This is a genomic window from Ensifer canadensis (genome assembly GCF_017488845.2).
In the GTDB taxonomy this organism is placed as follows: domain Bacteria; phylum Pseudomonadota; class Alphaproteobacteria; order Rhizobiales; family Rhizobiaceae; genus Ensifer; species Ensifer canadensis.
In genome coordinates this window covers 1,657,787-1,714,775 of sequence record NZ_CP083371.1, presented here as the reverse complement: position 1 = coordinate 1,714,775, position 56,989 = coordinate 1,657,787, and the positions used below count along the sequence as shown (strand labels likewise).

The following is a 56,989-nucleotide window of genomic DNA, read 5'->3' as shown; positions in this document are numbered from 1 at the left end:
CCGTATCGATGGCGTCCTGCAGCGGCTAAGCCCGCGCGTTTGACGTTGTCCGGGTCAAGAAAGGGCGCTCCCCGTCAAGGGTCGAGCGCCTTTTCTATTTCGGGGCTCTCCCGCATCGGGCGGCGGCGGGCCTGCCGTCCGTCAGCTTGCAGGTGCTGTGGTCACGAGACGTCTGCCGCCCTTCGCGTTTTCCGGGCGGTGAACCGTGTTGTGATGGAACAAACGCGTTTCCGGTGTATTGTTGTTACGGGAGGCCCCAAGATGTCAGTCCGTCACCCGAAAGGCAGACGCACGTCCGCAATGCTGCTGCCGTCAGCGCAATGGCCACGTCACGCGGCGACGGCTCAGGCGCGCCGTGCCTGGCTTCACGCGCTGTTGGGACGACCGGAGCCGGAGGATCGCGTGTTGCGTGAGAGCCAGGTGGCAGATGCCGGCGACGGCGGGATTGTCAGCGCCGGGGTTTATTTTGACGAATCCACAACGGTGAACCGGCAGCCGCGTCCTCACGATTACAGTTCGGCAGTGTCAGCGCAACAAGCGCCGGCGTCTGCGGCAACCACCGACGTCGATGCTTCCGGCGGAGCCTTGTGGAACGCGCTTTTGGGCGACGACACATCCCACGGCATGCAGCGCTTCGCCAGGCTGATCGCCCTTTTCATCCTTCTTTCCGGGCTGGTGTTCTGGTTGCTTGCGCCCTGAAGGGCTTGCAGAAGGTCGGAACCATTTCATTCGCAGCCGGTTCTACCCCTGGGTTCACAAACCGGGAAGGACTTCGCCATGCCATCGATCGACACAGCCAAAATTCTGATCCTCGCTACCGACGGCTACGAGCGCTCGGAACTGCACGTCCCGCGCGACGAACTGTCAAAGCGCGGCGCCAAAGTGACCATCGCATCGCTGGAAAAACGGGCCATCAAGAGTTGGGACAAGGGCGACTGGGGCGACACCGTTGACGTCGACCTGACGGCAAAGGACGTGTTCGTGCGAGACTTTGATGCGCTTGTGCTGCCAGGCGGGCAGATCAACCCGGACCTGCTAAGGAAGAACCCCGACGCGATGCGCGTCGTCACCGATTTCGTGCAGTCGGGCAAGGTGGTGGCAGCCATCTGTCATGCGCCGTGGCTGCTTGTCGAAGCCGACGCCTTGAAGGGGCGCAAGGCAACGTCCTATGCCTCCATCCGCAAGGATGTGGAGAATGCCGGCGCGCAATGGGTCGATCTGAAGGTCGTCAGCGACCACGGTATCGTCACCTCCCGCTCGCCAGACGATCTCGACGCCTTTGTTGCCAAGATCGTTGAGGAGATCGAAGAGGGTCGCCACGATCGGCGTGCCGCTTAAACTCGACAGAAACGAGGGCGACCGCCATCAGGTATCGCCGCATCTCGAGACACCATGGCCGGCCGGCGTTTGCTTCCGGTCGGGCCATTGACGCTCGTTACTGCAGCGCCTTGGCAAGGAAGGGCAGGCTGACATCCATGCGGTAATCGACCGAATTGTGGTTGTCCTCGAACTCCTCATAGGTGTGTTCGATGCCGAGTTGCTTCAGCGTCCGATGGATGCGGCGATTGCCGTAGAGCAGATTGTACTGATCCACAGTGCCGCAATCCATGTAGAAGGCCTTGAGCTTGCCGATGTTGTGCCCATGGGTCTTGGCGAGCTCAACGGGACGCACGCCATCCAATTCTGCCAGCGGTCGTCGATGAGCTCGCAGGTCTCCAGATCGACCGGGAGCCGCAGGCCTTTGAAGGCCTCGAGGTTGGGATCGGGGTCGTAGCTTGCCGCCTGGGCCAAAACGAGGAGGACGGGGATGTCCTCATCGGCATGTTTCTCCCGGGCCTCATAGGCTCGAAACCAGCTTTCAATCGAGAGATCATGCCGCGCAAGCGCGCGCAGCACCATGGGAAAGTCAGCCGCCATCAGGTCGAAGCCGGCGTCTCCGGAATGGCTCGCTGCCGCAGCCCAGACATCCGGCCGCCGGAAGGCGTGGGAGAACGCGCCGTAGCCACCCGAGCTTTTTCCAAAAACGCCGCGCCGTCCGGTGCCGCCGCAGCCGAAGCGGGTTTCGACTGCCGGAAGCATCTCGTCGATGAGGAAATCCTCCCAACGGCCGACGACCTCGCTGTTGACATATTGGTTGCCGCCAAGAGAAGTGAAGCAATCGGGAAAGGCGACGACCACCGGCGGCATCTGCCCGGTCGCAATCAGCCGGTCCAGGCGCTCCGGGACGTTCTCGAAGAAGGCTTTCCAGGCGGTGTGCAGAGGGCCGCCGGCCGTAAAGCCGACGAGATCGACGAGCAACGGCAGGCCGGCGCCATCATGGTTTGCCGGGATATAGACATCGACGTCGCGGCGGCTCGGATCCCCGAGCCTGTTGCTTTTAAGCACGTCGCTGTCGACGCTGAGACGGGACACCGTGCCCTTGGGATAATCTGACTTCCGCATTCTTTCCTCCTGATCGCTCCCCGGTTGTATCGCCCGCAATCGACACGAGCCACCATTATCGTCGGTTTGAAGACGTCCCTTCGAAAGGACGGCTCTCGGGATCGCGTAGGGCGCTAGCGCAAGATGCTCGTCAAGAACGTCATCACGGCGCCATTGAAAACATCGGGACCCTGCAATGGGGCAAAATGGCTGAGACCGGGAAGGACGTGAAGCGTCGCGTCAGGTAGCGTTTTGGCGAGATAGGTCATGTGCTCCTGCTCGATGAATTCGTCAAATTCGCCAAGGACCGCGGCCACGGGCACGGAGATACCGGCAAGTGCTGCCGCCGACAGGTTGGGCTGTGTCCGCTGCATCGTTTCGACGGCTGCCGAGAGCGCGTCGAAATCACCTGGCGTCGCCGAGAATGCGGCGTAGTCCTTCTGATGTTGCTGCCAGATGCGGCCGATAACAGGCGTGAACACGAACGGTTTGGTGCCTGTATCGTCGACGTTGCAGGCGAAGAAGAAAATGCCGGCAACGCGCTCGGGCGTTTCTTGGGCGAGGATCAGGGCGGTATCGGCGCCATCGCTCCAGCCGACGATCGCGGCCTTCTCGATCCCTAGCCGATCCATGACGGCGCGGGTATCGGCGGCCATCAGCTGGTAGCTGTATTCACGTGCGTCGCGTGTGCTGCGGCCGTGGCCGCGGCTGTCGATGATGACAGCGCGATAGCCGGCTTCGACGATTGCCGGGACCTGATAGCCCCAGTTTCCGCTGTTTCCCATGCCACCATGCAGCAGGATGACTGCGGGGCCGGAACCATGGCTCGCATACCAGATGCGTGCGCCTTCGTTTTCGACGAAGCCATGTTCGTGCGGCTCCGGAAGCGATGGGATCCCGTGGCTTTCAACATAAGTCAGATCAAGGTCGCGAAAGGTCATTGGATATCCCATTCTGTTCCTGCGTGAACGCCGTGAGATAGAGACCGCCGCGATTGCTGCAAGGGTGGCGGGTCGGCGGTTCCGATGTCGGGGAGGTGATCTTGCTTAGGCAGATTAACGCTTTCACCTGAAGTTGGTCCGAAAACAATCACGCCGGCCACCGGCAGGTGGCGTGGGCGGTTGGAATAACATAGTCCTTTTCCAGTCGGGCTCGTCACTCTGCAGATTGGCAAGCAGCGAGGGGCGCGCGGCGATCTGCGGTTGAGGATTTAGGCATCTTTACTTAAAGACCGTTAGAATGCACTCAAAGGCGATGCGCCTTGCACGGAACCCTCTCCCCGCGAACCGAGATGGAACAGTAATGACAGGTTCTTCCGACACCAATATTTTTGATCTGGCGCCGATCGCGATGTGGATCGAGGATTTCAGCGGGGTCACAACGCAGTTCGATCGTTGGCGGGCCGAGGGCGTGGTCGATATCCGCGCCTATCTCAGAGAAGACTTGACGCGTGTCGCCGCCTGCTCCAGCCGAATTCGTGTCCTGCAGGTCAATCGCCGGACACTGGACCTGTTTGAAGCCAGGGATCTCGATCACCTCTCCGCGAACCTGTCGAAGGTCTTTCGCGATGAAATGCTCGACAGCCATGTCAATGAGCTTGCCGAATTGTGGGAGGGCAAGACCGAGTTCAGCAGCAGCGCGGTCAACTACACGCTGTCTGGCCGCAGGCTCGACATTCAGCTGCGCGGCTCGGTGCTACCAGGATACGAGAACACGCTCGGCCGGTTGCTGCTGACGACGGAAGATGTCACGGCGCGTGAGGAGGCGCGCCGCAACGAACTGGCCAACCGCCGTTACGCCGAAGGTATCTTCGAGCATTCGCCGGTGTCGTTGTGGGTCGAGGACTTCAGTCGCATCAAGTTGCTGCTCGAGGATGTCCGTCATCGAGGGATCGTCGATTTTCGCGTGTTCACGGACGTCCATCCGGAGTTCGTGCGCCAGTGCATGAGCGAGATCAGGGTCATCGACATCAACCAGGCGACGCTCGACCTGTTCTGCGCGCCGGATCGGAACACGTTGCTGCAGCGTCTCGGCGACATTTTCCGCAACGAGATGGAGAAGCACTTCAAGGAGCAGTTGATCGAGCTGTGGAACGGCAATCTTCTGCACCACCGCGAGGTGGTCAATTATGCGCTCGACGGTTCCGAGCGCCACGTCCTGCTGCAATTCTCCGTGCTTCCGGGCCATGAAGGCGACTGGTCGCTGGTCCAGGTGGCGTTGACCGATATCACCGCACGCAAGAAGGCCGAGGCCTATCTCGAATATCTCGGCAAGCATGACGTGCTGACCAAGCTGCACAACCGCGCCTTCTACATGGACGAGCTGAACAGGCTGGAGCGCAAGTCGCTTCGCCCGGTCTCGGCCATCGTCATCGATCTTGATGGCCTGAAAGCGGCCAACGACCAGCTTGGCCACGACGCCGGTGATGCCCTCCTGCGCCGGCTCGGCGAAGTGTTGAACGGTGCGGTGTCGCAGCCCAACCATGCCGCCCGCATCGGCGGCGACGAGTTCGCCATCCTGATGCCGGGTGCCGACCGGCTGGCAGCGGCCACCATGGTCGAGACGATCAACGAACTGTTGAAGATCAACAACCAGTTCTATTCCAACGCTCCCCTCAGCATATCGCTCGGCGTTTCGACCAGCGATACCGGCGAATCGATGGAGGCGCTGGTCAAGCGAGCGGACCTCAGCATGTACGAGCAGAAGCGGGCGCGATACGCCACAAAGGAGAGCCGTGACGCCCAATATGCCAAGGCGGCCAGCGAGCGTGGCGGCGCAGCCTCGGCGGCCTAGCACCGTTTCTGCAGGACGGTCGTGCAGGCAAGGCGCCCCACAGCGCCGCGCGTCTTATTAGACGCGCAAATGTCGCTGTAGCACTTTGGATTGCTGCATGTTTTTATCCTCAAGTCGAATAGGATTTAAGGAAACATGCAGTAGGAAGAGAGTGGCACCTACCATCTGGCGCCGTCGATGAGCCGGTGGGGTATGTCTTCCCAGACGGATCGATCGAACAGGCGCATGTTGACACCCATGCGCGTCGCGTCAGTGCCGATCGGCGACCAATGGGTGGTGCAACCGCAGGTGCCGCAATGGTGCATCGTCAACGTGGCATCGCCTTGGACGTAGCCGACGAGCTTGCCCTGCGGGTCGCTGATCGAAACCTCTTCTGCGTTGTAATAGCCCCAAAGCGTGCCTAGTCTTGAACACAGCGAACAGTTGCAGCTGCCAAGTGTGTCAGGGCGGACACGGACGGAAAGGCGAACCGACTTGCAATGGCAATGGCCTTCGATCATGCGACCTTCTTCCCGTTTAGTGTCCTCGTGCAGAAATCCGGATGCGGATGATACCAGATCCCTGGAGCGAACTGTCACAGCCACGGTTCTTCATGGCAATGGCAAAAATTTGGTGGTCGCTAGGATGCGGTCATCGGCTGCACTCCGGCTTGTCGCGACCCGGTACTCACTGGGGTAGCGTCGCTGCAATGACAGAGCAATGGTAAGCCGATCGTCTTCGCATTCGAATTGTTCGCCGATCATGATCGTCAGGCGGCGATTGCCCGTGCCGTCCGCACATGTCTATACTCCGGCCAAGGCTTCAATTTCTGAACAAGCCTCAGCCCGCCCGATGGCCGGACTGTTGTCCGCCGCCTGATGCGTGGTGCCTTTGCGAACTTCGATGCCGCCGCCCTTAATCGAGGGCGTCAATTGCCAGCAAAACCTGTTGTCGCGGGAGAAAAGCATGCGCAGTTCCTGCCTGAATGTTCTTTCCTTCACCCTTATCGCCGCACTCGGCTCGGTTTCGCCATCGGCCGTCAGGGCCGCCTCGCCGGAGCCGGTCAAAGCCGAGCACGGCATGGTCGTCACCGCCCAGCATCTGGCGTCGGACATCGGCGTCGAGGTCCTGAAAAAGGGCGGCAACGCCGTCGATGCTGCCGTTGCCGTCGGCTATGCGCTTGCAGTGCTCTATCCGACCGCCGGCAATATCGGCGGCGGCGGCTTTATGACGATCCGTTTCAAGGACGGCAAGACCACCTTCCTCGATTTTCGCGAGCGGGCGCCCGCTGCTGCGACCAAGACCATGTATCTCGATGACAAGAAGCAATTGGTCGATGGCCTGAGCACCGAAGGATATCTGGCCGTCGGCGTTCCTGGGCCGGTGATGGGCTTCGAAGTCGCGCGAAGCCGCTATGGTACGCGTCCGCTGAAAGAGCTGATCGCGCCTGCCATCGTCCTTGCCAAGGACGGCTTTCGGCTGGAGCAGGGCGATGTCGATTCCTTTGACGGCGAAACCGAAAGGCTTGCCAAGGACCCGGCAGCGGCAGCAATCTTTCTGAAGCCCGACGGAAAACCCTTTGCCGTCGGCGAGACACTGGTCCAGGCGGATCTCGCCGCCTCGCTTACAAGCATCTCCGAAAAGGGAACCGACGCCTTCTACAAGGGGGCGATCGCCGACGCCATCGTCAAGGCAAGTGCTGACAAGGGCGGCATCCTCGCCAAGAAGGATTTCGAGCAATACGCCGTGCGCGTGCTTGAGCCGGTCAAATGCAACTATCGTGGTTATGACATCGTCTCTTCGCCGCCGCCGTCTTCCGGAGGCGTCATCATCTGCGAGATCCTCAACATTCTCGAGGGCTATCCGCTCTCCTATCTCGGCTACGGCTCGGCCGAGACCGTACATGCGATGATCGAGGCCATGCGCCATGCCTATGTCGATCGCAACACGACACTTGGGGACCCGGACTTCGTCGAAAACCCGGTCGCCAAACTGCTCGACAAGGCTTATGCGGCCGAGATCCGCGGCAAGATCGATCCGTTCAAGGCTGGCGTCTCGCAGGCGCTGATGCCGAAGGGGTTCGCAGAGAGCAAGGAGACGACCCACTATTCGATCATCGACGACGAGGGCAACGCGGTCGCCGTCACCTATACGCTGAACGGATCTTTTGGCGCCGGCGTGGTAGCGCCCGGAACCGGCATTCTGCTCAACAATGAGATGGACGATTTCACAGCGAAGCCGGGTGCTCCCAATCTTTACGGGCTCGTTCAGGGCGAGGCGAACGCGATCGCGCCGGGCAAAACACCGCTTTCATCGATGAGCCCGACCATCGTCTCCAAGGACGGCAAGCCGTTCATGGTGATCGGCAGCCCCGGCGGAGCGCGGATCATTACCATCACGCTCGAGGCGATCCTCAACGTGGTCGATCACGGCATGAACATCCAGGAGGCCGTCGACGCGCCGCGCATCCACCATCAGTGGCTGCCGGACAAGGTGTTCATGGAGCCCTACGCCCTTTCGCCCGATACGCGTAAGCTTCTCTCGGAGATGGGCCATGATGTGCAGATCGACAAGAGCTGGAGCATCTGGGGTCAGGCGACCGGCATCCTCGTTGGCGGTGAAAGCGTTGCCGAAATTGCAGCCGGCGGCGGCGCCCGCTACAACGGTGCGGTCGACAGTCGCATCGGCGCGGGGGCGGCCAGAGGGTACTGATCGACCGCCACGGGTCGCCTCGACGGTCAGTCCGGCTTGAAATTGCCGAGATGCTCGACGAGGTCGCGGGCGAGCGGCGAGAGGTCTTCATTCGGCCTGAGGCAGATCGACAGGCGACGTGTCGCCCATTTGTCGGTCAGGCGGAGGGCGGAAATCGCCGTCGTGCGACGGCATCGGCGCGCAGCTGTCTGCGGGACGATGCCGACACCGACATCCTGTGCGGCCAGACGGCAGACATCCTCGAAGCTGCGCACGCGCAGGCGGTAGCTGATCCGGCGGCCGATGCGGGCCGCCTGGCCCTCGATATGGTCCTGCAGGGCACTGCCTTCCGCGAGGCCGGTGAACGCGTGGTCGAGCAGATCCGTGAAGCCGATCTGCCTTGCTTCCGCCAGGGGATGGTTCTTGGCGACCACGGCAACCAGCCGGTCTATCGCGAAGGGGATGAGCCGCAGGCCGGTCGCGTCGACGGCATCCGAGATGATGCCGATCTCAGCCAGGCCGCCTGAGACGGCCTTGACGATGTCCGAGCTCTGGCGCTCCTTCAGGTCGATATCGGTTTGCGGATGGACCTCGAGCCAGCGCCCAAGACGGTCAGGCAGGAACTCCGTGATCGCGGCGGTATTGGCAAGAAGGCGAATGCTCGCCCGCAATCCCCTCGCGTATTCGCCGAGCTCTCCATGCAAATGCTCCATCTGGCGCAGCACGAGCCGGGCATGATGGGCGAGCGCTTCGCCAGCTGCCGTGGTCGTTACACCCCTGCGCCCGCGCGCCAGAAGCTGCACGCCGCCCTTGTCCTCCATGCCGCGCAGCCGCTCGCTGGCGGCGGCCAGGGAGAGGTTCGCGACCCCGGCGCCGTGTGTGATGCTGCCTGCCTCGACGACGGCAAGAAACAGGCGAAGGTCGATCAGGTCGAAGCGCATGCCGCCACGATAGCGGCAAATGTGCCTTCGGCACAACCGAAGTCTGCCTGCGGATCATCCGCATTGCGCCACGTCATCGCTTCATGACTTTAGAGCCATGATCGAACTCTCCACATGGCTCACCGGCGCAATCGCGACCGCCTTTTTCCTCGCTGGCGTGGTCAAGGGCGTGACGGGCATGGGGCTCCCCACCGTCGCCATGGGCGCGCTCGGCGCGCTGTTGTCGCCGATTACGGCCGCCAACCTGCTGATCCTGCCGTCCCTCGTGACCAATGTCTGGCAGCTGCTGGCAGGTCCCGCCTTCCGCCCGCTCATGCTGCGGCTCTGGCCGATGATGCTGGCGATCGGCATCGGCACCGTCCTTGGCACCGCTCTTCTCGCGGGCGGCGATATGGCCCTGTCGACAGCCATGCTCGGGGCGGCGCTTGTGGTCTATGCCGGATATACGCTCATGGCGCGGCCGTTTTCTGTATCCGCAAGAGCCGAGGCCTGGCTGTCGCCGCCTATCGGCATGATTACGGGCGTGGTCACCGGCTGCACCGGCGTCTTCGTCATGCCAGCGGTGCCCTATCTGCACGCTCTTGGCCTGGGGAAGGAGGACCTGATCCAGGCGCTCGGCGTCTCCTTCACCGTATCGACGATGACGCTTGCGGCAGGTCTGTTGTGGCATGGGGCGTTGCAGGCCGACAACCTGCTCCTGTCGGCGATTGCCATCATGCCGGCACTGGCCGGCATGTGGGCGGGGCAGGCGATCCGCCGTCTGGTCAGCCCGACCACGTTTCGCCGGTGGTTCCTGATCGGCCTGCTGCTTCTTGGCGCGGAGCTGGCCCTGCGACCCTTCTTCTAGCCCTAGAGCGTTTCCGATTTAAACGGAGTCACGGAAACGCTCTACCTCTTTGTTTCCAAGCACTTTCCTGGAAATGCTCTCCGATCACGCCACATAGATCGGATTGCTGATGGCGCGGCGCACGGTCTGTTGTTGCAGTTCCACTTCGGTCAGTTGCCAGGGCAACCCGCCGCCAAGGGCCGCGGTGAAATCGCTGATTATCTGCGGCCGGCTCTTCTCTGCTGCGATTTCGGCACGCAGGAACAGGTTCGGTCGCCCGGAGAATTGTCCGACCCAGTGGTTGTCTTCGATGAGTTGATCGGCAATCTGCCCTGTCGCGTCGAACCAGAGCAGCCGATCGCCTTTCGCTCCGCGAACTTCGGCTTTCGCGTCGACCGGCCCCCGGACTGTCGAGCCCATCGGCTGGCCATCGACCGAAAGTGCCAAATGCGGTCCATCAGGGCTCTCGGTGATATAACCAAGCCCGGCCTTCATGGCAGCGAGGATCGCGTTCTCAGAAAGTTCTCCCAGCCAGAGCACGGTTGTCGGTCGCGCAAGCACGAGCGGCCCTTCGGGCATCAGCCGCGCCGGCTGGTGGAAGTCGCTGCCGCCGATTGCCGAGATTTTCTTGCCCGAAGCCAGCCGGTGCTGATACCGGCCGAGCGATACCCAGTTCCACGCCATCCAGTGCGATTGCCAGACTTCCATGCAGTCGATCTCCGGCACGTCGTAATCCCAGGGGATCGTCGGCTTGTCGTGGTTGATCGACAGCAGGCCGCCGCGCTCATGCACCATTTCGGCGAGCGTGTGCCCATGCTCGGGCCGGGTCATGCGGAAATCGATCCAGTCGTCGACGCCAAAGACGTTGGCATGGCCGATGGCGGTCGTCACTTCCATCGCACGCACGAAGACGAGGTCGGCGGACGAGTTGGGATGGAAATAGCGGCGCTGGCTGATGGTGTTGTGGTCGGCAACGGCGAGAAAGTCGAGCCCGGCCTGCTTGGCGGCTGCGTGCAGCAATTCGGGCGAGCCTGCCGCATCGGAGTGGAAGGTGTGACAGTGCAGATCGCCGCGATACCAGCCGGCCGCCTTCCTGACGGGGAAGGTGCGCGCGGGCTGCGGTTCGAGCGCGAGAGGCGCATTGTCATGGCTGAACGTCAGCGTGACATCGGCACCTTCTGGCGGAAGCTTGTAAAGGCCGAGCATGACCTGCCAGCGACCGGCAGGCATCTCCCCGTGGATGTAGCCGGGCGTGGCGTCGTCCGTTGCGACGAAAAAGCGGTCGCGGGCGCCGCCGCTCCAGCCGCGAAAGCCGGCGCGGGTCGGATAATCGGTCGCGCGCGGATCAAGCATGCCGAGATCGATGATGCAATCTTCCGCTTTTGCATGGGCCATGGTGACATCGATGCGCGTCGTGCCCTCGGGCACGTCGAAGGGCACGTAAAAGTACGGGTTGGCGGCCTGGTCGGCGCGTGTCACGTGAACGGTGGTCGTCATCATTTGCAGCAGTCCGGACTATTCGCCAAGGACGGGAATGCGGGCGCCGGTGCTGTCGAACAGCGTGACGTGTTCGGCGTCGAAGGAAAGTCGCACCGTCTTGTCTACCCTGATCTCGTCGTCGGTAAAAATGCGGGCCGTGACGCGGCCGGCATCTTTCCGCTCGATCGTCACCAGGCTTTCCGGCCCCATGTTCTCGTTGGCGAAAAGCTCGCCGGTGATGATGTTGCCGTCGTCGGGACGGGCAATGCGCAGATGCTCCGGGCGAACGCCGAGGGTTATCGTTTTGGCGCCGACCGCCTTTGCGATGGCGTCGGAAACCGGCAGTGCCGCGACCGACAGCCCCTCGGCGCGAAGCTGCAGCTTTCCGTCGATGATTGCAGCCTGCGCCGGCACGAGGTTCATCGGCGGGTTGCCGACGAAATTGGCAACGAAGGTGGTGGCCGGGCGCCGATAGATCTCGATCGGCGGCGCGAACTGGACGATCCGGCCCTTGTCCATGACCGCGATGCGGGTGGCGAGCGCCATCGCTTCCGCCTGGTCGTGGGTGACGTAGACGGCGGTCATGCCCATGTCGCGCTGCAGGTGGTTGAGAAACCCGCGTGCTTCCAGGCGCAGCTTGGCGTCGAGGTTGGAGAGCGGCTCGTCGAAGAGATAGACCTGGCTCGGATAGACGAGCGCGCGCGCCAGCGACGTGCGCTGCTGCTGGCCGCCGGAGATCTGGCTCGGCAGGCGCTTCATCAGATCGCCGATCTTCAAGACGTCGGCGACCTCCCTGGCGCGGGCATGACGCTTGTCCTCCGCCTCGCCGCGCACCTTCAGCGGATAGGCGATGTTGTCGGCAAGATTCATGTGCGGATAGAGTGCATAGTCCTGAAAGACCATGGAGATCTGCCGATCCTTCGGGTGCAGGTAGGTCACGTCCTTGCCGCCGATCAGCACCTTGCCGGAGGACGGCGTTTCGAGCCCGGCGATCATGCGCAGGCTCGTCGTCTTGCCGCAGCCGGATGGTCCGAGCAGGCAGACGAACTCGCCGTCAGCAATCGAGAAGCTGATATCGGGCAGGGCGTTGAATGCGCCGAAGCTCTTGGAAACGTTCTGGAATTCGACAGAGGCCATGAGACTGGTTTTCCGATTACGACTTGATGCCACCGAAGAACCGGAAACCGAATTTCCAGTTCACGAAGAGGTAGAGCGCGATGACGGGGAGCGAATAGATGAGTGAGTAGGCGGCAAGCAGTGTGACGATCGGCGTGCCGGCCTCGGAATAGAAGGAATAGATGGCGACGGAGGCGGGCATCAGGCTGTCGCTGCGCAAGAGGATGAAGGGGATCAGGAAGCTTCCCCAGATGTTGACGAAGGCCCAGACGACGACCACGACGATACCCGGCCGGATCACCGGCAGGGCGACGTCGAAGAACGCCTGCAGTGGAGAGGCGCCTGCAACCATCGCGCTTTCTTCATAGGAGCGCGGGATGGCGTCGATGAAGTCGCGCAGGATGAACATGGCTGTCGGCAGTAGCCCACCGGCAAAGACGAGAATGACGGCGAGATGCGTGTCGATCAGTCCGGCCGCAGAAACGATCAGGAAGATCGGCACCATCGCGGCCGAGCCGGAGACCACTGACGAGAACAGCAAGAGCACATAGGTGACTGCGCCTTTTCCGGGGATTGGCGAGCGGGAAAGCGCATAAGCCGCAAGCGTTGCTGCCGCGCCGACGAGGACGACGCCGCCGAAGGCCTGCACCAGGCTGTTGAACAGCGCCTGCATGGCGAAGGTGTTCTGAAACACCGTAGCAAAATTGGCGAACGTGAAGGGTTCCGGGATGGCAAGGCCGAGTTCGGCGCGGGCGTTGAACGGCGCGAAGAGGAACCAGACGAGCGGTAGCGCGAAGATGGTGCCGAGCAGGGCGGCGACCACCGAAAAGCCCATGCGGCGGAAGTAGATACGGGAAGAGAACGGCATCATTCGGCCTCCGCCGGCTTCTTGTGGGCAAGCCTCAGATAGACGAGTGCGAAAGCCAGATTGATGAGCATGATGACCACGCCGACGGCCGCGCCCTTGCCGAACTCGAAATCCTTGAAGGCGATGCGGTAGGTGTAGATCGACAACAGTTCGGTCCGATAGGACGGCCCGCCATTGGTCAAGAGGAACGGCGTGAAGACATTGAAGGTCCACATGGTGATGAGGATCAGATCGGTGACCACATGGCCGCGGATCAGCGGCAGGGCGATATCGCGCAGCTTCTGCCAGGAGGTTGCGCCGGCGACATCCGCCGCCTGGAAATAGCTCGGCGGGATCGACTGGAATGCCGAGTTGAACAGCATCATCGAGAAGGCAGCCCCCCGCCAGGTGTTGAAGAACACGATGACCCAGAAGGGCTGCTGCAGCAGCCAGTCTCCCGGCGGCAGGCCGAGACCGCGCATGATCATGTTCAGCGTTCCGCTGTCATAGTCGAGGAATGCGAACCAGGCGAAGCCGATGACCACTTCCGGCAGGATCCAGGCGGCAATGACGGTCGTCTGCAGAAAGGACTTCATACCGGGCGACACGGACTGGCTGAGCCAGGCGAGGATCAGCCCGAGCAGCGCCTGGCCGATGAGCGCGGAGAGCAGCACGAACTGGATCGTCAGGATCAGCGAAAAGCCAAACTGGCCGCGGGTGAAAAAGGTGGCAGGATTGAAGAGGGCGAAATAGTTCTGGAGACCCACGAAATCCGGGTCGAGCGCGGTCCGTCCAAGCAATGTCCTGTTGGTGAAGGAAACGAAGATCACCCAGAAGAAGGGGATGATGACGAAAACACCGACCAATGCCGTTGCGGGAGCCAGGAAAAGGGCGCCCGCCCGCGTGGACAGCAGCGAGAATTTCTTCATGCGTTGAGTTTCCCATTGCAGGGCGAAGCGGTTCGGCAAGATCACCGGTCGGCCGATCGGCCGACCGGTGATATCAGGCCCGATCAGAGACGGCTGACCGTGTTCTCTTCACCGACGATGGCGATCACGGCGGCCTTGTACTGGGCCATCGCGTCTTCCGGCGACAGTTCGCCCGAGACGACGCTTTCGGTCATGCGCTGGATCTCGGTCGAGACCTTGTTGTAGTTGGCGTCATTGGGACGTGCCGTGGTGATGGGCAGCAGGACCTCGGCGGTCTCGGTCAGGAACGGCGAGTTGGGGATGGTGACGTCGTTTCGAATGCGGATCGCCGGCTGGATCTCCTGGAAGGCGGTGAGTTGCTCCTGGCTGTTCATGAAAGACAAGAGCTCCCAGGATTCCTTCGGTGCGTCGGTATGCGGGTTGATGACGAAGCCGGTGCCGCCGGACATGGTGACGAAGTCCTGGCCGCGCAGGCCCTTGCCTGGTTGCGCCGCCGGCATCTTCTTCCAGGTCATGACATTGTCACGGTCGGCGACCGCGAACTCGGCGTCCGGTGCGGTGACGGAACGATAGAACCAGTCGCCCTCCACCAGCATGGCGGTCTTGCCGTCGCGGAAGTTGGCGAAGGTGCGATTGCGCCCGTCGGCCAAGAGCTGGGCGCGCTGGTCGCCGAGCTTGTCGTCGACATAGATGGTCTTGTAGAGCTTCAGTGTATCGAGGATGCCCTGGCTGGAGACGATGTATTTGCCGGCATCGTCTGTGACCTGCTCGCCGGTGCCGAGCAGCGCCATCCAGTAGCCCTGCATAGTGGTGGCCTCGCCCATGGAGACGCCGGCATTCAGCTGCAGCGGGAAGGAATCCGGCGCCGCCGCCTTGATCTTGCGCGCGGCGTCGAGCAGTTCGTCCCAGGATTTCGGCTGCCACGTCGCCGCGTCGAGGCCCGCCTTCTGGAACAGGTCCTTGCGCACGAAGATCATGCGCGCGTCGGTGCCGAGCGCGATGCCGTAAGGCTTGCCCTGATAGCTCATCAACGCCTTGGTGCCGTCGGAAATGTGGCTCCAGCCTTCCCAGGCATTGACGTCGGCGCCGGCCACTTCTTCAAGCGATTTCAACAGCCCGCCCTGGACGAAGCTCGGGATCAGGAAGCCATCGAAGCCGGAGACATCCGGGCCAGCACCGGTGGAGAAGTCAAGCGCCAGCTGCTGTGTCAGCTGCTCGTCCTCGCCGCCGAACTGATTAAGCTTGACGGTGACGTCCTTGCCTTCGGCCTTCATCTTGGCGGTAAAGGCCGGAATGACCTTGTTTTCGATCCACTCGGCCATGCCGCTGTTGACCCCGCCGACAACGCATCGGCAGGTGATGTTGAGCTCGGTTGCCATCGCCGGCCCGGACAGGGCCATGATGGCCGCCGCGCTCAGCAAATATGACTGAATCCTTCTGCGCATTGAAACTCCTCCCACGGTGGTCCGGTTCTCCGGACCGTTTCGGCTGCGGTGCATCCGGGCTGGAATCGGCCTCCTCCAGTCAATCCCATCCCGTCTGGACTTAAGAATGAACACGCTTTCATTTTTGTCAACACGCCATGAAGTGGATTCTGGTGATGAGGCTTATACGTGTTCAAGCTCTCCGGGTTTTGCCGTCTATGAGGTGATTTCTACTGACATCTTGACGGAAGCGCGATCATTGGTGCAGGTTGAATTGAACACGTTTTCATTTTTGCGCAGAGCACTACCATGAGCGAGAAAACCGACAGGAAAGCAGGACGCGCCACGGCCGATCTGGTGGCACGAGAGGCCAATGTCTCGCGCGTCGCTGTCTCGCGCGCCTTCAATCCGAATGCGTCCCTGAAGCCGGAGAAGCGAGATCGCATCCTGAAGGTGGCACGTGAGTTGAACTATACGCCTGACATGGCCGCGCGTTCGCTGGTAACCAGGCGCTCGCATCTCGTCGGCATGATCGTTCCCGATGTCTGCAGCCCCTGGGAAAGCCAGGAGATCGACGCCTTGACGACCGCGCTGCAGGCAGAGGGCTTCGCGACACTTCTGTTCAAGGCGAAAGCCGATTTCAGCATGGACCCGATGCTGCTGACCTATATGCGCGGCTTCAATCCCGACTCGGTCATCGCCTTTACCGAGAATATCGAGCCTGATGTTCTGAGCGGCTTTCTCGATCGTGCCGTTCCGATCTACGTGATCTATGACGACGCGGATGCGTTTGCCGGCAGGGCGTCCGAAACACTCTATGACCGTCTTCTCGTGCGGCAGAAGGACGGCATCGAACAGGCGGTCGCCTTGCTGCAAGGCTATGGTGCCCGTCGCATCGCCTATCTCGGCGGCAAGAAGCAATCCCTTGCCAATACCGAACGCGAGCGGATGATCGCGCAGGTGCTGGCCGAGCGCGGCATGGCGCCGCCGGTTATCGTCCCCGGTGACTACACCTACGACACCGCCTATCGCTCGACGCTTGATCTCTTCCGGGTCGGATCCGGCGCCGATGCGATCTTTGCGGCCAACGACGTCGGGGCGTTCGGCGCGATCGATGCCCTCAGGCACGAACTCGGCCTTTCAGTGCCTGGCGATGTCAAGGTCGTCGGCTTCGACGACATCCCGCAGGCACATTGGAAAAGTTACAATTTGACCACCGTCCGCATCGATCTCGACGATCGCGTTCGCGCCCTTGTCCGGTTGATCCTTCGACGTCTCAAGACGCCGGATGCCGACTCCCTGGTCGAAACCCTGACCACCCGCCTCGTCGTTCGCGGCACCGTCGGCTGAATGGAAGAACATGACAGAAAAACGCGTGCATCTGGTCTTCAAGACCCATCTCGACATTGGCTTCACCGATCACGCGGAAAAGGTGCGTCGCCAGTACCACGACCGGTTCATTCCGCAGGCGATCGAGACGGCCGAGCATTTTTATGCCGAGGATCCGCGAGATCCGAAGTTCGTCTGGACGACCGGTGCCTGGCTGATCTGGGATCACCTGACGTCGCGTTCGGCCGCGGAGGTGAAGAAGCTCGAGCGGGCAATCGATCTCGGACTGATCCGCTGGCATGGCCTGCCGTTCACCACACATACGGAGTTGATGTCGCCGGAGCTCTTTCGCGCCGGCCTTTCCTATTCACAGGAACTCGATCGGAGGTTCGGCAAGAAGACGATTGCGGGCAAGATGACGGACGTGCCGGGGCATACGCTCGGCATGGTGCCGCTGCTGGCCGAGGCCGGCATTCGCTTCCTGCATCTCGGCGTCAACACCGCGTCGCCGCCGCCTGAAACACCTGACATCTTTCGCTGGCGTGCGCCCGGCGGCGCAGAAATCGTCGTCATGTATCAGCGATCCTATGGGGAGACTTATTTCCCCGAAGGTTTTGCCGACGGCCTGAGCTTTGCCCACACAAGCGACAATATCGGTCCGCAAAGCGTGCCGCAGACCGCCGAGGTCTATCGCGACATGCGCCGCGAACAGCCGGATGCGACCGTCCGCGCGGCAACGCTCGAAGATTATGGCGCGTTGATCTGGGATGCGCGGGAAGCTTTTCCCGTCGTCGAGCACGAGCTTGGCGACAGCTGGATCCACGGCAGCGCCTCCGATCCGGTAAAGACCGCCCGTTTCCTAGCGCTTCAACGGCTTTACGACCGGTTCGCAGCCGAAGGCCTGACCGCCAGCCGCCTGGCTTTCGGGCAGAAGCTGACGATGGCGGCCGAACATACCTGCGGCGTCGATATCAAATCCTATCTGCGCGACGACACGGCCTGGTCTCGGCCCGACTTTGAGGCCGCCCGCAAGACCGACCACCGCTTTGCCTATACGGAAGCCTCCTGGCGCGAACAGCGCGCCTATCTTGATGACGCTCGCTCAGTGCTCGACGGCCCGGACGCAGCGGCAGCCGATGCCGCCTTGGCCGAATTGACCGTACCGGCCCTGATAGCCAGAGGAGACAGGCGGACCAGTCTCGCCTGTGGCAGCTGGTCGATCGAGCTCGAACCTTCGACCGGAGACATTCTTTCGCTGACTGCCCCGTCCGGGAAGTACATGGCTGGCCGGTCAGGTCCGCTGATCGCCTATCGCTACGAGAGCTATGACGCTACCGACGTCAACAGGCACATGGACACCTATCTGACTCATCGCCAGGAATGGGCGATCCTCGATCACGACAAGCCGGGTCTTGCCCGGTCCGGCGCGGCTCTGTCCCGTGTCTTTACGCCGACCTTTCAGGCAGCGGACGCATCCGGCCTGCTCCTGTCCATGCCTGAGCAGGCGGTTGCCGGTTACGGCGCGCCGCGCCATGTCGCTCTCGCCTTCTCAGGCGAAGACGACACGCTCGAACTTCACCTGACCTTGCACGAAAAAAGCGCCAACCGCATGCCGGAGGCGAGCTTTCTCTCCTTTATGCCAGCAGGCGATGTCGCGTGGAGCCTGCGAAAAATGGGGCTCTGGCACAAATCCGGCAACGCCGCTGCCGGTGGCGGCGCGCAACTTCAGGCGGTCACCGGCGTTCGCGGCGATCTTGCTTCGGGTGGTTCGTTGTCGATCGAGCCGCGCGACACGCCCCTGGTCGCGCCCGAGGCTTGGGACTTTATGACGTTCTGCAAGACATTGCCGGACTTCAGCGAAGGCGTTCGTTTCAACATCCACAACAACAAGTGGGGAACGAACTTCCCGATGTGGTGGGAGGGCGATTTTTCCGCCCGCTTCCGGCTGCGATTGGACGACTGAATGCGAAGCCGACGGGCGGCGATTGAGATGAGAGCGCTGCTGCCCGGGCATGCGAGCTAGCCCGTTCGAATGCCTACGTTGTGCGAGGTCGGGTTGTATGCCCGGAAACCTCGGCGCCCGCCTCCCGAGGCAGGCCAAGAAAACGCAAGCTCGAGACGATGCCGATCGACGCAACCACCAGAAACGCCCCGCGGAAGTCCGCAAGGGCTGCCGTTTCGCCGCCGCGAAGGGCTTGCGACAGATTGAGAACGGCGGCGGCAACCGCAACGCCCAGAAGCATGGCCACCTGCTGGAGCATGCTCGACAGGGTTGACGCCGAGCTGCGCTGGCTCGCGTTGATATCGGCAAAGCCAAGGGTATTGAGTGCGGTAAACTGCATCGAGCGGAAGAGCCCGGCAGCAAATAGCAGCAGAAGCGTCAGCAGTTGTGGCGTATCCGTTGAAAGCATCGCGCAGGCGCCGATCGCCAGTGAGGCGAGCAGGCCATTGCCGACGAGTATGCTGCGGAAGCCGAAACGGCGCAGCAACGGCGTGGTCGCCGTTTTCATCGCGAGATTTCCGGCGAAGTAGGCGAGCACATAGATGCCGGTCTGGATCGGAGCGAGGCCGAAGCCGACCTGGAAGAGCAGCGGAATCAGAAAGGGCGTCGCATTGATCGCGACCCGGCAGGCGGTGCCGGCCGACAGTGTCGACATAGCAAAGGTCTGAACCTTCAAGGCGGAGAGATTAAGCAGCGGATTGGTGATTGACTTGAAGTGCCGTGTCGCCAAGACCCCGATGGCAGCACCTGTTGCCAGCAGCAGGACGATCGCCAATGCATTGGCTGTGCCGTGGACGAAGGCTTCGAGCCCGGCCAGAACCAGTGTGAGGCTGGTCGACGACAACACGAAGCCCTTGGCGTCGAGGCGGCGCGTCGCTTCCTCGCGCTGATCCGGAACGAAACGCAGCACCAGCGCCAGGCCGATCAGTCCGATCGGGATGTTGATCAGAAAATTCCAGTGCCAGCTGAAGTAAGTAGTGATGACGCTGCCGAGAAGCGGGCCTACGACCGGGGCAATCAGTGCCGGCCAGGTGATGAGCGCGATCGCGCCGACAAGCTCCGACTTGCGGGCGTTCTTCAACACGATGATCCGGCCGACCGGCGTCATCAACGCGCCGCCGATGCCCTGCACCGCGCGTGCAGCGATGAACTGGCCGAGGCTTCCCGACAATCCACAAAAGAGCGACGCGAGGGTAAAAATGGCGATCGCGACGAGGAAGACGTTGCGCGCCCCGAAGCGATCGCCGAGCCAGCCGGAGAGCGGAATGAAGGCCGCCATCGTCAGCATATAGACGGTGATGCCGATGCTCATGGCGACGGGCTGGACGCCGAAGGAAGCCGCCATCTGCGGCAACGAGGTAATGACGATCGTCCCGTCGAGCATCTGCATGAAGAAGGCGATGGCGACGACGAGTGCGACGATGCGGGAATTGAAGCTGGCGGATGCGTCGGAAGCGTCCGTGCCGGAGGGGATCGTCGTCATCTGATCAGCACCGGCCTGTGTTGCGAACAAGGATTCGGATAACCGACGGGAAGGAAGGGGAGCGCTCGATTGTAGTGGAATACGACATCATAGGGGCGGTTCAGAGCTGATCACGGTTTCGCCGATCCACGGCTTTAAATGCGGATCGCGGTGATAGAAGGGCGGGCCACTCTACCGGTTGGCGCCAACGCCCTATATGCCTCGTCCGACGTGTGGATGTCGATGCATTTGTCGCAATCGATGCAGTCTTTGAAACACTTTACCTCGGACATGAACTTCTGCGCGCCCATAGCGACGCACAAGCTGAACACCCGGCGGGAAGGCGTATGCTGGTCTTGCACCGGCCGTAATCATTCTCATAGCGTGTCGAGCATGAAATCGAGACCCGGTCGGATTCGAAACTGTTTTGCAAGTTGGCCGCCACGAGACGTCCGCTCATGTCACGTGAAAGTCGGCGGCAACCCGCCGAAGCCTGAGACACGCAGCGACCTGCTGAGATGCGGCGTTGCTCCATGCGGTACTGTAGAGCGGGCACATTTTGTGGGCTGCCGTGGTCAGTTCGCAGCGAAGCAGTAAAAGAGGCCGTCGCCGCCCGTTCCCTTGAAGGCCTCCTGGGTGCAGCCACCGCGGGTCGCATGCGAGGCGTTCCAGGACTTGGCTTCGGCGCTATCGTTGAGGCCGGTTCGGTCGCTGTGGCCGACAATGGCCGCGCCGTCGGTCCCGCCCAGGGTCCAGTTGCCGCAGGTCTCCGGCGCGGCAGTGCCGTCCGCCTTGGAGCCGGTCAGAATGTCGTGCCGGTTCGGCGTGTCGCCGCGGCCGTTGATGACCTCGCCCTTCTCGTTGAGTGCGGTTTGCTTCGTAAGGTTGTTCTTGTCGCTATGCAGAGAGGCGACATCGTCGGCGATCTTTTCGCCCTTGGCATTGTACCAGGGGCCTGCGCCGATACGGTCCTTGGCATTTTCCGCGTCGGTGGAAAGATAGGCCTTCCAGGTCTTGCCGGTCGAGCCGCTCGTCGTGGCCAGCGTGTTGCAATAGGCATCGGCACCGGCAAGACCGCCAAGATTGCCGCCCTTGCCCGGATTTGCACTGGTGACGAAGAAACTCATCGTCGTGTCTTGGGCGTGGGCCCCGACGATAGAGCAGGCCAGAGCGGCCGCGACAAGTACGAGCCTGCGTTTCATGGCGTTTCCTCCCGGTGCTGTTTGAACCGGATGAAGCCTAGGGGCAGCCTGGATCGGAGTAAAATCGAAATCTTGTGAACCGTCCGCCGACAAGCGTCGTCGCGATGTCCATTCGACGTCCCGGCCAAAAGGGGACATTGTTGTCAGTCCACCTTTTCCGTCGGCTCCGGTTGCCGACGCCGAAGAAAATGTGTGAAGGGAAAGGCCGGTTTCGGCGCAGAAAGGCGTTGGCGCCTACAGCGCCGCGCGTCCTACTAGACGCGTAAAGGTCGCTGTAGCACTTTGAATTGCTGCATGTTTCCTTAAATCGAATAGGATTTAAGGAAACCGCAGTAGGTCAAGCCGGGCATTTGCCCGGATGACCGCAGGCAGCCTGTGCAAGAGACAGGCTGGCAAATCGCGGCTCAGTTCAGCCTGAGGTCGATGCCGGGATGGAGCTTCTTGAGATTGGGTAGGGACTTCGACTGCCACGGGATCTCGGAGGTTCCGCGCACGGTCAATTGCACGTTCGGACGGTTGCGCGCCTCGATCGTCAGTTTTGCGAGCAGGTTGATCCCCGACGAGTTCAGGAACTGCAACTCCGTCAGGTCGATCGTCATGCGATCGGGCTCGGCCTCAAGCACGCCCATGGCAAGGGAGAAGATAGGGGCATAGGCTTCCGTACCGGGAAGCCGCATGGTTCCCTCGAAGTGTATGTCATTGCCCTCGGACCAAATGCGGTAGTCCTCGTCCTTGATTTCCATGTTCACCTGCTTGTCAGTTCGAGATATCGGGGACGGGGATCGAGGCATAAGTCTCGAGCGCGATGCCGCCTCCGTCGCCGTTGGGTCCGAAAACCCAAGCGAAACGGACGCCATAATCGCTCATCAGTGTTAATAGACCAAGACCAGATCCACTCTTGCCTGTGCCGATTGCGTTGGCTTCGATGCGTTCGATCAGAAGGTCGCCCGGATCACCCGTCGTGATCTCGGAAAGCAGATCCTGGAAGCGGGCTGCAGTCTCACCATCGACGAAATTCGACACCTTGGCACGGAAGTTGCTGTCGTCGATCGAGGCCTCGACCATGATGCCGCCGGTGGCACGGAACTTGACCGCGTTTTCGACCAGCTCGTTTGTCAGGTAGCCGATATTGTGGCGAACTTCCTTGTAGGCATTGCGCGAGGCGCGGTAGCGCATGGCGATCAGCTCGGCGACGAAATCCGAGGCGATGGCGCAATGTTTCCAGCTCAGATTGAGCTGGCCGTCATACAGGCGCAGTCTCGTCACGCTTTCGTTGGCACCCCTGGTCAGGTCCGCCGGTCCGTACAAAGTCGTCATCTGCTCACCTGTGTCTCATGACCACGAGGGTAATGTCGTCGTGTATTTTCTGCTTGCCGATATGCGCCATCAAGTCTTCGATGATACCTGATTTCGCATCTTCGGCGCTGCGTCCGTAGAACTGCCGCGCACTGTCGCAAAGCCGCTCAATGCCGAACAATTCGCCCGCCGCGTTCTCTGCCTCGGTCACACCATCTGTGTGCAGGATGATCATGTCGCCGCGGGCAAATGCGACCTCGCGCGTGGCGACGAAACGCGAGATATCCGACTCCAGACCGATCGGCAGGCCCAGATCCAGCGTATCGATGCGCTCCACCTCTTTGCTGTTGCGAACAACGATCAGTTCCTCGTGCTGCCCGGAAAGCGTCAGGCGGCCACCTTCATAATCGAGGAATGCGAGGGAAAGGTGCTTGTCGGTGTTGGTGCGCACGATGTTCTTGTAGATCGCCCGGTTCAGGCGGTTCAGGAATTGATTGGGATCCATGTCGCCGGCTTCCTGCAAGGCACGAGCGACAGATTGGACCATCAGCATCAATACGCCGCTTTCAAGGCCGTGGCCGGTCACGTCGCCGATGCCGATCTTCAACCGTGCGCCATCGCGCAGAACATCGTAATAGTCGCCCCCCACTTCGTCGGCGGGACGCATATAGGCGGCAATTTCGAGTTCTGCGATCTCGTCAAGCTCGCCGGCTTTCGGCAGCACCATCATTTGGATTTGCCGGGCGACCGCCAACTCGGCGCCCAGGCGCAGGTTCTCACTGCGCAACTGCTTATTCAGGGCGGAGATCTGCTGATTGGCCTCCTCGATCTGCTTGGTGCGCTCTTCGACGAGATGCTCGAGGTTCTCGGTGTGGAAGCTAATCTCTTCGGCCATCCGGTTGAAGGCCGTGCCGGCTTCGCCCACTTCGTCGCGCGTCGAGATCGGCACGCGGACCGAGTAGTCCTTCGCCTGGATGCGCTTGGCGGCGCCGGCAAGCGCACTGATGCCGGCGGTCACGCGCTTGGAGATGCCGAACACCGCCGCCGTCACGAAGAGCAAAGACGCAAGCAGCGCCAGGATCTGATAGGCGAGAATGCGGTTGGTCGCCTGCGAGATACCTGTCTGGGCGGCAAACAGCGACGCATAGATTTCCCGCTCGGGAACCACGATGCCGAGCGACATCGTCTCCTTGCGAACCGGGCCGGACATCCAGAAATTCTCCGGCAACAGCTGCTTCAGGAGAACGAGATAAGGCACTTTCTCGCCGGCCTCGTCGAGCATGACGCGCTGGATCACGCCGTCCTGCCCGAGCGGTAGTTGCGCAATGGCCTGCTGAGCACTCTTGCGCAGCGAGCGGTCGGCACCGGTCACACCTTGTGTGCCGGTATCGCTTGAGGTCTGCAGCCCGATCGTCTTTTCCCCGGCAGGGTTGATGGCGAGCACATTGCCGTCGGACATTGCCAGGAAGCCAAAACCGCTTTCGGCGACCTTGACGTTCTGCACGACCTCGGCCAGCTGGTCGAGCGTGATGTCGGCGCCGGCGGCGCCTGCCACCGTCTTTCGATCGCGGGACCACAGCGGCTGGAAGAAGCTGACGATGAGCTTGCCGGTGATCGCGTCGGTATAGGGCGCCGTCTGGGTAATATCGCTCGCCACCGGCCGGAGGCTCGGATCCTTCGCCCATTGCTCCCAGGATTCATAGATGCCGGGGAAGAAGAACGTCCAGAATTCAGCCTGATTGTGACCGGGATAAAGCCGATCGAAGGTTTGCGCCTGATCCGTATAGGGCGCGGTCCGGAAAATCGGCCGCTCCTTGGGGCCGATGTAGTACATCTGCAGTTTGGAGCGCCCGCTTTCCAGCAGGCTCGGCGCAACGAGGTCGAGTACCGCGCTGTTCTCAATATCCGCCTGGACGTCAGGAAGCGGATGGTGGTCCGGCCCCAGAAGATATCCCCAGACGCTGATCACAGAGAGCGGGCCGGGCAGGTTCTGAGCCCATCCGCCCTTCTCGTCGTAGACGACGGTGACGGCGCCGGGTGCGCCGCGGGCAAGGGCCTCGCCGATTTGCGATTTGCGCACCGGCCGATCGATCTGCGACTGCAGAACGCCTGCGAGCGTTCCGACATCGGTATGAACCTGGCCAAGAAGCAGGTTGACGCGGGCGGCGGTCGATTCCGCGTAGGAGCGCATATAGTCTTGGTTGGCCTTTTGCAGGCCCTGACCGACTTCCGTCGCGGCATCCCGCGACAGCCTCTGCACGTTCCAAAGGGCAAGGCCGCCGGTCACCATCAGGTCGAACAGCACGGCGCCGCCGACAACGAGCACGAACTTGGCGCGGAAGGATCTCAAGCCGAGGCGGGAGCTTGGGGTACTGGGCTCCTTCATGTCGGCTTGCGTCCCGATGCGACCCAGATCGGCCAGCCGGCATAGCCCTTGGGGTGCAGCGCGGCAAAGATGTGATCCCTGAACCCCTGCCGGAAGCGTTGGATGAACTCCGGCGGATCACCGCGCCGGACAGCCATTTCGCCGGCATAGACGTGTTCCCAGGCGGCGATCACGTCGGCGAAGTCCTGCGGATCGCCGTCGTGATTCGTCACCATGAACGATTCGACCAGGATGTCGTCGAAACCTGCATCGGCAAGGTAACGGCGGCTTTTCGGTCCGAGTTCGACGTCCATTTCAAAATGACTGAACAGTTTGGCAACTTCGTTGTAGGTCCACTGGATGCTTTGAGCGCGGGGCTCGCCGAGGCAATGGGAGTTTTTTTCATTGGTGATGTAGACACGTCCGCCGGGTTTGCAGATCCGGTAGAGCTCCTTCAGGAGCAGCTCCCGTTCGTTGAAAATCTGCAGCGAATGCCGGCAACTCACGAAGTCGAACTGGTTGTCCTCGAGCAGCATTTCTGATGCATCGCCGTAGGTGTACTCGATATCGGTGATGCCGAAGTTGGTCGCCACTTCGCGTGCATAGGCAAGACTGGCCTTGGAGTGGTCGAGGGCGACGATCCTTGCCGGCTGGAATTCCTTCTGGACGAGAACAGCAAAGTCGCCGATGCCGCAGCAGACGTCGGCCATGGCAATGCCGGGCCGCAGCCCGTGCCGAGGCAGGATCGAACGCTCGTGCCGCCAGGTCATCTTCGTCTGGGTTCTCAGGATCGGGATGAAGCTGGTGTCTTCGACGAAGCTCTGTCCGGGATAGAACGTCGAATCGTACACCTCGACTGTAATCTGCGGCTCGATCTCGTTGAGATGGCCGAACATTCTGGTGGCCCAGCCGACGACGCTCGACGTTACGATCACCACGCGCAAGTCGGCGCGGGCACGGCAGGCGTCGAGGGCAACCCGCACGAAGGCATGGAATGCGGTGTTATTCATCTGGATCAGGCGTTTCACGTCGACGTAGAGTACGCCGCGCACGCCGTCGATCGCCTGCTTGAGCATTGCGATGCTATCGGCGATCTCGTCGACCGACCGCGGCCGGATGACGCCGGCGAGCGAAAACACCTGGCTGTTGGCGTCGAACGCCGCCTTGAAACTGGGAGAAAGGCCCGCGACGCTCAACTCACCAGCCCTTCCAGCGGCAGGTCGACGATCAGCGTGACAGCGTGCAATGTGCTTTCCTCAATGCGGATGCTCGCGTCGAAATTGATGGCGAGATCAAGTAGGATGGACTCGCGACTGGGCGCCATGTCGGTCGATATGGAATCGAGATAGCGGGCATGTGCATCGCTGCGATCAACCTTCGACACCGCCTCGCGGTAGAACGGGACCTGTTCGGCTGGGCATGGGAACGTGATTTGAACCCGCTCGATCGGGCCATGTCGGTAGATCGCCAGACCGATGTGACCGCTGGCGGCGCCGCTGCGGAACGAAACTTCAAGCAGTTCGTTGAGCGCCGACGAGAAGAAGTTCGAATGCCTTACCGGATCGGTCCTGTTGTGGCTGATCATCCGGGCCAGATAGCTGGAGAGATGGTCGCAATGCTGCCACTCCGAGAGAAATGTTCCCATCTCCATTTCGAACTGGAGCAGGGGCTCAAAAATCGCTTCAGCTGGAACACTGTTACCGACGTCCATGCTTGCTTCGTCCTCCATCTGCGGAACTTTTCTACGGCCCGCAGGCACTTCTAGGCTGATTTATCAGGCACGCAAACCGGTGAGCGGCCAGGCGGCCCTTGCGCCGGTGGCCGACCCGACAGCATAGCCCCTCGCCGTGTTATGATATTTCCATCGTCGACGATTGGCGCAAGTAACTGTCGATTGTATTGGGCGGCATCGGAACACCAAGGAAATACCCCTGCAATCGATCGCAGCCTTCGTGGTCCAGCCATAGGGCCTGCGCCCGCGTTTCGACGCCTTCCGCGGTCACTGACATTCCCAGCCCGTGCGCGAGCGCGATTATCGAACGCACGATCACCTGGCTCTTCTCGTCGTTCTCCAGATCCTTGATGAAATAGCGGTCGATCTTGATCGTGTCGAACGGGAAGTTCTTGAGATAACTCAGCGATGAATAGTAGGTACCGAAATCGTCGAGCGAGATCTGAATGCCGAGGACGTTCAGCGTATTGAGTGTGTCGAGATTGTTGGTCGTCTTCTCAAGCAGAACCGATTCGGTCACTTCGAGTTCGAGCCGGTCCGCCCGCAATCCGACCATATCCAGCGTCTGCGACACGCGATCAGTGAAGCCGTCGTGCAGGAACTGCGCCGGAGACAGGTTGACGGCTACGGTAAAATGCGAGGGCCATTTGGTTGCTTCGCGGCAGGCCTGCTCAAGCACCCACTGGCCGATATCGCTCATCAGCCCATCGGCTTCGGCCATCGGCACGAAGACATTGGGCGGAATGATGCCCACCAAAGGATGACGCCACCGCACCAACGCCTCGAATCCGACAATGGTGAAAGGCGGCTTCACCAGAGGCTGATACTCGAGGGAGAACTGGTTTTCCTGAAGCGCGGTGCGCAGGCTTCGGCGCAGCATTTCCCGTTGTTCCAGCACGATCAGCATCGAACGGCTGAAGGTTTTGGCGCGGCCGCGGCCCTCCTTTTTGGCCGCATAAAGGGCGATGTCGGCGGCCTTCATCAACTGTTCGCCCTCGTTGCCATCGGGCGGGGCAACGGCGATGCCAATGCTCGCACCCACGAACGCCGAAATGCCGTCGACCGTGAAAGGCTCCTTGAAGGCGTTGACCACAGCATTGGCCAGCCGCTCGGCTTCCATAGGCTGATCGGCGTCGCGCTGAATGATCGCGAATTCGTCTCCGGCAAGCCGGTAGGCGACCTCCCCGTCGCGCAGAACGCTGCGGATGCGTTCGGCTGCCATCCTCAGTACCGCATCGCCGGCACCGTGTCCGAGCGTATCGTTGATCGGTTTGAAGTCGTCGAGGTCGATCTGCATCAGCGCCGGCTTCTTTTCATGAACCGCCGGCAATACGCTTCGCAGATCATCGCTGAACTGACGCCGGTTGGGCAAACCAGTCAGGGCATCGTGCGTCGCCTGGTGAAGCAGCAGCGCACGCTCGTTTTCGCCCTGGCTCGCGGCTTCCCGCCGGACCGATGCCCCGTCCGTCTCGATGACGCCGATGCCATGTCCGGCGCGAAAGACGAGCAGTGTCCGCCGTGATCGTTTGGGCGCATCGATGATTTCGATGCTGCGTGGAACGCCGTTGGCAAGAACGGATTCTGCCATTGCCTTCGAGGCCGGCTCCAACAATTCGGGGTAGACGTGCCAGAGCGTTGCATCGACCAGTTCAGCCACCTCGTAGCTTCGCTGAAGCGCGACCGAGGCCCCGACGAGATGAAGAGCCTCGTCATAAAGCGAGATGACCTCATCAGTATTGCCAAGGACGGTATCGTCCACGGAAGACGCAGCAGACAACGTCGAGTCAGTACCTGACATTCTAGCCTTTCCCTTTCCGTCGCGGTTTTGACTGGACCGCCTGTGACCATCGATATGATCGAGACGCCGTGCTCGAAATACATGGTCGTACTATTTCAGTCGACCCTTATGCATAGCTATCGCGAAAAGTGTCGCGGTCAATGCTGCTCGCCTATGGTGCGGCTGGACACCGAAGCTCCGAGCGTCGAACCGGGTGTACAAGCACAAGAATCTTCTCTGTTCGGTTGCAATTCTGTAGCTCTTTCTATCACTTGCGGACGACGCAGGCAATTTTCGTTCGACTCAATAAGCATAGCGATATCTAGCGATCTGAAGGCTTTGCTCATCGGTCGTGGTTAAAATAGGGTTATCTTGCCAACAGCGCGGATCGTCAGCATTAACCATTTTTGGTTTGACCGGCAGGACGTTCGCATGGCTTTGCGCATCACGCAAACGCCTGGCAGTTCACGCGTTCGATCGGTTTCCAAGCAATACAGTGTAACGCTCCCACCAATGGCATAACCTCAGGTTATGCGGCTCTGCAATTTTTGTCGTCTGCCGACCAGACGTCGAATCGTTATGGTGATCCACAAGAAAAGAACGGGAACGACTGTCGTTCGCCCCGCGGCGCACGACAAACATCAAAATACATTCAGCGAACAGGACGCGGCCTGCCCGGCGCAGAGTCGATCCGTGCCTGCAGTGGAGCGAAATCGTCATGGATGGCGCTGTCTTGCACTTGGGGAGTGGCAAACCGACAATGACTGAAGACGATGCTCTGGCCGCCAAAAGGATGCCTTCCGCAAAAGGCCGGGCGCGAAAGCCGCTTATCAAGCTCGACAAGTTGAGCAAACACTACGGCAATCACACGGTGCTCGACGGCATTGACCTTGAGGTGATGCCCGGAGAGGTGCTGGCGATCATCGGCCCGAGCGGCTCCGGCAAGAGCACGCTGCTGCGCTGCATCAACTATCTCGAGCCGCCGGATGGCGGCCATGTCACTATCGGCGACATCTCGCTCAACGCGGCCGCACCCGCCGGGCGATCGGAACTTTCGACCCTGCGCCGCAGCGTCGGCATGGTCTTCCAGTCCTTCAACCTCTTTCCGCATATGACGGTGTTGCGAAATGTCAGCCTGGCGCAGGAGCGCGTGCTCGGACGCAGCCGCAGAAACGCCGACGACCGGTCGATGCAATTGCTGAAGCGTGTCGGCCTGGCCGACAAGGCGCAACAGTATCCCGGCCGCTGTTCCGGCGGCCAGCAGCAGCGCATCGCCATTGCGAGAGCGCTCGCACTCGACCCTGAAGTGATGCTGTTCGACGAGCCGACCTCTGCGCTCGATCCCGAACTCGGCCTCGAAGTCCTCGCTGTCATGCGGGAACTGGCAGAAACCGGCATGACGATGATCGTTGTCACTCACGAAATGAGCTTTGCCGAGAATGTTTCCGACACGGTGATGATCATGGCCGATGGCAAGATCATCGAGAAGGGGCCGTCGGCAGACGTCATGCGCAATCCGCAGCAGGAGCGCACCAAGCGCTTCCTTCGGGCGGTGCACGACCGATGAGCACGGCCGACGTCTTCGCCATATTGCGCGGGCTCCCCTGGACGGTCGCCCTGACGCTCGGCGCGTTCTTGGCCGGCGCCGTGCTTGGGATGCCGCTGGTGGCGGCCAGGCAGAGCCGCATCCTGCCGCTGCGGATCGTGGCGATGGTGCTCATCCAGATCGTGCGCGGCATTCCGCCGATCCTCTGGCTGTTCATCATCTTCTTCGGCCTGGGAATGAGCGTCTTCCCGATCAGCCCGTTCAACGCGGCGCTGGCCGGGCTCGGCTTGATCGCGGCTGCCAACATGGCGGAAATCTACCGCGGCGCGCTGGCCTCGATACACTTCGGCCAATGGGAGGCGTCGTCGGCGCTGAACCTTGGCCGCTGGTCCACGCTGACCGACGTCGTCGCCCCGCAGGCCTTCCGCGTCGCTCTGCCTTCGGCGGCGAGCTACCTGATCGGCCTGATGAAAGAGACGGCCGTGGCTTCGACCATTGGCGTCAGCGAACTTGCCTTCCAGGGCAACCAGCTGTCGCAACTGACATTCCGCGGTCTCGAAGTCTTCGCTCTGGTCGGCATGTTCTACATCCTTTTGAGCCTGCCGGTCGCCTGGCTGTCGCGCGTCGCCGACAGCTATCTGCAAGCAAAGGTGGCCCGCTGATGTTGCCGAGCTACGAAGAACTCTCCGCCTGGCTCCCCGATCTCCTGTCGGGTCTGTCGATCAGCCTGCAGGTCACGGTGCTCAGCCTCTTGATCGGCATTCCGTTCGGGCTGCTGCTTGCACTTGGCGTGCTCGCCAAGAGCCGGTTGACAAAGATACTGGCTCTGTTCCTGGTCGAGGTCGGCCGCGGCGCGCCGGCGCTGGTGCTGCTGCAGTTCATCTATTTCGGCCTGCCGACATCGGGCCTGACGCTCGGGTCCTTCACCGCGGCCGTCATCGCGCTTGCCTGGAACACCGGCGCCTATACCAGCGAGATCATTCGCGCCAGCCTGCAGTCGATCCCGCATGGCCAGCGCGAGGCGGCCGTCGCAATTGGTCTCAATCGACTGGATGCCTTGCGCTACGTCCTGCTGCCGCAGGGCTTGCGCGTCGCGCTTCCGGCGCTGCTCGCCTTCTCGATCCTGATCTTCCAGGGCACGTCGCTGTGCTTCACCATCGCGCTGCCGGAACTCGTCAGCCGCGCCTATGAAATCGGCTCGAACACCTTCCGTTATTTCCCGGCGCTGCTAGCCGCCGGCGTTCTCTACGCCTCGATCTCCATCCCCGCCGCTCTCCTCGTCAGTCATGTCGAAAAGCGCGCCGGCTCCTACGCGCAACGCTGAACCAACACCACGAAAGGGCATTCAGGCATGACCACATTTGCGACCAAAACCCGCCTTCTGCTGACCGGCATCGCCGGCCTCCTCGTATCGAGCCAGGTGGCGCTTGCGCAGGATTGCACACCGAAACACACCTTCGCCACCATCGAAGAGGGTACGCTCACGGTTGCCGTCACAACCTATGTGCCGCATTCCTACCTGGACGACAGCGGCAACATGAAGGGCATCGACGGCGATATCGCTGCGGAATTTGCCAAGCGCGAATGCCTGAAGGTGAAGGCGGTCGCCGTCGATCCGGCCGCCGCCATCCAGTACGTGCTTTCGGGTCAGGCCGATATCGCCACCGGCGACTGGTACCGCACGGCCGAGCGCGCCAAGGTCATGAACCTCTCGGCGCCGCTCTACACCGATCAGATGGCAATCTATTCCAAGAACGGCTTCGCGGATGTCGGCGACCTTGAAGACAAACAGGTCGGCACAGTGCAGGGCTATCTCTGGGTCACCGACCTGAAGACCATGCTCGGTTCCAAGCTGAGGCTCTATCCGAATTCGGTCAACATGCAGCAGGACCTGTTCTCCGGCCGCATCGACGTGGCGGTGGACGGCTATTCGACCGGCGTCGTCGCTGAAAAGAACGGTGCGTTCAAGGACGTCAAGGTCAAGGTCGCTGCCTCCGACGACCGGGTGAGGGCGACCAAGGAAGCCGCACAGGCCGCGTTCCCTTATTCCTTCAACGCCAAGGAACTGGGTGTCGCGCTGGATGCCGGGATCGAGGCGATGCATGCGGATGGCACCATCGTCGGCATCCTGAAATCCTACGGCCTTGACGGTACGGCGGCCGAGACCGGCGCGCCGCGCCTGGTCCAGTAATATAGTTGCCAGCCGCAACAGGTTGCGGGAGCCGCTAGGCTCCCGTCCCCCCTCCCGGCAGGTATGCCGGTTAGCGAACAATTTGATATCGGAGACAAGACGATGACTGTCTACACAGTCACGCGGAAGACGCAGTCGTGGTACGGGGAGCAGATCGGCATCCTCATCCTCGATGCTGCGTACCCCTGCGTGCCCGGCAATGTCGGCAACGCCACCACCTATGACTTTCCGGTCCGCTTCCAGGAGGTGCGCGGCGCCTCGATCGACCGGCTGCTCAACCAGCGCGATCCCGCACTTCGCGACGTCTTCATCGAAGCGGCCGTCGAATTGCAGAACCGCGGCGTCAAGGCGATCACCGGCGCCTGTGGTTTCATGGCCTATTTCCAGGAAGAGGTTGCAGCCGCGGTCGATATTCCGGTGTTTCTGTCGAGCCTGATGCAGATCCCGTTCATGCATGCGGCCGCCGGCGGCAGCGTCGGCATCATCACGGCCAATGCTAGCCGACTGACGCCGCGCCACTTCGAGGCGAGCAACGTGCCAGGGCATATCCCTCTTGCGATTGCCGGCATGGAAGGGCAGACGGAATTCCGCGAAGCCATTCTTGAGGAGAAAGGCACGCTCGACAGCGCTCAGATCGAGCGGGAAGTGACCGAGGTTGCCCGCAAACTCGTCGAGGATAACCCGGATGTTCGCTCCATTCTGCTCGAATGCAGCGATCTGCCGCCCTATGCTCATGCGGTGCAGACGGCGACCGGTCGACCGGTCTTCGACTTCATAACCATGATCAACCACGTTCAGCAAAGCGTCGCCCGCCGGAGCCACCACGGCCACATGTGATCGGCGCCAGCGGCAAACACGTGCGATAAACCAGGAACCACTGATGTCCATGGACCACTATTACCTTCTCGGGCGCTCGGGCTTGCGGGTCAGCCGGCTCGCGCTCGGAACGATGACCTTCGGCAATGGCGGCATTCGGGGTATCGGCGGTTCGTGGGGATCGGACGAGGATGCCGCGCGCGCGATCTTCAACCGTTACCTCGAGATCGGCGGTAACTTCATCGACACGGCCGATTCTTACGCGGCTGGCGTCAGCGAGGAACTGATCGGCAAGTTCGTCGCCGAGGCGGGCATACGCGACCGGGTGGTGATTTCCACCAAGTTTTCCAACAACGTCGAGCCCGGCAATCCGAATGCCGGCGGCAACGGCCGCAAGAACCTGATGCGCGCCGTCGACGCCTCATTGCGGCGGCTGAAAACGGACTACATCGACCTCTATCTGCTGCATACCTGGGACAGGATCACGCCGGCCGAAGAGGTCATGCGGACATTCGACGATCTCGTGCGCGCCGGGAAAATCCGCTATGCCGGGCTTTCCGACGTGCCGGGCTGGTATGCGGCACGCGCCCAGACCTGGGCGGAGGCGCATGCGCTGACGCCACCGATCTGCCTGCAGCTACCGTATTCGCTGGCCGAACGCAGCATCGAGAACGAATTCGTGCCGCTCGCCCAGACGCTTGGCCTCGGCATCACCGCCTGGAGTCCACTCGCCATGGGCTTGCTCTCCGGCAAATACCGGGCCGGCCAGCAGGCCGCAGGGCGGCTTTCGCTCGACGCCTCCGGCAGCGGGCTCGGGCTCTTTACCGAACGCAATAGGCGCATTGTCGCTGCGCTCGAAGCGGTTGCCGGCGAGGTCGGCCGCAGCATGGCGCAAATCGCCCTGAACTGGGTGGTGACGCAGCCCGGCGTCGGTGCTGCCATCATCGGCGCAAGCCGGATCGAGCAGCTCGACGACAATCTGGCTGCACTGGATTTTTCGATTCCCGCCGAGTTGCGCCAGCAGTTGCAGGCAGCAAGCGCGGTTGACCCCGTCTACCCCTATTCGCTGTTTGCCGACGATTACCAGGCCGGCATTCTCAATGCAGGCGTCGCAGTCGGCGACAAGCCGCGCGGGTATTACAGCGAGACCTTTCTGCCCAGGGTCACCGACTACGTCTTTGGCCAGTCGAAATCCAAGAGCTGAGCCGCAACGGCGCGCCATTCCGGCCACCGTTATCACGAAAGGAAAGAGGCATGACCGTGATGCCCGCAAACCTGACATCAACAGGCACCGCTGCCTCATTCGTCCTGACGCTCGCCTGCGACGACCAGCCCGGCATCGTTGCCGCGGTGACGACCGAGCTTGCGGCGATCGGCGGCAACATCGTCGAAAGCAATCAGTTCCGCGACGTCGAGACCAACTGCTTCTTCATGCGCATTGCCTTTACCGGTCCGTTGGGCATGTCGCGAGACGGTGTCGAGCGGGCGCTGAAACCGGCGATCGATCGCTTCGGCATGAGGGCCACGGTTGCCGACGCGACACGGCGGCCGAAGATCATCGTGATGGTCTCGAGGTTCGATCATGCGATGCTGCATCTGCTCTACCAGATCCGCGTCGGCTGGCTGAATGCCGAGGTGGTCGCCATCGTCTCCAATCATGACGACAGCGCAAGGACCTCCGAGCTCGGAGGTATCCCCTATCACCACTGGAAAGTGACGAAGGACAACAAGGCCGAACAGGAGCAGCGGCTGATCGACCTGGCGCGTGAGACGGAAGCCGACCTCGTTATCCTCGCCCGCTACATGCAGGTGCTCTCCGATAATCTGTCGAACCGGCTCTATGGCAGGATCATCAATATCCACCACTCGTTCCTGCCGTCCTTCAAGGGCGCCAAGCCCTATCACCAGGCCCATGCGCGCGGCGTCAAGCTGATCGGGGCGACCGCGCATTATGTCACGCCCGACCTCGACGAGGGCCCGATCATCGAGCAGGAGACGGAGCGGGTCAGCCATTCGATGAGTGCCGAGGATTTTGTCGCCACCGGCCGCGATATCGAAAGCCGGGTTCTCGCCCGGGCGGTGAAGATGCACCTGGAAAACCGCGTCATGCTCAACGGCCACAGGACGGTGGTCTTTACACAGTGATGGCGGCGTTATCATTGTCATGATTGATGGAAGTTGCGGGAAAAGACGAGCGACACCCCCGCACGAAGGACCTGAACGATGCTGAATGATCCCCGCTCCCATGGGCTTTGGGAAAAGACCGCCCCGCCGCCGCCGGTCACCGGCCCGCTTGCCGCTGACGCATTCGCCGATGTGGTCGTCGTCGGCGGCGGCTTCACCGGCATTTCGGCTGCCCTGCATCTGGCGGAAGCCGGCCGCAGCGTCATCCTGCTCGAGGGGGCGGAGATCGGCTTTGGCGGTGCGGGCCGAAATGTCGGTCTGATCAATGCCGGCATGTGGGTGATGCCTGACGATCTACCAGGCGAGCTCGGCGATGTGCATGGAGAGCGGCTGCTGGATCTGCTCGGCAACGGGCCGCGCGTCGTGATCGACCTGATCGACAAGCACGCGATCGCCTGCGAACTCGAACGCAACGGCACGCTGCACTGTGCCGTCGGCGATGCCGGCCTGAGGGAGATCAAGGACCGTGCGTCGCAATGGCAAAAGCGCGGCGCGCCGGTCGAACTTCTCGATGCGGCCGAGACCGCCGCAAGGATCGGCACGACCGCCTATGCCGGCGCCCTGCTCGACAGACGGGCGGGCACCTTGCAGCCGCTCGCCTATGTGCGCGGCCTGGCGCATGCGGCCCAGCGCGCCGGCGTTGTCCTGCACACTTCGAGCCGGGTCGTCTCGACGGAGCGGATCGGCAGTGGCTGGAAGGTGGTGACCGACAGGGCGTCCGTGACGGCGGACTGGATCATCGTCGCGACTGATGCCTATAGCACCGGCCCATGGGAACGGGTGCGGACCGAGCAGGTGTATCTGCCCTATTTCAATCTTGCGACGCGGCCGCTCGCACCCGACTTGCTCTCGAGTATTCTGCCCAACCGCGAAGGCGTTTGGGACACCAAGGAAATCCTTTCGTCCTTCCGCATGGACAAGGCGGGCAGGCTGGTGTTCGGCAGCGTCGGTGCCTTGCGCAACGGCGGTGCGGCCGTCCACAAGGCCTGGGCCCGCCGCTCGCTTGCCCGGCTTTTCCCGCAATTGGGCAAGGTCGATTTCGAGTGCGAATGGTACGGCCAGATCGGCATGACCACCAATGCATTGCCACGGTTCCACCGCTTCGCGCCGAATGTCGTCGGCTTTTCCGGCTATAACGGTCGTGGGATCGCGCCGGGAACGGTGTTCGGCCGGGTGCTGGCGCGTCACATCCTGGGCGAGATCACCGAGGCGGAGCTGCCGCTGCCGCTCAGCGACCCGAGCGATCCGCCGATGCGGCGTCTGAAGGAAGTCTATTACGAGGCAGGAGCCCAGGTCGCCCACTTCGTCGGCGAGCGGTTCTAACCAACCTCGTCGGCGAAAATGTCGGCGTCGGCATTCTGCTCCATCAGCCAGTCGCGAAAGATCTCGGTGCCCCGCTTCGGCGGGCGCTGGGAAGGCATGACGATATGGATGCTCTGGCCAGAGTGATAGCTCGCCCGGATCGGGCAGACGAGCTTGCCCGCCTTCAGGTGGTCGTGCACCAGATGCTTCCAGCCGAGCGCGACGCCTTGCCCGTGCACGGCTGCCTCGATCGAATTGAGTGCATCGGTGAAGACGAAATCCTGCGTCAGCTTGGCGGCCGAGACTTCATTGCGCTCGAGATATTCCCGCCAACCGACGCGTGAGCGATGTCGCTCCTCGAAATGCAGCAGCGTGTGGTTGAGCAGGTCGGCTGGGGTTTCGATCGGCCCATGCTCTCTCAGATAGGCGGGGCTGCACACCGGCCAGACTTCCTCGGTGACGAAATGCCAGGCGTGAATACCCGGCCATTTGCCGGTCCCGAGCCGGGCAGAAAGATCGATATCCTCCTCCAAGAGGTCCTGGTCGTCGCGGCTGCTTTCGGCAATGCGCAAGGCGATATCAGGATGCTGCGCCTTGAAGGCCTTCAGCCTGGGAAGAAGCCACAATTGCACGAAGGATGCGGAGAACGAGACGCGCACGATATCACGCGAGTGCTTTTGCCTCAGCGACGAGATCACCATGTGCAGATGGTCGAACGCTTCCTGGGTTTCCTTGTAGAGCCGTTTGCCCTCGGCCGTCAGTTCCAGCCGGGCGTGTTCGCGGCGGAAGAGTTTCAGGCCGGTCGCCTCTTCCAGGAGTCGGATCGTCTTGCTGACGGCCGGCTGGCTGACATTCAGCTCTTCCGCAGCACCGGTAAAGCTCTGCCGCCGGGCGGCGGCCTCAAAGACGAAGAGATAGTTGGCGGAGGGGACGAGCGAGCGGAGTCTATGCATAAACTGAGGTTATGCCCCCGGACAATTTTTAGCAAGATTACAAGCGTGCCAGCCGTTTGTAAGTTGCTGAAAATTCCACATAAGGGAACCTCTTTATGCAAACTCATGCACGGGCTGTGGTCATCGGTGGCGGTTGCGTCGGCGCAGCCATTCTCTACGGTCTGACGAAGCGCGGCTGGACCGATGTCGCGCTGCTCGAACGCACGCAGCTGACAGCCGGCTCGACCTGGCACGCCGCCGGCCTCATTCCGTCCTATGCCCGCAGCATCAATATCGGCCGCATGATCGCCAAGACCATCGAGATCTACGAGGGCCTCGAAGCCGAAACCGGCCAGCATGTCGGTTGGCACAAATGCGGCCAGTTGCGCATCGCCAATACCCGCGACCGTTTCGACGAGTACAAGAGCTACATGAGCGTTGCCGAGGTTCAGGGCATTCGCGCCGAACTCGTCTCACCGGCGAAAGCCCGCGAACTCTGGCCGCTGCTTGAGAACAACAAGGAGATGCTCGGCGCGCTCTATCATCCTGATGACGGTCACATCGCGCCGGCCGACGTCACCCAGGCGATGGCCAAGGGCGCGCGCGATCGCGGCGCCAAGATCTATCTCAACACGGAGGTGCGCGGCTTCGAGCGCATGCCGAGCGGCGAATGGAAGATCAAGACCAACCAGGGCGAGATCATCTGCGAACATATCATTTCGGCGACGGGCAACTATGCGCGCCAGACCGGCGCGATGCTCGGACTCGAAATCCCAGCGATCCCGATCGTCCACCAATACTGGATCACCGATGCCGTCCCTGAAGTGATCGAGCGCAAGCGCCAGGGCCTGCCGGAGATGCCGATCCTGCGCGACGAGGGGTTCGAGGGCTACCTGCGCGAGGAGGGCGACGGCCTGATGTTCGGTCCCTACGAGAAGACAGAGCATCTGAAGCTGTTTGCCGAAAACGGCGTGCCGGAATGGTTCGGCGCCGACCTGCTGGAAGAGGATTTCGATTCGGTCGCCTGGAACTGGGAGCGGGCAATGGACCTCGTGCCGGCGCTCGGTCGCGTCGGCATCAAGGCCAATGTCCGCGGTCCCTTCCAAATGACTGCCGACGAACTGCCGCTGGTGGGGCCGGCCTGGGGGCTCGACAATGTCTGGATCGCCGAAGGCGTGCCCGGCGGCATCCTCTGGGGTGGCGCGATCGGTTACTATCTCTCCGAGCGTATCGTCGAAGGCGGCAACAGCCTCGATACCTCCGAGCTCGACCCGCGCCGCTTCGGCGACTACGCCAACAAGAATTGGACGCGCGAAAAGGTGCGCGAAGCCTGGGGCACCCATGCCGAACAGCACTATCCCGGTCAGGACATGCCGGCCGCCCGGCCGCAGAAGACTGCACCGTCCTATGATCGGTTGACCGAGAAGGGCGCCGTCTGGAGTGTACTCAACGGCTGGGAAATGCCGAACTGGTTCGCGCCTGAGGGCGTAGAAGCCAAGGATCAGTACAGCTGGCGCTGGACCGAGAAGGGCAAATATGTCGGCGAGGAGGTTCACGCCGTCAGAAATGCCGTCGGCCTCGTCGAAATGACGCCGATGACGAAGTTCGAAGTGAGTGGCCCCGGCGCCGAAGCCTGGCTTGACGGCATCCTTGCCAACCGTTTGCCGACGACCGGCCGCGTCAACCTCAGCCATCATCTGACCCCGAAGGGTGGTGTCCAGGCGGAATATGTCGTCGCCCGGCTGAAAGACGGCTCGTTCTACGTGATTTCGACGCCGCGAGCCGAGCGCTGGAATTTCGACGATCTGTCGAAGCTTCTGCCTAGGGATGGCAGCGTCCAGCTTCGCAATGTCACCAACGATCGCGGCTGCTTCACCATCGTTGGCCCGAAGGCGCGCGACGTGCTGCAATCGCTGACCGAGATCGATCTCTCCAACGAGGCGTTCCCATGGTTCGGGGTGCAATCGGGCACGGTGGGGCTCGCCAGCGACGTCCGCCTGCTGCGCGTCAACTACGAGGGCGAACTCGGCTGGGAACTCTATCATCCGCTCTGCTACCAGCGACACCTGCTCGATGCGCTGCTAGCCGCCGGTAAGGCCCATGGCCTGAGGCTGATCGGACTGCAGGCGCTGGAATCGCTGCGTCTCGAAAAGTCCTACCGGGCGATGTATCGCGACATGAACCCGGAACTCAGCGCCTGGGAAAGCAGCCTCGATCGCTTCGTGCGCCTCGACAAGGGCGAGTTCATCGGCCGCGACGCTCTGGCAAAGGCAAAGGAAGAGGGCATTGCCCGTCGTTCCTTCACCATCGCGATCGACACCGATGGCGCAAGCTCGCTGATTTATGAGGGCGTCTACCACCAGGGCAAGCTGGTCGGGCGCATCACCTCGGGCGGTTATGCCTACACGCTCGGCCACGACGTCGCCTTCGCATTACTGCCGGTCGAGCTTGGCGTTCCGGGGACGGAGCTCGAAGTCCCGATCCTCGGCGAGCGGCGCAAGGCCCGCGTCATCGCGGAATCGCCCTATGATCCCGAAGCTAAGCGCGGGCGGATGTAACCACCGTCAGCAGACAACGAAAATTGCCGGAAAGGGTTGGCCATGAAAATACTTGTGACGGTTAAGCGGGTGGTTGACTACAACGTCAAGATCCGGGTGAAGGCTGACGGCTCGGGTGTCGAGCTTGCCAACGTGAAGATGTCGATGAACCCGTTCGACGAGATCTCGGTGGAAGAGGCGCTGCGGCTGAAGGAAGCCGGCAAGGCCGACGAGGTCGTGGTCGTCTCGGTCGGTCCGGCCAAGGCCGAGGAAACGCTGCGGACGGCGCTCGCCATGGGCGCCGATCGGGCGATCCTGGTCGAGACCGACGACCAGGTCGAGCCGCTCACTGTTGCCAAGATCGTCAAGGGTGTGGCCGAGGCCGAACAGCCGGGGCTGATCATCGTCGGCAAGCAGGCGATCGATGATGACTCGAACCAGACCGGCCAGATGCTGTCGGCGCTCTTGGGCTGGGCCCAGGGCACCTTTGCCTCCAAGGTCGAGATCGGTGACGGCAAGGCAACGGTGACGCGTGAAGTCGACGGCGGCCTGCAGACGATCGACATCAAGCTGCCGGCGGTGGTGACCACCGACCTGCGCCTGAACGAGCCGCGTTATGCCTCGCTTCCCAACATCATGAAGGCGAAGAAGAAGCCGCTCGACAAAAAGACCCCTGCCGACTTCGGTGTCGACACGACCGCGCGGCTGAAGGTGCTGAAGACCGAGGAGCCGGAAGGCCGCAAGGCCGGCATCAAGGTCAAGTCGGTGGCCGAACTGGTCGAAAAGCTCAAGACCGAAGCCGGCGTGCTCTAGTTCATGCTTCCGCAAAGTGGGAACCGGTTTGCGGACAAACGCATGAACCACGTCAGAACCGTTGAGCTCCGATCGCCAAGGGATCGTTGAGCTCGAACCGAAAGGGAGAACAAAACCATGGCTATTCTGCTTCTGGCTGACCACGACGGCAGCCACCTTTCCGACCAGACGGCAAAGGCGCTGACGGCGGCCGCCAAAATTGGCGGCGACGTGCATGTGCTGGTGGCCGGTGCCGGTGCCAAGGCGGCTGCCGACCAGGCCGCCAAGCTTTCCGGCGTTGCCAAGGTGCTGGTGGCCGAGGATGCAAGCCTTGCCAACAATCTGGCCGAACCCTTGGCGGCGCTGATCGTTTCGCTGTCGGGCAATTACGACACCATCCTTGCTGCTGCTACTTCGGTCGGCAAGAACGTCCTGCCGCGGGTTGCAGCGCTTCTCGATGTCGCCCAGGTTTCGGAAATCACCGAGGTGGTTTCCGCCGATACCTTCAAGCGTCCGATCTATGCCGGCAACGCCATCCAGACGGTGCAGACGACGGAAGCGAAAAAGGTGATCACCGTGCGCACCGCCTCGTTCGCCTCGGCCGCCGAGGGTGGTTCAGCTTCGGTCGAGACGATCGCGGCTGCGGCCAATCCCGGTCTGTCGAGCTTCGTTGCCGACGCGCTGTCGTCGTCGGATCGTCCGGAGCTGACCTCGGCCAAGATCATCATCTCGGGCGGCCGTGCACTCGGCTCGTCGGAAAAATTCAAGGAAGTGATCCTGCCGGTTGCCGACAAGCTCGGCGCTGCCGTCGGTGCATCGCGCGCGGCAGTCGACGCCGGTTATGCCCCGAACGACTGGCAGGTCGGCCAGACCGGCAAGGTGGTTGCCCCAGATCTCTACATTGCCTGCGGCATCTCCGGTGCGATCCAGCATCTGGCCGGCATGAAGGACTCGAAGGTCATCGTCGCCATCAACAAGGACGAGGAGGCGCCGATCTTCCAGGTTGCCGACTACGGCCTCGTCGCCGACCTGTTCGAAGCCCTGCCGGAGATGGAACGGGCATCCTGATGAGACTTCAGAGACGACGGCTGAACGTTGACGTTCAGCCGTCGATCCTGATCGTGCGTGCGCCGACATGCAGCGCCCGACCGGCGCCAAAACCCATGATCGCCGCGCCGAGGCCGAGCGTCACGAACAGGATCGCGGCTGCGTCGAAGCTGCCGGTCCAGTCGCGGATCAGGCCGACGAGCAACGGGCCGATGGCGGCGAGCACATAGCCGACGCCTTGTGCCATGCCCGAGAGATGGGCGGCGACATGGGAATCGGGCGAGCGCAAGACGATGAGCGTCATCGCCACAGCGATCAGCCCGCCCTGGCCGAAGCCCTGGAGAATGGCCCAGAAGATCACCGTCGACGGCGGCGCGAACAGAATGCCGAGGAGCGCGATCACTGCGGCTGCGATCAGCGCGACATTGATGCCACGCTGGTCCTTGCGCCTGATGGCAAAGGAGGGAACCAGCAGGCAGGTGACGACCTGGGTCATGATCGAGACCGAAACGATGACGCCTGCCGTTGCCGGGTCGAAGCCGCGCTCCCTGAGAATGGGGGCGAGCCAGCCGAAGATGCAGTAGGCCAGAGCCGACTGCAGCCCCATGAACAGCGTTACCTGCCAGGCCAGCCGGTCGCGCCAAAGGCCGACGACACGAAAGCCGGTGTGTCTGACCTGCGCCTTGCTGCCAAGCGCCTGCGGCATCCAGATCAACAGCACGATGAAGGCGGGAAGCGCCCAGATGGCGAGTGCACCGGACCACGAGCCGGTAACACCGTGTTCGAGCGGCAGGGTCAGGCCGGCGGCACCGGCCGCGCCGGCGCAGAGCGCCATTGTATAAAGCCCGGTCATGATCGCCGCCTTGTCGGCAAAGTCGCGCTTGACGAGGCCCGGGAGCAGCACGTTGCCGATGGCGATCGCCGCCCCGGCGGCGAATGTCGACAGGAAGAGCACCGGTACGGGGCCGAAACCGCGCAGCACTGTCCCGAGCGCGAGCAGAGCCAAGGCGCCAAGCAGGGTGCGTTCGGCACCGAAGCGCTGTGCCAGCTTTGGTGCCAGCGGCGCAAACAGGCCGAGGCAGAGCACCGGCAGCGTCGTCAGCAGGCTGGCGCCGGCAGTCGTTAAGCCGGTATCGCGCATCACCTCCGGCAGCAACACCGAGAGGCTGGAAAACAGCGGTCGCAGGTTGAAGGCGATCAGCACGAGGCTGGCGCCGAGGACGAAACGCGCCGCTCCCCGCGGCAACACCGGCGGCTGAGGCTCGGGTACGCTGTCGGCTTCGGCGTCGATGAGCTGGTCTTCGAGACCGTTGATGGCTGCGACCTGATGGGCCGAGGAATTGGGATCACGGAAAGTCTGGTTCATTGCGAAAGAAGCCTGTCGAGTTCGCGAAGCACCGGCGCCATGAAGGCGCGAACGGCGGACGCGGCGCGGTCCGGATCGCCGGTGGCGATCGCCGCGACGATCGCCGCATGGGCCTGTTCGTCGGGTTCCGGCACGTCGCCCTTCAGCGTCGAGTGAATGGTTTCGAGGATCGATGAGGTGAAGAAATCGTAGAGCCCGACGATGGCGCGGTTGCCGGAGGCTTCGACGATGGATTTGTGAAAGGCGATGTCGCGATGGCCGAAGGCCTCGTAGCCGCCATCGGCAACTGTGCCGCGAGCCTTCAGCAGCCGGGTCATGCGTTCGAGGTCGGCGGGTGTATGGCGGATCGCCGCAAGCCTTGCCGCCTCGACATCGAGGGCGGCGCGCGCCTCCCATTGGTCGCGCAGACCGGCGCGTTTGACACGGTCGAGCGCGCCTGCCGGATCGACCGTCGAGCGCACATAGGTGCCGGAGCCCTGGCGGGTGTCGAGCAGACCCTGCGAGACCAGCACACGCACGGCCTCGCGCACCGTGCCCCGGCTGACGGACAACAGCTCGGTCAATAGAGTTTCGTTCGGGATGCGGTCGCCGACGCCCCAGCGGCCGCTGACGATCTCGGCGCGCAGGCTTTCGGCCGCACTGTCGGCCAGATTGGTTCGATTGACGGGCTGCATGATAAACTCATCAAGTCATCAGATGACCTAACGAATACGTCTGAGTTTAGTCGCTGTCAATTGGTTGTGGTGGAATCGGGGCGACATCGGCCGAATGCGCGGCGACGCAGGTCGGTGGAGGGCTGTTGTCGGGCGACCGCGCATCTCCGCGAGGTGGGGCTGTCGCGTTCCATCGGGAGTCGACAGAACAAAGCGATAAAATACTTCCTTCGACTAAATCCTCGACGGAAGCCGATCAATGATCGGTGGTCTGGCCGTCGGTGATGCTGAGCAACGTCTTTTCCATATCCGGCTCGTCGCCGGAGCAGACGCACAGCATTTCCGCGTCGCCTTCGCCGACCGAGAGATAAGCGTGGCCCATCGTCGAGTCGATATAGACGCTTTCGCCGGCTTTCAGTCGCACCGGCGCATATTGATCCGTATGCAGCTCGATCTCGCCCTTGAGCACGATCAGGAATTCTTCGCCGGCATGAGGGGTCAGCGGACCGAACTCTGCAAGCGTGCGCGCGCGGGCATGGGCGAGGATCGGCACCATGCGTTTCCTCACCAGATCGGTTGCAAGGTAGTGGTAGTCGTAATTGCGGGTCAGCTGCCGCAGCGTCGTCGTGGCCGAGGTTACCGAGCGGCGCGTGCGGGCGGCGGGCTGCTTGCTGTCGCCACTGAGCAATTCGGTGACATGCACGCCGAGGCCGGCGCAGATCTGCAGCAGCTTGTCATAGGTCAGCGACATCTGGTCGTTCTCCACCTTGGACAAGGTCGAGACGGCAACGCCGGTCAGGTGGCTGACGTCCTGAAGGGTCCAGCCGTGATGTTTCCTCAGGTTCCGCAGGCAATCGCCGAGGTTTGGCTGTTCCGACATGGTTCTCTCCGGCAAACGAGATCTACCTAGCTAGTTCAACTCTGGCCGCCTCGCAACAAGCGCCAAGAATTTTCCGATACGCTAAATATTGACCGTATCGGAAAATGAATTTACCAATGGCTATGCGCTCAGGATCCTCTTCTCCCAAAGTGATTGTCATTGGCGGCGGTATCGCCGGCCTGTCGGTTGCGGCTGCCGTCCAAGAATGGGCATCGGTCGTCCTCATCGAGCGGGAGGCGCATCTCGGCTATCACGCAAGCGGCCGCTCGGCGGCGCTTTTTGCCGAGACCTACGGCAACACGGTGGTCAGAGCGCTCTCCATTGCCAGCCGGCCGGCCATCGTCGATGGCGGCTTTGCCGAGCATGTGCGCGGCGCCTTGCATTTCGGTGGGTGCGACGACGATGCGATGGTCGATGAACTGGCGCAGAAGTACCAGGCGCTCGTGCCCAGCGTCCGGCGGCTTTCGGCAGACGAAGTCAGCGTGCTTATTCCCGTCATTCGTGCCGATACCACGTGCGGCGGCGTCTACGAGCCCGGCGCTCTCGATATCGACACCGGCAAGATGGTCCATGCCGCGGCCGCCGCTCTGAAGGCGCTTGGCGGGACTGTCATTTCGGGCGAGGAAGTGCTGCAGATCTCCCGTATTTCCGGCCGCTTTCAAGTGGTGACTTCGGCCGGCTCCTACGAAGGCGATATGGTCGTCAACGCGGCGGGCGCCTGGGTCGATGTGATCGCCGAGCGGGCAGGGCTGCCGGGGCTCGGGTTCTCGCCCAAACGGCGCACCGCCTTCATGTTCGACCCGCCCGCGGGGCTCGACGCGCGCACATGGCCGCTCGCCGTCGATCTGCATGAGCGTTTCTATTTCAAGCCGGATGCCGGAAAGCTGATCGGCTCGCTGGCGGATGAAACGGATTCACCGCCCTGCGACGCCTATCCCGAAGATATTGACGTCGCCATCGCGGTCGACCGGATCGAGCAGGCGACCGAACTTCGCATCGGCCGCCCGCAAAGGCCATGGGCCGGATTGCGCACCTTCTCGCCGGACCGCACGCCTGTCGTCGGCTTCGATCCGCGCCTGCCGGGCTTCTTCTGGCTCGGCGGCCAGGGCGGTTATGGTTTCCAGGTGTCGCTGACCCTGGCGCGGATCGCCTCGGCGCTGCTGCGCGATGCCGCGATGCCTGCGGATGTCGCCTCCCTCGGCGTCGAGTTCGGTGCGCTGGCACCCGTCCGATTTATGGCGGCGGCGCACACCCCGTCGCTTTCCCCGGCCGGCCCATGACCGGATAGACCATCAAGATCGAAACGTCGTCGATGCGGTTAGGAGAACCCCGCGACGACGTCAACACAAAGGCAACCAGGAGCGTTTGCTATGAAATCCACACGTCTGATTCTGCGCACCGCGCTCGTCGCATCGACAATCCTCATGGGCGGGCAGGCCTATGCGAAGACGCTGGTCTACTGCTCGGAGGCGAGCCCCGAGACCTTCAACCCGATGATCGGAACGGCGGATTCGACTATGGATGCCGCGGCCAAGCCGATTTTCAACCGGCTGGTGGAATTCAAGCCGGGGACGACGGAAGTCGGGCCGGCGCTCGCCGAGAGCTGGGATGTGTCCGAAGACGGCAAGGTCTACACCTTCCATCTGCGCCATGGCGTCAAGTTCCACACCAACGCGCAGTTTACGCCGACACGCGAATTCAACGCCGACGACGTGCTCTACACCTTTGACCGCCAGCGCAACGCCGACAATCCGTACCACAAGCTCTCGAACGCCTCATACGAATACTTCAGCGCGCTTGGGCTTGGGCCGTTGATCGAGAAGATCGAAAAGCTGGACGATCATACCGTGCGCTTCACACTGACGTCGGCAAACGTCACCTTCCTGCCCAGCATTGCGCTCGACTACCTCTCCATTCTCTCGCTGGAGCAGACCGAGAAGATGGTCGCAGCCGGCACCCCGGAGCTGATCGACCAGGCGCCCGTCGGCACCGGGCCGTTCATCCTTGAGGCCTATGCGCAGGACAGCCAGATTCGCTATGCGGCCAACAAGGACTATTGGGACGGTGCGCCGAAGATCGATACCCTCGTCTTTGCGATCACACCGGAGCCCACCGTGCGGGTCGCCCGGCTGAAGGCGAACGAGTGCCAGGTGGCGGCGCCACCACCGCCCGGAGCCGTCGCCGATCTCAAGAACGACCCCGAGGTGACGGTCTATAACCTCGAAGGCCAGAATATCGGCGTTCTCGGCTTCAACGTCGAACACAAGCCGCTCGGTGATGCGCGTATCCGCCTGGCGCTCGCCAAGGCGGTCAACCGGCAGGCGATCGTGGAAGCCGTGTATCAGGGTGCAGGCAGCGTTGCCGGCAGCGTGGTGCCGCCTGCACAGCTCGGTGCGGCCAAGGACGCGGGCATCGACTACGATCCGGAAGGCGCCAAGGCGCTTTTGAAGGAAGCAGGCCACGAGGGCGACCTGTCGATCGCGCTCTGGGCGATGCCGGTGTCGCGGCCCTACAACCCGAACGCCCGCCGTATGGCAGAGATGATCCAGGCCGACTGGAATGCCATCGGCGTGAAAACCGAGATCGTCAGCTTCGAGTGGGCCGAGTATCTGACCCGCACCGCCAAGGGCGAGCATGACGCCTTCCTGCTCGGCGGCAGCAGCGACAACGGTGATCCGGATAATATGCTGAGCTATCTGCTTAGCTGCGACGGCGTGAAGGGCGGCTCCAACCGGGCGCGCTGGTGCAACGCCGACTTTGAAAAGTTGCTTCAGGATGCGCGCGTCGCCGCCGATCCCAAGGAACGGGCAGCGCTTTACGGCAAGGCGCAGGCCATCCTCAAGGCGGAAGTGCCTGTTGCGCCGATCGCCCATTCCGTCGTGTCGATCCCTGTGCGCAAGAGCGTGAAAAATTACGTTCTCGACGCCTTCGGCCGTCAGAACTTCGCCAACGTCGATATCGCGGAGTAAGCCGGATGGACGAGATGACAATGAGCGGCGGCGTCACGCTTGCCGATCTAAGCCGACTGCTTCAAGGCTACATCAACGATGGTGCCGTCGGCGCCTCCCTGGCCTTTTCACAGGGCGATGGCGAGACCGTCACCTTGACCTCGGGACTTTCCGACCGGGCGCGGGGGATACCGGTTTCGCCAACGCAACTGTTCAAGATCGGCAGCTGCACCAAGACGTTTACCGTTGCCGCCCTGATGAAGCTGGCGGAAAGCGGTGTGGTGGAGCTTGGCGCGCCGATCTCGCACTGGTTCCCGGACCTTCCCGGTGCCGCTGCCATTTCGGTGCGCCAACTCGTCAACCATCGCGGCGGGTTGCCGGAATTCGAGTACGACATACCGATGACCCCGGACCGCATCTGGACGCCGGCCGAACTCGTCGATCTCGCGTTTCGGGTCGGCACTCAGTCGGCGCCCGGCGGTCCGGCCGTCTACAACAACACCGGCTATGTGCTTGCCGGCATGTTGATCGAAGAGGTCACCGGAAAGTCGCTCGGCGATTATGTCCGCCATCAGGTGCTCGAACCGCTCGGGCTCGAAAACACCTGGTCGCCTTCGACCGAGAGCTTCCCGGAAGAGCGCATGGTGCGCGGCTACTACCACCGACCGCCACCGGCTGCGGATGCAGGGGCGGGCATCGCTGCCGGAGCCGAGATGTGGCGCATGGACGGCGTCCTGCCCTATTCCGACGCGCTGCAGGATTCATCGGATTCGTTTCCGTTCACGGCGGCCTATGGCTGCGGCGACATGGTCTCGACGCCCGGCGACATGATCGCCTTCATTCGGGCGCTGTTTGGCGGCAAGTTGCTGGCGGACGGAATGTTCCGGGAGATGAGCGAAAGCCGTGTCGCCGTTAGCTTTCCCGGTACGCGGATGCGCGAGACCGGGGCGGGGCTGTTCCAGAGCAGCTACGCGGATCGGCTCGTCTATGGCCACCAGGGCAGCATCCCCGGCTATGTTACCGTGATGCAGCACGAGCCGAAATCGGGTCTGACAATCGCCATGACCAGCAATGTGGGCTCGGGCTACCGGATGTCCTTTTACGCCAGCGGTCTGCATCAAGTGCTCGATCAGGCAATCGGCATCATCATGGACAGCTAAGCCCGCTGGCGATCACGTCTCGAAATCAGCTCGACCGCCCGTTCGGGCGGTCGAGCGTTTTGACAGCATTGTTATGAAATGAGGACGTCGACCTTTTCGAAGGTCCGGACGTCGATCAGCCCCTTGTCGGAGATGCGCAGTTCGGGAATGACGACGAGCGCCAGCAGCGAATGCTGCATGTAGGCGTTGTTCAGCCGGCAGCCGCAGACGCGCATCGCTTCGACTAGTGCCGCGGCCTTGTCCGCCACGATCTCGGCACGCTGATCCGACATCAGCCCCGCGACCGGCAGTTCAACCAGTGCAAGCTCCTTGCCGTGCTTGATCACCACGATGCCGCCGCCGACCTCGTGCAGCCGGTTCGCGGCTTTCGCCATGTCGTCCTTGTTGGTGCCGACGACGATCATGTGGTGGCTGTCGTGGGCCACGGTGCTTGCAACCGCGCAATCGCTGTCATAGCCGAAGCCGGAGACGAAGGCATTGACGACGTCGCCGGTGCCGCGATGACGCTCCACCAGCGCGATCTGGCAGACGTCCTGGGCGCGATCCATCTCGATGATGCCGCCCGCCGCCGAAAGCTCGGCTTCAAGCGCACGCGTCGGCGCCTGGTTCTCGACGACGCCGATCACCCGGACCCGCGCGCGGGTCGCGGTGCTGTTAAGCCCGATGTCGAAATCTCCGGCCTTGAGCGTCTTGCCGAGGTGGACGGTGTTGCGGGCGCTTTCCGGATAAACGAAGGGCGGGATATCGCGCACCAAGGCGCCGGAATCTGCCAGCAGTTCGCCGCGGGCAAACACCATCTCGATCGGCAGGGCAGCAAGGTCCGACGTGATGATCAGGTCGGCCCGTCGTCCTGGTGCGATCGAGCCGAGTTCCCGCTCGACGCCGAAATGCTGGGCGGTGTTGAGCGTGGCCATCTGGATGGCGGTGATCGGCTTCAGCCCTTGGGCGATGGCGTGGCGAACCACCCGGTTCATGTGGCCGTCGTGGACCAGCGTGCCGGAGTGGCTGTCGTCGGTGCAGAGCAGGAAGTTGCGCGGATCGACGCCGGCTTCAGTGATCGCCTTGACCTGGGCGGCAACGTCGAACCAGGCTGAGCCGAGCCGCAACATCGCACGCATGCCCTGTCTGACGCGGGCAATCGCGTCCTCGACGGTCGTTCCTTCATGATCGTCGGCCGGGCCGCCAGCGGCGTAGGCGTGAAACTCCCGGCCGAGATGCGGCGAAGCATAGTGTCCGCCGACGGTCAGCCGCGCATCCTGGGTTGCCGCGATTTCTGCGACCATCTTGGGATCGTTAAAGGCGACACCAGGAAAGTTCATCATCTCGCCAAGCCCGATGATGTTCGGCCAGCTCAACGCTTCGGCCACGTCCGTGGCCGAGAGTTCAGCACCCGCCGTCTCGAGCCCGGGCGCGCTCGGCACGCAGCTCGGCACCTGCACGTAGACATTGATCGGCAGGCTTTGCGCCTCGTCGTTCATCAGCCGCACGCCGGCCAGGCCGAGCACGTTGGCGATCTCGTGCGGGTCGATGAACATCGTCGTCGTGCCGTGCGGGATGACGGCGCGCGCAAATTCGGTGACGGTGACGAGACCGCTTTCGACATGCATATGCGCGTCGCAGAGCCCCGGCACGAGATAACGCCCGGCAGCGTCGACGACCTTGGTGCCTTCACCGATCGTATGGCTGGCGTCTGCCCCGACATAGGCGAAGCGGCCGGCTTTGACCGCGATGTCGGTGTGCGGAATGATCTCGCCGGAATAGACGTTGACCCATTTGCCGTTGCGGATGACGAGGTCCGCCGGCGCACGGCCCATGGCGACGTCGACGAGCTCGGGTGCGGTCCTCGACCAGGATTGGAGCATGACAGTTTCCTTCAATGGAGACGATGTCGGCGCCCCCTTTGACGTCTGAGTAAAAAGGAGGCGCCGACAGGTTTACTGGGTCTGGGCGATGAGCGCTGCCGCCAAGAGGGCGACGAACCACATGACCGGTTTTACATCGCCCGCCCGCCCGCAGACCAGCTTGATCAGCACATAGGCAATGATTGCGAGCGACAGCCCGAGCGTGATCGAGAATGTCAGCGGGATCAGCACGATGGCAAGGAACGCCGGGATCGCTTCGTCGATGTCGGTCCAGCGGATCTTGCTCATCGGCTCGGACATGAAGAGGCCGGTGAGGATCAGAACGGGCGCGGTTGCCACGGCCGGAACGAGCGACAACAGCGGCGACAGGAACAGGAACGGCACGAACAGCAGGCCGGCGACAAGGGCGACAAGCCCGGTACGGCCGCCCTGCGCAATGCCAGCGCCCGATTCCAGATAGACGGTGGCGGGGCTGGTGCCGAGCGGTGCGGAGATCAGCGCAGCGACGGCGTCGACATGCATGGATTGCTTGATGTTGCGCGGCAATCCCTGCTCGTCCTTGAGGTCAGCCGCTTCGGCAAGGCCGAGGAAGGTCGAGAGTGCCTCGATGAAATTGGTGAACAGGAAGACGAAGATGAACGGCAGGTAGATCAGGCTCAAGGCGCCGACGAGGTCGATCTGGCCGATGAAGCTGAAATCCGGTGCCGCGGAAAAGCCGCTCCAATTGACCAGTGTATGCACATCAGGCCTATCCGGCGAAAACGCGCTGCCGTCGCCCCACCAGCGGCCGATCGGGATGGAGAGGATGGTGGTGAGGATCATGCCGGCCATCATCGCGCCGGGAACTTTGCGGACCACCAGCGCGACCGTCAGGATGAAGCCGGCAATGAAGGTGAGGGTTACGGGGTTGAACGTCGTCAGCCCGACGATCGTATCCGGATTGGCGATGATGAACTTGGCATTCTCGAAGCCGATCAGTGCGATGAACAGACCGATGCCGCAGGCGATGCCATAACGCAGGTCGACCGGGATCGCCTCGATGATCGTCTGGCGCAGGTTGAAGAAGGCCATGACGGTGAAGAGCACGCCGGCCCAGAAGACGCAGCCCAGCGCGATTTCCAGCGGTACCTTGGCGCCGACAACCATCGTATAGGCAAACAGCGCATTGATGCCCATGCCCGGCGCCACCAGGATCGGGCTTCGCGCATAGAGCCCCATGGCGCAGCTGCCGATGAAGCTGACGAGTACGGTCGCCGTTACGCCGGCCGAAAACGGAATGCCGGCGTGGGACAGGATCGAAGGGTTGACGACGATCACGTAGGAGGCGGCGAGAAAGGTGGTCAGCCCGGCGAGGATTTCGGTTCGAATGGTCGAGCCGAATTTGGAAATCTGGAAGTAGCGGTCAAGCAGGCTGGCGAGCCAGGAGGCTTGTGCCTGGCCTGACGCCGGCTCAACGCCCTTGGGTTGGTAGTTCATTTTGTTCCCCTTTTTTTGAAATGAGGAAGGGGCCGGCGATGCCGACCCCTTCCAAGGCTTTACTCTGCTGCTGCGGCGCGCGCTTCCTCGCCGCCGTTCCCGGCGAGCGGCGAGATCACCTTGAGCCGGACGCAATCGACGACCCCGAGATCGGTGATGGCATATTCCGGGATCGCGGTGATTTGAAGCACGAACATGTACATGAACGGCCATGGCAGGGTGCAGCCGAGCCCGCGCGCCGCATCGTCCAGTTCCTCCTCCAGCGCCGCCATTTCCGATGGTTCGATATCGGAGACGATGCCGCCGATCGGCAGATGCAGGAAGGAGACGACCTTGCCGTCCTTGACCACCACCTGGCCGCCATGGTTGGCGATCAGGTGGTTGATGGCGACCCGCATGTCTTCCGGGTCGGCGCCGATGCAGATGATGTTGTTGTCGTCGGGCGCGGTCGAACTGGCGATTGCGCCTTCGCGCAATCCGAAGCCGGAGGTGAAGGCGACGGGTCGGTTTTTCGTCTTGCCGTAGCGCTCGACCACGGTGACATATTGGATGTCCTTTGCCGGGTCGGCGAGCACGCATCCGTACTTGACTGGCAGGGTGACATCGCGGCGGGTGCGCACGAAGATCTTTTCCGGCGTGACGGCGATCGCCATGGCAGCGGCGCTGTCGCCGGGGCCGTCATAACGCAGCTTCAGATCGTCGAGTTCGAGCGGCGCGACCTTCATCGAAGTCAATAGCGCGGCGCTGCGCGGCGGCGGCACCAGTTCGATGGCCATGCGGCCGTCACGCGCGACTTCCTCACCCTTGGCGATGACGGCATCGATCCTGAACTCGCGCAGGTCGTTGACGAGCAGGATGTCGGCGGCGCGACCCGGCGAGATTGAGCCGACCTTGTCGTCGATGCGAAGGGCATCGGCGCCGTTGATCGTTGCCATCTGGATCGCCGCCATCGGCGAGATTCCCATGGCGATCGCCATGCGCACCATATTGTCGAGATGGCCGCGCTTGAGAATGTCGCTGGCAACGACGTCATCGGTGCAGAAGCTGATGCGGCGCAAGGCCTTGACGCCCATTTCGGTGACGATGCGCAGATTGTCGGAGAGGAAGTGGGAGATCGAGGATTCGCGCACGACGACATGCATGCCGGCCCTGAGCTTTTCGAGCATTTCCTCCGGCGAATAGCTTTCGTGGTCGGCGCGCACGCCGGACTGCTGGTAGCCGTTGAGGCGCGCTCCGCGCGTCATCGGGCAGCAGCCGAGCACCGGGAGCCGGCTCTTTTCGGCAAGCTCGAGCGCCGCCAGCACGTCGGGGTCTTCCTCCTGGATGAACTCGCGCACGGTTTCCCAAATGCCGACGCATTCCGGCCAGTGATGGGTGGCCTGGTGATCGGCAGGACTGAAATAGTGCCCGACGGTCGAACGCGGCATGGTGTACGGCGTCTTGCAGGGCGCGCCCCAGAAGACCTTGAGTGGTGTCTGCTTGGCCTCGTCGAGGAATTCACGCGCCGCCGCCGGCCCGCCGACGACGATGATCTGGTCAAGCCCGGTGACGATCGACGTGGTGCCGAGCGGGACGACCGCCTTGGCGAAGCTCGTTAGCGACATCTTCGAGCATTCGACATGCAGATGGCCGTCGATCATGCCGGGCGCCAGGTATTTGCCCGTGGCGTCGACGATCTTCGTTTCCGGCCCGACATAAACGGAGATGTCGCCGACGGCGATGATCCGCTCGCCGTAGATCGCGACATCGGCCTGGTAAATTTCTTCCGATACGACGTTGACGAGCCTGCCGCCGCGGATCGCCAAAGTGGCCTTGTTGCCGGTGCCCGAGGCTGCCCGGATGAATTCTCTGATATTGCTCACTGAAACCTCTCCCTTAGCGTCGCCGAATATTCCCAGTTTGGTTTCGTTTGTACAATGGGCCGAAATGGCGTATTTATCGGACATATCGTACAGGATTTTGGACGAAAAATGGATCTCTCGCTTCTCGACTGCTTCGTGAAAGTTGCCGATTCCCGTTCGATTTCAGCGGCTTCCCGCCTGCATCGGCTGCCGAAATCGACCCTCAGCCACAAGATCCGGCAGCTGGAGGACGAGTTCGGCATCGAACTCTTCGTGCGCGAGGGGCATCAGCTGCATGTGACCGACGCCGGAGCGGAGTTCCTGCGTTATGCCCGGCTCATCCAGTCGAATTGCGAGGATGCGGCAACGGCGATGGCCGAGATGCGGCAGGAGGTAGCGGGCACGCTGCGCGTCGGCTCGACCGGCGAATTCGGCACGACGATCACATCCGAACTGCTCTACGCATTTCGCCAGCAATATCCGCAGGTCAATCTCGACGTCGTTTTTCTGAGCTCGCGGCAACCGTTCTCCGAGGTCACCGAGCAGGCGCTCGACGGCATCTTTCACTGGGGCGAACCATCAGATGTCGACTACATCAGTCGCCGGCTCTCGGTCTCATCTTACGGTCTCGTTGCGAGCCCCGAATACATCGCCCGGCACGGCGCACCGCTTAAGCCCGACGACCTCGCCGGCCATCGCGGGCTCGTCTTTCGCCAGCAGACACGCCTGCAATCCTGGTATCTGACGCGCGACGGCGATGCCGAGATCGATCTGCTGCCGGCGGCAACCTGCACCACCAACGACTATTGGACGATCAAGTATTTCGCGGTTGCCGGCGAGGGCATCGCCTATCTGCCGGAATTCTTCGTGGAGACGGAGCGGCAAGCGGGATTGCTTCAGCCTGTTCTGGCCGAATGGAGTTCGCCGAAAACGGCGATCAACCTGATCTATTCGCGCCGGCGGCACGTGTCGAAGCGCTTCAGGGCCTTTGTCGAATTCTGCATCGACTTTTATCGCGACCGGGAGCGCACAGGCATTCCGCGCTACTACGTGGAGAAAGTCAGCATGCCGTCGAATGGTGCGATCCGCTGACGCGGCGTCCGCAATCGATCAGCCGGCGGCTCTCAAAGCCAAGTCAACATAGGCGGCCACATGCTTTGCCGCGATATCGGACAGGCAATGCATCTTGATGTGGCGGCGCGCCTTGCCTTGACCCATCAGCACGCCATGCGCGTCCGGTAGCGCGGCGCCCTCGCTGAATTCCAGGGTGACATGGGCCGAATACGGAAATATGCCGCAGAACGGTCGCGCGGCGGAAAACAGCAAGCCGCCATATTTGATCTCTTCCGAAATGCCCGCCCCGGACGCCAATGCGATCTCGCGCAGCCGCGAAACAATCGCGAACTGTGTGTCGCCGCGGTCGCGAATATCGGCGAGGAAGGCTTCAATGCGCTTGTCCATAATGGCTCGCTTACGACTCGTTGCAGAATTCTGAACGCACCAATATCACGCGACGTGCGCCGACTATGCTCACGCGATGAGGTGTTTGGGCAGGACGATCCTGGCGGACAATCCACCCCCGACCTTGTTTCGCAAAACCAACGCGGCGCCCGCGTGATCGAGCGCGAGTTCGGCAATGCTGAGGCCGAGGCCGCTGCCGATCGCGGCCCTGAAGCGTCCGCGGAAGAAACGCTCGGTGACGTGGGGCATCTCCTCCGGCGGAATGCCCGGGCCATCGTCATCGATCGCAATCGTGGTCGTTCCGTCGTCGCTTTCAAGCCAGCAGAGGATCATTCCGCTGGCCGGCGAGTGATGGAGCGCATTTTCCATCAGATTGCGGGCGGCAAGTCGCAGCAGATCCGGATTGGTCCTGACCTGCAGCTTGCAAAGACTGGGATCGACGACAACCGTCGCGGCACTGCCGGCATGGCCAAGCAGTTCGCTCCTGAGCGAAACCAGCATCTCGCCGGGATTGACCTCGGCCACGGTGCGCGCCTTTTCCGACGCTTCGACCGACGCGATGTCGAGCAACTGCCGGACGAGCCGTCCGGTGCGGTCAACACCAGCAACAATCTGGCCGAGAGCCTTTTCGCGGATTTCGGCATCGTTGCTCGCCAGCGCCACCTGGGCCTGGGTTTTCAGCCCGGCAAGCGGCGTTCTAAGTTCATGGGCGGCAAAGGCGATAAAATTCTGCTCGCGCTGACGTGCGCCGGCGACGCGGCCGAAGAGACCGTTCAATGCGCGAAGCACGGGACTGATCTCGCTCGGTGTTGCGGTCTCCTTGATCGGGTGCAGGTCCGAGGCGTCGCGGGCGGCAAGATCGCCCGCCAGTTTTCTGAGCGGTGCCAGACCACGCCCGACGCTCAGCCAGATCAGGGTCGCCAGCAGCGGTATGATCAGGAGGGCCGGAAAGAGCAGGCCTTTGACGACGTCGTTGACCAGCCTGTCGCGGATGCGCAGGTTGTCGCCGACGAGCACGCGCACGCCAAGCTCGGCATTCTCGACCGCGTAGACCCGCCAGGTTTCGCCATTGATCACCGTCTCGGAAAGGCCGGTCGCATGCGCCGACAGCGTCGTCTCCGGCGCGCTTTCCGACTTGCCGATCAGGGTGCCGTCCAGCGACCAGATCTGGCAAGAAAGCTGCCGGTCGTAATGCGGGTGCTCGAGCACCGGGATCTTTGCCTTCGTCTGCGCCGGCTTATCCGGGTCGATCTCCTGGTTGACCACAAGCGAGCTGACCATCTTCGCCGCCTCCATCAGTCGGGCGTCGAGCACCTGCTCGACCTCGGCGCGGGTGCTGAAGAAGATCCATAGGGTGGCCGAAAGCCACATGAGCCCGGTGGTG

Annotated in this window: 51 protein-coding genes (1 of these 51 only partly in view); 23 read left to right on the top strand and 28 right to left on the bottom strand. The window is 62.2% G+C overall.

Translation table 11 applies throughout. The features are described 5' to 3' along the window. Positions 1-405: 405 nt before the first annotated feature. Positions 406-699, top strand: a complete 294-nt coding sequence (locus tag J3R84_RS27570; RefSeq protein WP_128090486.1) for a hypothetical protein — start codon at positions 406-408, stop codon at positions 697-699. 78 nt (positions 700-777) lie between these two features. Next, positions 778-1,338 carry a type 1 glutamine amidotransferase domain-containing protein gene (locus J3R84_RS27565; protein WP_057207356.1) on the top strand — a complete coding sequence of 187 codons (561 nt, stop codon included), beginning with the start codon at positions 778-780 and terminating at the stop codon, positions 1,336-1,338. Between the two features lie 97 nt (positions 1,339-1,435). Here the strand turns inward: J3R84_RS27565 and J3R84_RS38840 are convergent, their stop codons facing one another. The 3 genes from J3R84_RS38840 to J3R84_RS27555 all read right to left on the bottom strand — a co-directional run bounded on the left by J3R84_RS38840 (position 1,436) and on the right by J3R84_RS27555 (position 3,362). Next, positions 1,436-1,594, bottom strand: a complete 159-nt coding sequence (locus J3R84_RS38840) for a hypothetical protein (protein ID WP_203529014.1) — start codon at positions 1,592-1,594, stop codon at positions 1,436-1,438. Continuing rightward, complete coding sequence (locus tag J3R84_RS27560; RefSeq protein WP_203529015.1) at positions 1,543-2,442, bottom strand: alpha/beta hydrolase; 900 nt, start codon at positions 2,440-2,442, stop codon at positions 1,543-1,545. The genes J3R84_RS38840 and J3R84_RS27560 overlap by 52 nt, the downstream gene beginning before the upstream one ends. A 113-nt stretch (positions 2,443-2,555) precedes the next feature. Then, the gene (locus J3R84_RS27555; protein ID WP_203529016.1) at positions 2,556-3,362 is read right to left on the bottom strand and encodes an alpha/beta fold hydrolase; all 807 of its coding nucleotides are present in this window, start codon (positions 3,360-3,362) and stop codon (positions 2,556-2,558) included. 361 nt (positions 3,363-3,723) lie between these two features. Between J3R84_RS27555 and J3R84_RS27550 the strand changes: the two genes are divergently transcribed. Then, on the top strand, positions 3,724-5,214 hold the full coding sequence (locus J3R84_RS27550; protein ID WP_203529017.1) for a sensor domain-containing diguanylate cyclase: 1,491 nt from the start codon (positions 3,724-3,726) through the stop codon (positions 5,212-5,214). A 158-nt stretch (positions 5,215-5,372) separates the two neighbouring features. Here J3R84_RS27550 and J3R84_RS27545 read toward each other — a convergent pair whose 3' ends face one another. Continuing rightward, positions 5,373-5,714: a GFA family protein gene (locus J3R84_RS27545; RefSeq protein ID WP_025428289.1), complete on the bottom strand. Its 342-nt coding sequence runs from the start codon at positions 5,712-5,714 to the stop codon at positions 5,373-5,375. Between the two features lie 282 nt (positions 5,715-5,996). Continuing rightward, entirely contained in the window at positions 5,997-6,161 is a 165-nt protein-coding gene (locus J3R84_RS27540) for a hypothetical protein (RefSeq protein ID WP_156408417.1), read from the bottom strand. On the opposite strand from J3R84_RS27540, the gene ggt reads away from it, so the two are divergent. Further along, positions 6,160-7,905, top strand: a complete 1,746-nt coding sequence (gene ggt / locus J3R84_RS27535; protein ID WP_113567137.1) for a gamma-glutamyltransferase — start codon at positions 6,160-6,162, stop codon at positions 7,903-7,905. The two genes, J3R84_RS27540 and ggt, sit on opposite strands and share 2 nt — an antisense overlap. Before the next feature lie 26 nt (positions 7,906-7,931). On the opposite strand, the gene J3R84_RS27530 is transcribed toward ggt, so the two are convergent. After that, positions 7,932-8,825, bottom strand: a complete 894-nt coding sequence (locus tag J3R84_RS27530) for a LysR family transcriptional regulator (RefSeq protein ID WP_113567135.1) — start codon at positions 8,823-8,825, stop codon at positions 7,932-7,934. Positions 8,826-8,922: 97 nt separating this feature from the next. On the opposite strand from J3R84_RS27530, the gene J3R84_RS27525 reads away from it, so the two are divergent. Continuing rightward, positions 8,923-9,672 (top strand): sulfite exporter TauE/SafE family protein, encoded by a 750-nt coding sequence (locus J3R84_RS27525; protein ID WP_025428292.1) that lies wholly within the window; start codon positions 8,923-8,925, stop codon positions 9,670-9,672. 84 nt (positions 9,673-9,756) lie between these two features. On the opposite strand, the gene J3R84_RS27520 is transcribed toward J3R84_RS27525, so the two are convergent. The 5 genes from J3R84_RS27520 to J3R84_RS27500 form a co-directional block, all read right to left on the bottom strand. Beyond that, positions 9,757-11,151 carry a CehA/McbA family metallohydrolase gene (locus J3R84_RS27520; protein ID WP_203529019.1) on the bottom strand — a complete coding sequence of 465 codons (1,395 nt, stop codon included), beginning with the start codon at positions 11,149-11,151 and terminating at the stop codon, positions 9,757-9,759. 15 nt (positions 11,152-11,166) lie between these two features. Next, the gene (locus tag J3R84_RS27515; protein WP_057220694.1) at positions 11,167-12,267 is read right to left on the bottom strand and encodes an ABC transporter ATP-binding protein; all 1,101 of its coding nucleotides are present in this window, start codon (positions 12,265-12,267) and stop codon (positions 11,167-11,169) included. A 16-nt stretch (positions 12,268-12,283) separates the two neighbouring features. After that, complete coding sequence (locus J3R84_RS27510; RefSeq protein ID WP_025428295.1) at positions 12,284-13,114, bottom strand: carbohydrate ABC transporter permease; 831 nt, start codon at positions 13,112-13,114, stop codon at positions 12,284-12,286. Then, positions 13,114-14,022, bottom strand: coding sequence for a carbohydrate ABC transporter permease (locus J3R84_RS27505; protein WP_025428296.1), 909 nt, complete (start codon positions 14,020-14,022; stop codon positions 13,114-13,116). Before J3R84_RS27505 ends, J3R84_RS27510 begins: the two co-directional genes overlap by 1 nt. An 83-nt stretch (positions 14,023-14,105) precedes the next feature. Continuing rightward, a complete protein-coding gene (locus J3R84_RS27500) occupies positions 14,106-15,467 on the bottom strand; it encodes an extracellular solute-binding protein (RefSeq protein WP_025428297.1) in 1,362 nt (453 codons plus the stop codon). Positions 15,468-15,573: 106 nt separating this feature from the next. On the opposite strand from J3R84_RS27500, the gene J3R84_RS27495 reads away from it, so the two are divergent. From J3R84_RS27495 to J3R84_RS27485, 3 genes are read left to right on the top strand one after another with little or no spacing between them, the layout of a single operon-like run. Continuing rightward, the gene (locus J3R84_RS27495; protein WP_203529021.1) at positions 15,574-15,759 is read left to right on the top strand and encodes a hypothetical protein; all 186 of its coding nucleotides are present in this window, start codon (positions 15,574-15,576) and stop codon (positions 15,757-15,759) included. After that, positions 15,756-16,796, top strand: a complete 1,041-nt coding sequence (locus J3R84_RS27490) for a LacI family DNA-binding transcriptional regulator (RefSeq protein ID WP_025428298.1) — start codon at positions 15,756-15,758, stop codon at positions 16,794-16,796. Before J3R84_RS27495 ends, J3R84_RS27490 begins: the two co-directional genes overlap by 4 nt. Before the next feature lie 10 nt (positions 16,797-16,806). Further along, positions 16,807-18,738, top strand: coding sequence for a DUF5054 domain-containing protein (locus J3R84_RS27485; RefSeq protein ID WP_203529023.1), 1,932 nt, complete (start codon positions 16,807-16,809; stop codon positions 18,736-18,738). 73 nt (positions 18,739-18,811) lie between these two features. Here J3R84_RS27485 and J3R84_RS27480 read toward each other — a convergent pair whose 3' ends face one another. The 8 genes from J3R84_RS27480 to J3R84_RS27445 all read right to left on the bottom strand — a co-directional run bounded on the left by J3R84_RS27480 (position 18,812) and on the right by J3R84_RS27445 (position 28,632). Next, a complete protein-coding gene (locus J3R84_RS27480; protein WP_171520694.1) occupies positions 18,812-20,260 on the bottom strand; it encodes an MFS transporter in 1,449 nt (482 codons plus the stop codon). A 554-nt stretch (positions 20,261-20,814) separates the two neighbouring features. Continuing rightward, a complete protein-coding gene (locus tag J3R84_RS27475; protein ID WP_025428302.1) occupies positions 20,815-21,441 on the bottom strand; it encodes a DUF1554 domain-containing protein in 627 nt (208 codons plus the stop codon). Positions 21,442-21,845: 404 nt separating this feature from the next. Beyond that, a complete protein-coding gene (locus tag J3R84_RS27470) occupies positions 21,846-22,184 on the bottom strand; it encodes a slr1659 superfamily regulator (RefSeq protein ID WP_025428303.1) in 339 nt (112 codons plus the stop codon). A 13-nt stretch (positions 22,185-22,197) separates the two neighbouring features. Further along, positions 22,198-22,758, bottom strand: a complete 561-nt coding sequence (locus tag J3R84_RS27465; protein ID WP_025428304.1) for a slr1658 superfamily regulator — start codon at positions 22,756-22,758, stop codon at positions 22,198-22,200. Positions 22,759-22,762: 4 nt separating this feature from the next. Next, on the bottom strand, positions 22,763-25,123 hold the full coding sequence (locus J3R84_RS27460) for a SpoIIE family protein phosphatase (protein ID WP_203529025.1): 2,361 nt from the start codon (positions 25,121-25,123) through the stop codon (positions 22,763-22,765). Next, the gene (locus J3R84_RS27455; protein WP_025428306.1) at positions 25,120-26,298 is read right to left on the bottom strand and encodes a class I SAM-dependent methyltransferase; all 1,179 of its coding nucleotides are present in this window, start codon (positions 26,296-26,298) and stop codon (positions 25,120-25,122) included. The genes J3R84_RS27460 and J3R84_RS27455 overlap by 4 nt, the downstream gene beginning before the upstream one ends. Next, positions 26,295-26,831 carry a ubiquinone biosynthesis methyltransferase UbiE gene (locus tag J3R84_RS27450; protein ID WP_225906434.1) on the bottom strand — a complete coding sequence of 179 codons (537 nt, stop codon included), beginning with the start codon at positions 26,829-26,831 and terminating at the stop codon, positions 26,295-26,297. The genes J3R84_RS27455 and J3R84_RS27450 overlap by 4 nt, the downstream gene beginning before the upstream one ends. A gap of 121 nt (positions 26,832-26,952) precedes the next feature. Beyond that, the gene (locus J3R84_RS27445; protein WP_025428308.1) at positions 26,953-28,632 is read right to left on the bottom strand and encodes a putative bifunctional diguanylate cyclase/phosphodiesterase; all 1,680 of its coding nucleotides are present in this window, start codon (positions 28,630-28,632) and stop codon (positions 26,953-26,955) included. A 772-nt stretch (positions 28,633-29,404) separates the two neighbouring features. Between J3R84_RS27445 and J3R84_RS27440 the strand changes: the two genes are divergently transcribed. The 8 genes from J3R84_RS27440 (at position 29,405) to J3R84_RS27405 (ending at position 36,671) form a co-directional block, all read left to right on the top strand. Further along, positions 29,405-30,178, top strand: a complete 774-nt coding sequence (locus tag J3R84_RS27440) for an amino acid ABC transporter ATP-binding protein (RefSeq protein WP_025428309.1) — start codon at positions 29,405-29,407, stop codon at positions 30,176-30,178. Next, positions 30,175-30,819: an amino acid ABC transporter permease gene (locus J3R84_RS27435; RefSeq protein WP_025428310.1), complete on the top strand. Its 645-nt coding sequence runs from the start codon at positions 30,175-30,177 to the stop codon at positions 30,817-30,819. The genes J3R84_RS27440 and J3R84_RS27435 overlap by 4 nt, the downstream gene beginning before the upstream one ends. After that, positions 30,819-31,481, top strand: coding sequence for an amino acid ABC transporter permease (locus J3R84_RS27430; RefSeq protein ID WP_025428311.1), 663 nt, complete (start codon positions 30,819-30,821; stop codon positions 31,479-31,481). Before J3R84_RS27435 ends, J3R84_RS27430 begins: the two co-directional genes overlap by 1 nt. A gap of 27 nt (positions 31,482-31,508) precedes the next feature. Next, positions 31,509-32,348, top strand: a complete 840-nt coding sequence (locus J3R84_RS27425; protein ID WP_203529027.1) for an ABC transporter substrate-binding protein — start codon at positions 31,509-31,511, stop codon at positions 32,346-32,348. A 102-nt stretch (positions 32,349-32,450) separates the two neighbouring features. Further along, positions 32,451-33,185: an aspartate/glutamate racemase family protein gene (locus J3R84_RS27420; RefSeq protein ID WP_025428313.1), complete on the top strand. Its 735-nt coding sequence runs from the start codon at positions 32,451-32,453 to the stop codon at positions 33,183-33,185. A 43-nt stretch (positions 33,186-33,228) separates the two neighbouring features. Further along, entirely contained in the window at positions 33,229-34,368 is a 1,140-nt protein-coding gene (locus J3R84_RS27415) for an aldo/keto reductase (RefSeq protein ID WP_057207344.1), read from the top strand. Between the two features lie 50 nt (positions 34,369-34,418). Continuing rightward, the gene (gene purU, locus J3R84_RS27410; protein ID WP_225906435.1) at positions 34,419-35,309 is read left to right on the top strand and encodes a formyltetrahydrofolate deformylase; all 891 of its coding nucleotides are present in this window, start codon (positions 34,419-34,421) and stop codon (positions 35,307-35,309) included. A gap of 78 nt (positions 35,310-35,387) precedes the next feature. Then, the gene (locus J3R84_RS27405; protein ID WP_025428316.1) at positions 35,388-36,671 is read left to right on the top strand and encodes an NAD(P)/FAD-dependent oxidoreductase; all 1,284 of its coding nucleotides are present in this window, start codon (positions 35,388-35,390) and stop codon (positions 36,669-36,671) included. Here the strand turns inward: J3R84_RS27405 and J3R84_RS27400 are convergent. Next, positions 36,668-37,603, bottom strand: coding sequence for a LysR substrate-binding domain-containing protein (locus tag J3R84_RS27400; protein ID WP_057207341.1), 936 nt, complete (start codon positions 37,601-37,603; stop codon positions 36,668-36,670). The two genes, J3R84_RS27405 and J3R84_RS27400, sit on opposite strands and share 4 nt — an antisense overlap. Positions 37,604-37,698: 95 nt before the next feature. Here J3R84_RS27400 and J3R84_RS27395 point away from each other — a divergent pair, with 95 nt between their 5' ends. The 3 genes from J3R84_RS27395 to J3R84_RS27385 all read left to right on the top strand — a co-directional run bounded on the left by J3R84_RS27395 (position 37,699) and on the right by J3R84_RS27385 (position 41,979). After that, positions 37,699-40,140, top strand: a complete 2,442-nt coding sequence (locus J3R84_RS27395) for a GcvT family protein (RefSeq protein WP_203529029.1) — start codon at positions 37,699-37,701, stop codon at positions 40,138-40,140. A 42-nt stretch (positions 40,141-40,182) separates the two neighbouring features. Further along, positions 40,183-40,932: an electron transfer flavoprotein subunit beta/FixA family protein gene (locus J3R84_RS27390; protein ID WP_025430629.1), complete on the top strand. Its 750-nt coding sequence runs from the start codon at positions 40,183-40,185 to the stop codon at positions 40,930-40,932. Between the two features lie 117 nt (positions 40,933-41,049). After that, positions 41,050-41,979: an electron transfer flavoprotein subunit alpha/FixB family protein gene (locus J3R84_RS27385; protein ID WP_107027644.1), complete on the top strand. Its 930-nt coding sequence runs from the start codon at positions 41,050-41,052 to the stop codon at positions 41,977-41,979. 34 nt (positions 41,980-42,013) lie between these two features. On the opposite strand, the gene J3R84_RS27380 is transcribed toward J3R84_RS27385, so the two are convergent. The 3 genes from J3R84_RS27380 to J3R84_RS27370 all read right to left on the bottom strand — a co-directional run bounded on the left by J3R84_RS27380 (position 42,014) and on the right by J3R84_RS27370 (position 44,857). Next, a complete protein-coding gene (locus J3R84_RS27380; protein ID WP_025428321.1) occupies positions 42,014-43,324 on the bottom strand; it encodes a CynX/NimT family MFS transporter in 1,311 nt (436 codons plus the stop codon). Then, positions 43,321-43,998, bottom strand: a complete 678-nt coding sequence (locus tag J3R84_RS27375; protein ID WP_025428322.1) for a FadR/GntR family transcriptional regulator — start codon at positions 43,996-43,998, stop codon at positions 43,321-43,323. Before J3R84_RS27375 ends, J3R84_RS27380 begins: the two co-directional genes overlap by 4 nt. Before the next feature lie 235 nt (positions 43,999-44,233). After that, positions 44,234-44,857, bottom strand: coding sequence for a helix-turn-helix domain-containing protein (locus J3R84_RS27370; RefSeq protein ID WP_025428323.1), 624 nt, complete (start codon positions 44,855-44,857; stop codon positions 44,234-44,236). A 116-nt stretch (positions 44,858-44,973) separates the two neighbouring features. Here J3R84_RS27370 and J3R84_RS27365 point away from each other — a divergent pair, with 116 nt between their 5' ends. The 3 genes from J3R84_RS27365 (at position 44,974) to J3R84_RS27355 (ending at position 48,965) form a co-directional block, all read left to right on the top strand. Continuing rightward, positions 44,974-46,137, top strand: a complete 1,164-nt coding sequence (locus J3R84_RS27365) for an NAD(P)/FAD-dependent oxidoreductase (RefSeq protein ID WP_225906400.1) — start codon at positions 44,974-44,976, stop codon at positions 46,135-46,137. A 90-nt stretch (positions 46,138-46,227) separates the two neighbouring features. Then, a complete protein-coding gene (locus tag J3R84_RS27360; RefSeq protein ID WP_203528768.1) occupies positions 46,228-47,826 on the top strand; it encodes an ABC transporter substrate-binding protein in 1,599 nt (532 codons plus the stop codon). 5 nt (positions 47,827-47,831) lie between these two features. After that, positions 47,832-48,965, top strand: a complete 1,134-nt coding sequence (locus J3R84_RS27355) for a serine hydrolase domain-containing protein (RefSeq protein WP_225906401.1) — start codon at positions 47,832-47,834, stop codon at positions 48,963-48,965. 71 nt (positions 48,966-49,036) lie between these two features. Here the strand turns inward: J3R84_RS27355 and ade are convergent, their stop codons facing one another. The 3 genes from ade to J3R84_RS27340 all read right to left on the bottom strand — a co-directional run bounded on the left by ade (position 49,037) and on the right by J3R84_RS27340 (position 54,165). After that, complete coding sequence (gene ade / locus J3R84_RS27350) at positions 49,037-50,827, bottom strand: adenine deaminase (RefSeq protein ID WP_057207528.1); 1,791 nt, start codon at positions 50,825-50,827, stop codon at positions 49,037-49,039. A gap of 72 nt (positions 50,828-50,899) precedes the next feature. Further along, positions 50,900-52,303: an NCS2 family permease gene (locus tag J3R84_RS27345; RefSeq protein WP_203528770.1), complete on the bottom strand. Its 1,404-nt coding sequence runs from the start codon at positions 52,301-52,303 to the stop codon at positions 50,900-50,902. A 59-nt stretch (positions 52,304-52,362) separates the two neighbouring features. Beyond that, positions 52,363-54,165: an adenine deaminase gene (locus J3R84_RS27340; RefSeq protein WP_057207529.1), complete on the bottom strand. Its 1,803-nt coding sequence runs from the start codon at positions 54,163-54,165 to the stop codon at positions 52,363-52,365. Positions 54,166-54,273: 108 nt separating this feature from the next. Between J3R84_RS27340 and J3R84_RS27335 the strand changes: the two genes are divergently transcribed. Beyond that, positions 54,274-55,236, top strand: a complete 963-nt coding sequence (locus J3R84_RS27335) for a LysR family transcriptional regulator (protein WP_203528771.1) — start codon at positions 54,274-54,276, stop codon at positions 55,234-55,236. A gap of 18 nt (positions 55,237-55,254) precedes the next feature. Here J3R84_RS27335 and J3R84_RS27330 read toward each other — a convergent pair whose 3' ends face one another. Further along, the gene (locus J3R84_RS27330; protein WP_113569678.1) at positions 55,255-55,605 is read right to left on the bottom strand and encodes a DUF1801 domain-containing protein; all 351 of its coding nucleotides are present in this window, start codon (positions 55,603-55,605) and stop codon (positions 55,255-55,257) included. Between the two features lie 69 nt (positions 55,606-55,674). Continuing rightward, on the bottom strand, positions 55,675-56,989 hold the 3' portion of the coding sequence (locus J3R84_RS27325; protein WP_203528774.1) for an ATP-binding protein. 41 nt of this gene lie beyond the right edge of the window; 1,315 of the gene's 1,356 nt are visible here — the last part of the coding sequence; the start codon falls outside the window, past its right edge — the gene reads right to left on this strand; its stop codon occupies positions 55,675-55,677.

Coding starts and splice junctions, on each gene's coding strand:
- J3R84_RS27565 (WP_057207356.1), top strand. CDS start 778: ATGCCATCGATCGACACAGCCAAAATTCTGATCCTCGCTACCGACGGC.
- J3R84_RS27560 (WP_203529015.1), bottom strand. CDS start 2,442: ATGCGGAAGTCAGATTATCCCAAGGGCACGGTGTCCCGTCTCAGCGTC.
- J3R84_RS27555 (WP_203529016.1), bottom strand. CDS start 3,362: ATGACCTTTCGCGACCTTGATCTGACTTATGTTGAAAGCCACGGGATC.
- J3R84_RS27550 (WP_203529017.1), top strand. CDS start 3,724: ATGACAGGTTCTTCCGACACCAATATTTTTGATCTGGCGCCGATCGCG.
- J3R84_RS27545 (WP_025428289.1), bottom strand. CDS start 5,714: ATGATCGAAGGCCATTGCCATTGCAAGTCGGTTCGCCTTTCCGTCCGT.
- ggt (WP_113567137.1), top strand. CDS start 6,160: ATGCGCAGTTCCTGCCTGAATGTTCTTTCCTTCACCCTTATCGCCGCA.
- J3R84_RS27540 (WP_156408417.1), bottom strand. CDS start 6,161: ATGCTTTTCTCCCGCGACAACAGGTTTTGCTGGCAATTGACGCCCTCG.
- J3R84_RS27530 (WP_113567135.1), bottom strand. CDS start 8,825: ATGCGCTTCGACCTGATCGACCTTCGCCTGTTTCTTGCCGTCGTCGAG.
- J3R84_RS27525 (WP_025428292.1), top strand. CDS start 8,923: ATGATCGAACTCTCCACATGGCTCACCGGCGCAATCGCGACCGCCTTT.
- J3R84_RS27520 (WP_203529019.1), bottom strand. CDS start 11,151: ATGATGACGACCACCGTTCACGTGACACGCGCCGACCAGGCCGCCAAC.
- J3R84_RS27515 (WP_057220694.1), bottom strand. CDS start 12,267: ATGGCCTCTGTCGAATTCCAGAACGTTTCCAAGAGCTTCGGCGCATTC.
- J3R84_RS27510 (WP_025428295.1), bottom strand. CDS start 13,114: ATGCCGTTCTCTTCCCGTATCTACTTCCGCCGCATGGGCTTTTCGGTG.
- J3R84_RS27505 (WP_025428296.1), bottom strand. CDS start 14,022: ATGAAGAAATTCTCGCTGCTGTCCACGCGGGCGGGCGCCCTTTTCCTG.
- J3R84_RS27500 (WP_025428297.1), bottom strand. CDS start 15,467: ATGCGCAGAAGGATTCAGTCATATTTGCTGAGCGCGGCGGCCATCATG.
- J3R84_RS27495 (WP_203529021.1), top strand. CDS start 15,574: ATGAACACGCTTTCATTTTTGTCAACACGCCATGAAGTGGATTCTGGT.
- J3R84_RS27490 (WP_025428298.1), top strand. CDS start 15,756: ATGAGCGAGAAAACCGACAGGAAAGCAGGACGCGCCACGGCCGATCTG.
- J3R84_RS27485 (WP_203529023.1), top strand. CDS start 16,807: ATGACAGAAAAACGCGTGCATCTGGTCTTCAAGACCCATCTCGACATT.
- J3R84_RS27480 (WP_171520694.1), bottom strand. CDS start 20,260: ATGACGACGATCCCCTCCGGCACGGACGCTTCCGACGCATCCGCCAGC.
- J3R84_RS27475 (WP_025428302.1), bottom strand. CDS start 21,441: ATGAAACGCAGGCTCGTACTTGTCGCGGCCGCTCTGGCCTGCTCTATC.
- J3R84_RS27470 (WP_025428303.1), bottom strand. CDS start 22,184: ATGGAAATCAAGGACGAGGACTACCGCATTTGGTCCGAGGGCAATGAC.
- J3R84_RS27465 (WP_025428304.1), bottom strand. CDS start 22,758: ATGACGACTTTGTACGGACCGGCGGACCTGACCAGGGGTGCCAACGAA.
- J3R84_RS27460 (WP_203529025.1), bottom strand. CDS start 25,123: ATGAAGGAGCCCAGTACCCCAAGCTCCCGCCTCGGCTTGAGATCCTTC.
- J3R84_RS27450 (WP_225906434.1), bottom strand. CDS start 26,831: ATGGAGGACGAAGCAAGCATGGACGTCGGTAACAGTGTTCCAGCTGAA.
- J3R84_RS27445 (WP_025428308.1), bottom strand. CDS start 28,632: ATGTCAGGTACTGACTCGACGTTGTCTGCTGCGTCTTCCGTGGACGAT.
- J3R84_RS27440 (WP_025428309.1), top strand. CDS start 29,405: ATGCCTTCCGCAAAAGGCCGGGCGCGAAAGCCGCTTATCAAGCTCGAC.
- J3R84_RS27435 (WP_025428310.1), top strand. CDS start 30,175: ATGAGCACGGCCGACGTCTTCGCCATATTGCGCGGGCTCCCCTGGACG.
- J3R84_RS27430 (WP_025428311.1), top strand. CDS start 30,819: ATGTTGCCGAGCTACGAAGAACTCTCCGCCTGGCTCCCCGATCTCCTG.
- J3R84_RS27425 (WP_203529027.1), top strand. CDS start 31,509: ATGACCACATTTGCGACCAAAACCCGCCTTCTGCTGACCGGCATCGCC.
- J3R84_RS27420 (WP_025428313.1), top strand. CDS start 32,451: ATGACTGTCTACACAGTCACGCGGAAGACGCAGTCGTGGTACGGGGAG.
- J3R84_RS27415 (WP_057207344.1), top strand. CDS start 33,229: ATGTCCATGGACCACTATTACCTTCTCGGGCGCTCGGGCTTGCGGGTC.
- purU (WP_225906435.1), top strand. CDS start 34,419: ATGACCGTGATGCCCGCAAACCTGACATCAACAGGCACCGCTGCCTCA.
- J3R84_RS27405 (WP_025428316.1), top strand. CDS start 35,388: ATGCTGAATGATCCCCGCTCCCATGGGCTTTGGGAAAAGACCGCCCCG.
- J3R84_RS27400 (WP_057207341.1), bottom strand. CDS start 37,603: ATGCATAGACTCCGCTCGCTCGTCCCCTCCGCCAACTATCTCTTCGTC.
- J3R84_RS27395 (WP_203529029.1), top strand. CDS start 37,699: ATGCAAACTCATGCACGGGCTGTGGTCATCGGTGGCGGTTGCGTCGGC.
- J3R84_RS27390 (WP_025430629.1), top strand. CDS start 40,183: ATGAAAATACTTGTGACGGTTAAGCGGGTGGTTGACTACAACGTCAAG.
- J3R84_RS27385 (WP_107027644.1), top strand. CDS start 41,050: ATGGCTATTCTGCTTCTGGCTGACCACGACGGCAGCCACCTTTCCGAC.
- J3R84_RS27380 (WP_025428321.1), bottom strand. CDS start 43,324: ATGAACCAGACTTTCCGTGATCCCAATTCCTCGGCCCATCAGGTCGCA.
- J3R84_RS27375 (WP_025428322.1), bottom strand. CDS start 43,998: ATGCAGCCCGTCAATCGAACCAATCTGGCCGACAGTGCGGCCGAAAGC.
- J3R84_RS27370 (WP_025428323.1), bottom strand. CDS start 44,857: ATGTCGGAACAGCCAAACCTCGGCGATTGCCTGCGGAACCTGAGGAAA.
- J3R84_RS27365 (WP_225906400.1), top strand. CDS start 44,974: ATGGCTATGCGCTCAGGATCCTCTTCTCCCAAAGTGATTGTCATTGGC.
- J3R84_RS27360 (WP_203528768.1), top strand. CDS start 46,228: ATGAAATCCACACGTCTGATTCTGCGCACCGCGCTCGTCGCATCGACA.
- J3R84_RS27355 (WP_225906401.1), top strand. CDS start 47,832: ATGGACGAGATGACAATGAGCGGCGGCGTCACGCTTGCCGATCTAAGC.
- ade (WP_057207528.1), bottom strand. CDS start 50,827: ATGCTCCAATCCTGGTCGAGGACCGCACCCGAGCTCGTCGACGTCGCC.
- J3R84_RS27345 (WP_203528770.1), bottom strand. CDS start 52,303: ATGAACTACCAACCCAAGGGCGTTGAGCCGGCGTCAGGCCAGGCACAA.
- J3R84_RS27335 (WP_203528771.1), top strand. CDS start 54,274: ATGGATCTCTCGCTTCTCGACTGCTTCGTGAAAGTTGCCGATTCCCGT.
- J3R84_RS27330 (WP_113569678.1), bottom strand. CDS start 55,605: ATGGACAAGCGCATTGAAGCCTTCCTCGCCGATATTCGCGACCGCGGC.